This window comes from Methylobacterium sp., assembly GCF_019745455.1.
GTDB lineage: Bacteria > Pseudomonadota > Alphaproteobacteria > Rhizobiales > Beijerinckiaceae > Methylobacterium.
Genome location: NZ_JAIETD010000121.1, coordinates 1 through 57,671, shown reverse-complemented (window position 1 = coordinate 57,671; position 57,671 = coordinate 1). Strand labels below are relative to the sequence as shown.

At 65.3% G+C, this 57,671-nt stretch carries 49 protein-coding genes and 3 tRNA genes (1 of these 52 running past the window's edge); 34 read left to right on the top strand and 18 right to left on the bottom strand.

Features of this window, described 5'->3' with window-relative positions; all coding sequences use genetic code 11:
* The 8 genes from K2Y56_RS21570 to K2Y56_RS21535 form a co-directional block, all read left to right on the top strand.
* Positions 1-8,835 carry the 3' portion of a peroxidase family protein gene (locus tag K2Y56_RS21570; protein ID WP_292512565.1) on the top strand. It extends 57 nt beyond the left edge of the window, so only the last 8,835 of its 8,892 coding nucleotides appear in the window; the start codon falls outside the window, past its left edge; the stop codon is at positions 8,833-8,835.
* A gap of 59 nt (positions 8,836-8,894) precedes the next feature.
* Positions 8,895-10,661: a type I secretion system permease/ATPase gene (locus tag K2Y56_RS21565; protein WP_292512562.1), complete on the top strand. Its 1,767-nt coding sequence runs from the start codon at positions 8,895-8,897 to the stop codon at positions 10,659-10,661.
* Positions 10,658-13,564: a cadherin-like domain-containing protein gene (locus K2Y56_RS21560; RefSeq protein WP_292512558.1), complete on the top strand. Its 2,907-nt coding sequence runs from the start codon at positions 10,658-10,660 to the stop codon at positions 13,562-13,564. Before K2Y56_RS21565 ends, K2Y56_RS21560 begins: the two co-directional genes overlap by 4 nt.
* A 23-nt stretch (positions 13,565-13,587) precedes the next feature.
* Positions 13,588-14,934 (top strand): HlyD family type I secretion periplasmic adaptor subunit, encoded by a 1,347-nt coding sequence (locus K2Y56_RS21555; protein ID WP_292512556.1) that lies wholly within the window; start codon positions 13,588-13,590, stop codon positions 14,932-14,934.
* Positions 14,935-15,101: 167 nt separating this feature from the next.
* The gene (locus K2Y56_RS21550; RefSeq protein ID WP_292512553.1) at positions 15,102-15,641 is read left to right on the top strand and encodes a methanogen output domain 1-containing protein; all 540 of its coding nucleotides are present in this window, start codon (positions 15,102-15,104) and stop codon (positions 15,639-15,641) included.
* Positions 15,631-16,812 (top strand): sensor histidine kinase, encoded by a 1,182-nt coding sequence (locus K2Y56_RS21545; RefSeq protein ID WP_292512549.1) that lies wholly within the window; start codon positions 15,631-15,633, stop codon positions 16,810-16,812. The genes K2Y56_RS21550 and K2Y56_RS21545 overlap by 11 nt, the downstream gene beginning before the upstream one ends.
* On the top strand, positions 16,793-17,479 hold the full coding sequence (locus K2Y56_RS21540; RefSeq protein ID WP_292512546.1) for a response regulator transcription factor: 687 nt from the start codon (positions 16,793-16,795) through the stop codon (positions 17,477-17,479). Before K2Y56_RS21545 ends, K2Y56_RS21540 begins: the two co-directional genes overlap by 20 nt.
* A 353-nt stretch (positions 17,480-17,832) precedes the next feature.
* Positions 17,833-18,135, top strand: coding sequence for a hypothetical protein (locus K2Y56_RS21535; RefSeq protein ID WP_292512542.1), 303 nt, complete (start codon positions 17,833-17,835; stop codon positions 18,133-18,135).
* A 321-nt stretch (positions 18,136-18,456) separates the two neighbouring features.
* On the opposite strand, the gene K2Y56_RS21530 is transcribed toward K2Y56_RS21535, so the two are convergent.
* The 4 genes from K2Y56_RS21530 to K2Y56_RS21515 form a co-directional block, all read right to left on the bottom strand.
* Positions 18,457-18,753 carry a hypothetical protein gene (locus K2Y56_RS21530; RefSeq protein ID WP_292512538.1) on the bottom strand — a complete coding sequence of 99 codons (297 nt, stop codon included), beginning with the start codon at positions 18,751-18,753 and terminating at the stop codon, positions 18,457-18,459.
* 734 nt (positions 18,754-19,487) lie between these two features.
* Entirely contained in the window at positions 19,488-19,841 is a 354-nt protein-coding gene (locus K2Y56_RS21525) for an IS630 transposase-related protein (RefSeq protein ID WP_292512535.1), read from the bottom strand.
* Between the two features lie 275 nt (positions 19,842-20,116).
* The gene (locus K2Y56_RS21520) at positions 20,117-21,142 is read right to left on the bottom strand and encodes an adenylate/guanylate cyclase domain-containing protein (protein ID WP_292512532.1); all 1,026 of its coding nucleotides are present in this window, start codon (positions 21,140-21,142) and stop codon (positions 20,117-20,119) included.
* Between the two features lie 338 nt (positions 21,143-21,480).
* Positions 21,481-22,254 carry an SDR family oxidoreductase gene (locus K2Y56_RS21515; protein WP_292512530.1) on the bottom strand — a complete coding sequence of 258 codons (774 nt, stop codon included), beginning with the start codon at positions 22,252-22,254 and terminating at the stop codon, positions 21,481-21,483.
* Between the two features lie 108 nt (positions 22,255-22,362).
* Between K2Y56_RS21515 and K2Y56_RS21510 the strand changes: the two genes are divergently transcribed.
* The 3 genes from K2Y56_RS21510 to K2Y56_RS21500 all read left to right on the top strand — a co-directional run bounded on the left by K2Y56_RS21510 (position 22,363) and on the right by K2Y56_RS21500 (position 25,396).
* Positions 22,363-23,280: an AraC family transcriptional regulator gene (locus K2Y56_RS21510; RefSeq protein ID WP_292512527.1), complete on the top strand. Its 918-nt coding sequence runs from the start codon at positions 22,363-22,365 to the stop codon at positions 23,278-23,280.
* 401 nt (positions 23,281-23,681) lie between these two features.
* Entirely contained in the window at positions 23,682-24,731 is a 1,050-nt protein-coding gene (locus tag K2Y56_RS21505) for a DUF262 domain-containing protein (protein WP_292512521.1), read from the top strand.
* Positions 24,728-25,396, top strand: a complete 669-nt coding sequence (locus K2Y56_RS21500) for a HEPN domain-containing protein (protein WP_292512517.1) — start codon at positions 24,728-24,730, stop codon at positions 25,394-25,396. The genes K2Y56_RS21505 and K2Y56_RS21500 overlap by 4 nt, the downstream gene beginning before the upstream one ends.
* 42 nt (positions 25,397-25,438) lie before the next feature.
* Here the strand turns inward: K2Y56_RS21500 and K2Y56_RS21495 are convergent, their stop codons facing one another.
* Positions 25,439-25,723, bottom strand: coding sequence for a hypothetical protein (locus K2Y56_RS21495; protein WP_292512514.1), 285 nt, complete (start codon positions 25,721-25,723; stop codon positions 25,439-25,441).
* 1,397 nt (positions 25,724-27,120) lie between these two features.
* On the opposite strand from K2Y56_RS21495, the gene K2Y56_RS21490 reads away from it, so the two are divergent.
* The 3 genes from K2Y56_RS21490 (at position 27,121) to K2Y56_RS21480 (ending at position 28,915) form a co-directional block, all read left to right on the top strand.
* On the top strand, positions 27,121-27,588 hold the full coding sequence (locus K2Y56_RS21490; RefSeq protein WP_292512511.1) for an HNH endonuclease: 468 nt from the start codon (positions 27,121-27,123) through the stop codon (positions 27,586-27,588).
* A 171-nt stretch (positions 27,589-27,759) separates the two neighbouring features.
* Positions 27,760-28,203, top strand: a complete 444-nt coding sequence (locus K2Y56_RS21485; protein WP_292512508.1) for a hypothetical protein — start codon at positions 27,760-27,762, stop codon at positions 28,201-28,203.
* A gap of 145 nt (positions 28,204-28,348) precedes the next feature.
* A complete protein-coding gene (locus K2Y56_RS21480; protein WP_292512504.1) occupies positions 28,349-28,915 on the top strand; it encodes a hypothetical protein in 567 nt (188 codons plus the stop codon).
* 2 nt (positions 28,916-28,917) lie between these two features.
* Here K2Y56_RS21480 and K2Y56_RS21475 read toward each other — a convergent pair whose 3' ends face one another.
* Positions 28,918-31,374 carry a preprotein translocase subunit SecA gene (locus K2Y56_RS21475; RefSeq protein WP_292512501.1) on the bottom strand — a complete coding sequence of 819 codons (2,457 nt, stop codon included), beginning with the start codon at positions 31,372-31,374 and terminating at the stop codon, positions 28,918-28,920.
* Positions 31,375-31,523: 149 nt separating this feature from the next.
* Here K2Y56_RS21475 and K2Y56_RS21470 point away from each other — a divergent pair, with 149 nt between their 5' ends.
* From K2Y56_RS21470 to K2Y56_RS21460, 3 genes are all read left to right on the top strand, one after another.
* Positions 31,524-31,967 carry a hypothetical protein gene (locus K2Y56_RS21470; RefSeq protein WP_292512498.1) on the top strand — a complete coding sequence of 148 codons (444 nt, stop codon included), beginning with the start codon at positions 31,524-31,526 and terminating at the stop codon, positions 31,965-31,967.
* 291 nt (positions 31,968-32,258) lie between these two features.
* A tRNA-Ser gene (locus K2Y56_RS21465) sits at positions 32,259-32,351 on the top strand.
* Between the two features lie 23 nt (positions 32,352-32,374).
* Positions 32,375-32,448, top strand: a tRNA-Gln gene (locus K2Y56_RS21460).
* A 136-nt stretch (positions 32,449-32,584) separates the two neighbouring features.
* Here K2Y56_RS21460 and K2Y56_RS21455 read toward each other — a convergent pair.
* On the bottom strand, positions 32,585-33,316 hold the full coding sequence (locus K2Y56_RS21455) for a hypothetical protein (protein ID WP_292512496.1): 732 nt from the start codon (positions 33,314-33,316) through the stop codon (positions 32,585-32,587).
* Between the two features lie 215 nt (positions 33,317-33,531).
* On the opposite strand from K2Y56_RS21455, the gene K2Y56_RS21450 reads away from it, so the two are divergent.
* The 4 genes from K2Y56_RS21450 to K2Y56_RS21435 all read left to right on the top strand — a co-directional run bounded on the left by K2Y56_RS21450 (position 33,532) and on the right by K2Y56_RS21435 (position 35,678).
* Positions 33,532-33,621, top strand: a tRNA-Ser gene (locus K2Y56_RS21450).
* Positions 33,622-33,728: 107 nt separating this feature from the next.
* Positions 33,729-34,760, top strand: coding sequence for a hypothetical protein (locus tag K2Y56_RS21445; RefSeq protein WP_292512494.1), 1,032 nt, complete (start codon positions 33,729-33,731; stop codon positions 34,758-34,760).
* 13 nt (positions 34,761-34,773) lie between these two features.
* Positions 34,774-35,064 carry a hypothetical protein gene (locus tag K2Y56_RS21440; protein WP_292512491.1) on the top strand — a complete coding sequence of 97 codons (291 nt, stop codon included), beginning with the start codon at positions 34,774-34,776 and terminating at the stop codon, positions 35,062-35,064.
* Entirely contained in the window at positions 35,064-35,678 is a 615-nt protein-coding gene (locus tag K2Y56_RS21435) for a DUF488 family protein (RefSeq protein WP_292512488.1), read from the top strand. The genes K2Y56_RS21440 and K2Y56_RS21435 overlap by 1 nt, the downstream gene beginning before the upstream one ends.
* A gap of 10 nt (positions 35,679-35,688) precedes the next feature.
* Here K2Y56_RS21435 and K2Y56_RS21430 read toward each other — a convergent pair whose 3' ends face one another.
* Positions 35,689-36,165 (bottom strand): hypothetical protein, encoded by a 477-nt coding sequence (locus tag K2Y56_RS21430; protein WP_292512486.1) that lies wholly within the window; start codon positions 36,163-36,165, stop codon positions 35,689-35,691.
* A 159-nt stretch (positions 36,166-36,324) separates the two neighbouring features.
* On the opposite strand from K2Y56_RS21430, the gene K2Y56_RS21425 reads away from it, so the two are divergent.
* From K2Y56_RS21425 to K2Y56_RS21415, 3 genes are all read left to right on the top strand, one after another.
* Positions 36,325-36,636, top strand: a complete 312-nt coding sequence (locus tag K2Y56_RS21425; protein ID WP_292512484.1) for a DUF6634 family protein — start codon at positions 36,325-36,327, stop codon at positions 36,634-36,636.
* Positions 36,637-36,825: 189 nt separating this feature from the next.
* Positions 36,826-37,302, top strand: a complete 477-nt coding sequence (locus tag K2Y56_RS21420; RefSeq protein ID WP_292512481.1) for a hypothetical protein — start codon at positions 36,826-36,828, stop codon at positions 37,300-37,302.
* Positions 37,303-37,349: 47 nt separating this feature from the next.
* Positions 37,350-37,850, top strand: coding sequence for a DUF6600 domain-containing protein (locus tag K2Y56_RS21415; RefSeq protein WP_292512478.1), 501 nt, complete (start codon positions 37,350-37,352; stop codon positions 37,848-37,850).
* A gap of 10 nt (positions 37,851-37,860) precedes the next feature.
* Here K2Y56_RS21415 and K2Y56_RS21410 read toward each other — a convergent pair whose 3' ends face one another.
* On the bottom strand, positions 37,861-38,142 hold the full coding sequence (locus tag K2Y56_RS21410; RefSeq protein ID WP_292512476.1) for a hypothetical protein: 282 nt from the start codon (positions 38,140-38,142) through the stop codon (positions 37,861-37,863).
* 137 nt (positions 38,143-38,279) lie between these two features.
* Between K2Y56_RS21410 and K2Y56_RS21405 the strand changes: the two genes are divergently transcribed.
* On the top strand, positions 38,280-39,584 hold the full coding sequence (locus K2Y56_RS21405) for an extracellular solute-binding protein (RefSeq protein WP_292512473.1): 1,305 nt from the start codon (positions 38,280-38,282) through the stop codon (positions 39,582-39,584).
* A gap of 7 nt (positions 39,585-39,591) precedes the next feature.
* On the opposite strand, the gene K2Y56_RS21400 is transcribed toward K2Y56_RS21405, so the two are convergent.
* On the bottom strand, positions 39,592-40,044 hold the full coding sequence (locus K2Y56_RS21400; protein WP_292512470.1) for a DUF4262 domain-containing protein: 453 nt from the start codon (positions 40,042-40,044) through the stop codon (positions 39,592-39,594).
* Positions 40,045-40,126: 82 nt separating this feature from the next.
* Here K2Y56_RS21400 and K2Y56_RS21395 point away from each other — a divergent pair, with 82 nt between their 5' ends.
* The 9 genes from K2Y56_RS21395 (at position 40,127) to K2Y56_RS21355 (ending at position 48,716) form a co-directional block, all read left to right on the top strand.
* Positions 40,127-40,726: a hypothetical protein gene (locus K2Y56_RS21395; protein WP_292512467.1), complete on the top strand. Its 600-nt coding sequence runs from the start codon at positions 40,127-40,129 to the stop codon at positions 40,724-40,726.
* 76 nt (positions 40,727-40,802) lie between these two features.
* Entirely contained in the window at positions 40,803-42,131 is a 1,329-nt protein-coding gene (locus K2Y56_RS21390; RefSeq protein WP_292512464.1) for a hypothetical protein, read from the top strand.
* Positions 42,128-42,676 (top strand): hypothetical protein, encoded by a 549-nt coding sequence (locus K2Y56_RS21385; protein ID WP_292512461.1) that lies wholly within the window; start codon positions 42,128-42,130, stop codon positions 42,674-42,676. The genes K2Y56_RS21390 and K2Y56_RS21385 overlap by 4 nt, the downstream gene beginning before the upstream one ends.
* A gap of 46 nt (positions 42,677-42,722) precedes the next feature.
* A complete protein-coding gene (locus tag K2Y56_RS21380; protein WP_292512457.1) occupies positions 42,723-43,388 on the top strand; it encodes a hypothetical protein in 666 nt (221 codons plus the stop codon).
* Between the two features lie 62 nt (positions 43,389-43,450).
* Positions 43,451-44,482, top strand: coding sequence for a hypothetical protein (locus tag K2Y56_RS21375; protein WP_292512454.1), 1,032 nt, complete (start codon positions 43,451-43,453; stop codon positions 44,480-44,482).
* A 78-nt stretch (positions 44,483-44,560) separates the two neighbouring features.
* Positions 44,561-46,318 carry a PAS domain-containing protein gene (locus K2Y56_RS21370; RefSeq protein ID WP_292512451.1) on the top strand — a complete coding sequence of 586 codons (1,758 nt, stop codon included), beginning with the start codon at positions 44,561-44,563 and terminating at the stop codon, positions 46,316-46,318.
* 130 nt (positions 46,319-46,448) lie between these two features.
* Positions 46,449-47,768, top strand: coding sequence for a hypothetical protein (locus K2Y56_RS21365; RefSeq protein WP_292512448.1), 1,320 nt, complete (start codon positions 46,449-46,451; stop codon positions 47,766-47,768).
* A 7-nt stretch (positions 47,769-47,775) separates the two neighbouring features.
* Positions 47,776-48,222, top strand: a complete 447-nt coding sequence (locus tag K2Y56_RS21360) for a hypothetical protein (RefSeq protein ID WP_292512444.1) — start codon at positions 47,776-47,778, stop codon at positions 48,220-48,222.
* 191 nt (positions 48,223-48,413) lie between these two features.
* Positions 48,414-48,716: a hypothetical protein gene (locus K2Y56_RS21355; protein WP_292512441.1), complete on the top strand. Its 303-nt coding sequence runs from the start codon at positions 48,414-48,416 to the stop codon at positions 48,714-48,716.
* Between the two features lie 7 nt (positions 48,717-48,723).
* Here K2Y56_RS21355 and K2Y56_RS21350 read toward each other — a convergent pair whose 3' ends face one another.
* From K2Y56_RS21350 to K2Y56_RS21315, 8 genes are all read right to left on the bottom strand, one after another.
* Positions 48,724-49,182, bottom strand: a complete 459-nt coding sequence (locus K2Y56_RS21350) for a hypothetical protein (protein ID WP_292512439.1) — start codon at positions 49,180-49,182, stop codon at positions 48,724-48,726.
* Between the two features lie 10 nt (positions 49,183-49,192).
* Complete coding sequence (locus tag K2Y56_RS21345) at positions 49,193-49,468, bottom strand: hypothetical protein (RefSeq protein WP_292512437.1); 276 nt, start codon at positions 49,466-49,468, stop codon at positions 49,193-49,195.
* A gap of 172 nt (positions 49,469-49,640) precedes the next feature.
* On the bottom strand, positions 49,641-50,582 hold the full coding sequence (locus K2Y56_RS21340) for a nucleotidyl transferase AbiEii/AbiGii toxin family protein (RefSeq protein ID WP_292512435.1): 942 nt from the start codon (positions 50,580-50,582) through the stop codon (positions 49,641-49,643).
* 3 nt (positions 50,583-50,585) lie between these two features.
* Positions 50,586-51,236 (bottom strand): hypothetical protein, encoded by a 651-nt coding sequence (locus K2Y56_RS21335; protein WP_292512432.1) that lies wholly within the window; start codon positions 51,234-51,236, stop codon positions 50,586-50,588.
* Between the two features lie 280 nt (positions 51,237-51,516).
* Positions 51,517-52,116, bottom strand: a complete 600-nt coding sequence (locus K2Y56_RS21330; RefSeq protein WP_292512429.1) for a hypothetical protein — start codon at positions 52,114-52,116, stop codon at positions 51,517-51,519.
* 1,273 nt (positions 52,117-53,389) lie between these two features.
* The gene (locus K2Y56_RS21325) at positions 53,390-55,735 is read right to left on the bottom strand and encodes a DEAD/DEAH box helicase (protein ID WP_292512426.1); all 2,346 of its coding nucleotides are present in this window, start codon (positions 55,733-55,735) and stop codon (positions 53,390-53,392) included.
* Positions 55,732-57,084 carry an ATP-binding protein gene (locus tag K2Y56_RS21320; protein WP_292512423.1) on the bottom strand — a complete coding sequence of 451 codons (1,353 nt, stop codon included), beginning with the start codon at positions 57,082-57,084 and terminating at the stop codon, positions 55,732-55,734. Before K2Y56_RS21320 ends, K2Y56_RS21325 begins: the two co-directional genes overlap by 4 nt.
* Positions 57,081-57,671, bottom strand: a 591-nt coding sequence (locus K2Y56_RS21315) for a tellurite resistance TerB C-terminal domain-containing protein (protein WP_292512420.1), incomplete at its 5' end; no start/stop codon positions are given. The genes K2Y56_RS21320 and K2Y56_RS21315, both read right to left, overlap by 4 nt.

The following is a 57,671-nucleotide window of genomic DNA, read 5'->3' as shown; positions in this document are numbered from 1 at the left end:
CGCATCGCAGAAGAGTTTGCAGCACCCGGCAATACGAGGACCCTCCAGGAAATTATCGGACCGGACGCGGCGCTGCTTCCCAATGGCCTACGGGCCGTCGACGGGAGCAACAATCACCTCCTGCCTGGCCAAACCCTGGTCGGGGCGGCCGACCAGCCGTTCCCGCGCCTTCTCCCAGCGCAATACACGACTGGGACGGGCCAGTTCGACGTCAACGGGCCGGCCCCCGACGGCCTTGTCACCAACAACGACTACAGCGTCGGTGGGACGGTCATCGACACCAGCATCCGGACGGCCAGCAACCTCATCGTCGACATGAGCCCGCACAATCCGGCGGCCATCGCGGCTTGGTTCGCCAATCCCATCGCCCAGGCCGCCTATGCGGCGGCTCACAATGGCGAGGCGCCCCCCGCGGACTACGTCCCGACCGCGACCGAGATCGCCTTCATCCCGAACCAATCGCCCGACATCGGCCTGTCACCGCCCTTCAACGGCTGGATGACCCTGTTCGGACAGTTCTTCGATCATGGGCTCGACCTCGTGACCAAGGGGGGCAACGGCTCGGTCATCGTCCCCCTGATGCCCGACGATCCGCTGATCGCCGGGGGCGACGGGATCCTGGGGAACGCCGATGACCTGCCGGAGGCTCAGCGCTTCATGGTCCTGACCCGCGCCACGCCCGTCACGGGACCGGGCGCCGATGGCGTCCTCGGCACGGCGGACGATATCCGCACCGCGGTTAACACCACAACGCCGTGGATCGATCAGAACCAGACCTACACCTCCCATCCCTCACACCAGGTCTTCCTTCGCGAGTACGTCCGGGTCGACGTGACCCCGACCGACGGCGTCCCCAATCCCGTCACCCTCGCGACCGGAAACCTCCTCAACGGCGGCGCCGACGGCAAGGCCATCGCCAACTGGGCCGAGGTCAAGGCCCAGGCCAAGGCGATGCTGGGCATCGAGCTGGTGGACACGGACATCCACAACGTGCCCGTCCTGATGACCGACCCGTATGGCAAGTTCATCCCGGGACCGAACGGCTACGCACAGATGCTGATGCAGCCCGACGGCACTCATGGCGCCACATGGTTCAAGGAAGGAACGGCCGAGGGCATCCGCACGGTCGGCGCCGTGATGACCGGTCACGCCTTTCTCGACGACATCGCCCACACGGCCGATCCCGGCGTGCAGGGGCGGGCCGTGGCGGCGGACACGGATACGCTCACGGGCAACGCGGTCGCCGTCAATCCGCTGACCGGCGCGAACCTCGCCTACGACAACGAACTCTTGGACCGGCACTTCATCACCGGCGACGGTCGCGGCAACGAGAACATCGGCCTCACCGCCGTCCACACCATCTTCCACTCGGAGCACAACCGTCTCGTCGAGGCCAACAAGGCGACCATCTTGGCCTCGGGCGACCTCGCCTTCATCAACGAATGGCTGCGGGTCGACCTGACGGCCCTGCCGAGCACCCCGGCCCAGGTCGCCGCGTTGCAATGGGACGGCGAGCGCCTGTTCCAGGCCGCCAAGTTCGTCACCGAGATGCAGTACCAACACCTCGTGTTCGAGGAGTTCGCGCGAACGGTCCAGCCGAACGTCGACCCATTCGTGTTCACGAACAGCGCCGACCTCAATCCGGCCATCACAGCCGAGTTCGCGCACGTCGTCTATCGGTTCGGGCACTCGATGCTGGCGGACACCATCGACCGTCTTGGCTTCGACATGAAACCCGTCGGCGACGCGGATCCCCTGCGCCCCGGAGACCAGGAACTCGGCCTCATCGAGGCGTTCCTTAACCCGTTGGCCTTCACCGCAAGCGGCGTCGACACGGAAGCGGCGGCCGGTGCCATCATTCGTGGCATGACGCGGCAGATCGGCAACGAGATCGACGAGTTCGTGGTCGATGCCCTGCGCAACAACCTCCTTGGGCTGCCGCTCGACCTCGCGACGCTCAACATCGCGCGGTCGCGCGAGCAAGGCGTGCCGACCCTGAACGAGGCCCGCGCTGAATTCTACGCGATGACCTCCGACGCCAAGCTCAAGCCTTACACGAGCTGGGTCGACTTCGCTCAGAACATCAAGAACCCGGCCTCGGTGATCAACTTCATCGCGGCCTACGGCGACCACGACCTCATTGCGCAGGAGAGCACCCTCGTCGGCAAACGCGCCGCGGCGACCGCCCTAGTCTTCAATATCTCCGTCGACGTGCCGGACGATCCGTCGACCCCAGTGGACGACGCGCACACCATCGCGCCGCCCGCGGATCGGCTCGACTTCCTCACCGGGACGGGCGCCTGGAACGCGGCCAATTCCGGCTTGAACGACGTCGATTTCTGGATCGGCGGCTTGGCCGAGGAGAAGATGGAGTTCGGCGGGATGCTGGGCAACACCTTCAACTTCGTCTTCGAGACGCAGATGGAGAACCTGCAGAACGGCGACCGCTTCTACTATCTCAGCCGCACGCAGGGCATGAACCTGCTCAACGAGCTGGAAGCCAACACGTTCTCGGCCCTGGTCCAGCGCAACACCGACCTCGGCGACGAGGGCTCCTCGCACCTCAACGGATCGCTGTTCGGGCGTGCCGACCACATCCTCGAACTCAACCAGGGTAAGCAGGTCGGGGACGATCCGGTGCAGGACGACCTGCTCCTGCAGATCCTGGACCCGAAGGTGGTTCGCGTCGCACCGGGCGCCGATGTCGACGGCGACGGTCGCGCCGACGGCGGCATGCTGAAGTTCAGCGGCGGCGAGCACGTCGTCCTCGGCGGAACCGAGGGCAACGACCGTCTGATCGGCGACAAGGGCATCGACACCCTCTGGGGCGACGGCGGCGACGACTACCTGAACGGCGGGATGGAATCCGACCAGATCTTCGGCGGCGACGGCGACGACGTCATCGAGGACCCCTTCGGCGACGAGTTTATCCGGGGCGGCGAGGGCAACGACGCCATCTCGGGCGGACCCGGCCTCGACATCCTGTTCGGCGGAGGGGGCAAGGACTTCATCACGCACTCGACCGATCCGGTCGAGGTCTTCGCCGGTCGCGGCGATGACTTCGTCCTGGGCGGCAGCGCCGGCGACGGGCTGATGGGCAACGAGGGCAACGATTGGATCGAGGGTGGTGAGGGCTTCGACAGCCTCTCGGGCGAGAACTCGCAACTGTTTTTTAACAGCATCATCATCGGCCATGACGTCCTCAACGGACAGGGCAACGACACCGACTACGACGGCGAGTCCGGCGACGACATCATGGTCCAGGGCCCCGGCATCCAGCGCAACAATGGCATGCTGGGGTTCGACTGGTCGATCCAGAAGGGGGACCCCAACGACGGCGTCATCGACCTCGGCATTTCCCGCTTCGTCAACCAGCAGGCCCTGACCCTTCGCGACCGAAACGACTCGGTCGAGGCGGCCTCTGGCTGGAAGCATGACGACACGCTGATCGGGACCGACCGGCCGACCGGTGCGGTCGGTGATCCCGCCGGTGGCATCGTCGGGGGGCCTGCGACGGACAGCATGCTGCTGTCCCAGAACGTCGCCCTGATCAACGGCCTAGAGGCCTTGCTCAAGCTGACCCCGGGAGCGATCCGCGGTCAGACGGTGGGAGGTGATGCCACGCCCTTCGCGGACCTCGCACCCGACACCACGGTGTTCGATCCCCAGAACGGGGGCGACATCCTGCTCGGGGGTGCCGGCAGCGACACCATCACTGGCAAAGCCGGCAACGATATCATCGACGGCGACCGCTGGCTCAACGTCAGGATCAGCATCCGCGACGCCGGCGGCAACGAGGTGGCGACCGCCGACAGCCTCGCGGGCCAGATGTTCACGACGCCGGCCGGGCTCGCGAGCGGCAGCGGTCCGCTCTACCTCGGCGGGATGACACTGCAGACAGCCTTGATGTCGCGGGCCGTCAATCCAGGCCAACTCAACATCGTCCGCGAGATCGTCGATGCCGGGGCCGGATCCGACGTCGATACGGCGGTCTTCTCGGACGTACGGGCCAACTACACCGTCACCAATCTCGGTGACGGCAGCTTCCGGGTCGATCACACCGGTTTCGCCGTCAGCCCGACCCTGAGGTTCTCGGACGGCATCGACACCCTGCATAACATCGAGCGTGCCCAGTTCACGGACGGGGCCATCTTCCTCACCAACGTGCCGGCGACCGGCGCGCCGACCATCGACGACATCACGCCGACCGAACTAGCGGCGATCCGAGCCAACGTGGCTGGCATCGCCGACCTGAACGGCCTGCCGACGACCTTCGCCTTCCAATGGCAAGCCCTGTCAGCCACCGGAACCTGGGCCGACATCGCCGGGGCGACCGGCCAGAGCTTCACGCCGCAGCAGGCTCAGGTCGGGCTCCAGGTCCGCGTCGCGGTGAGCTTCACCGACCAGGGGGGCTATGCCGAACGCGTCGTCTCGGCGCCGACCGAGGTGGTCGGTGACAACATCGTCGACAACGGCGTGGGCAACATCATCAACGGCACGGCAGGCGCCGACCGGATCCTCGCCAACGGCGGCAACGACACAGTGAACGCCGGGGCCGGTGACGACATTGTCGATGGTGGGGCCGGCAACGACATCATCAACGGCGCGGCCGGCAACGACACCATCCAGGGCGGGACCGGCAGCGACACCATCGATGCCGGAGCCGGCGATGACGTGGTGACCTGGAACGGTGGCGCCGCACTTGGGCCGATCACCCTTGTTCCCACCGATGGACGCGACGTGGTGAGGGGCGGTATCGAGGGGCCCGTGGGAGACACCCTCGTGGTCAACGGGACCCTCGGTCTCGCCGAGACCTTCCGGGTCTACACGGTCGCGGCCTGGGGACAGGTCGCCGGAAACAACGTCGCCACGCTGAGCCCCGGCACCGAGATCGTCATCACCCGTACTACGGGGACCGGCATCGGCGCCGTCACTACCGTCGTCGCCGAGTTGCAGGAGATCGAGGAGATCCGGATCGGGACCGCCGCGGTCTCGGTGCCGAACCCGCCGACCAACGTGGGGGCAGGCGACAGCGTCTTCCTGATCGGCAACTTCACGACGACGAGCCTGAACCTCAACACCGTCACCATCGACGGCACCGAGGGCAACGACACCGTCGACATCTCGGGCCTGACCTCAGCCCACCGGATCGTCTTCCGGTCGAGCGGCGGGACCGACACCATTGTCGGAACGCTGCGGCCTCAGGACGTCATCGAGTTGGCGCCGGGCACGACTCGGGCGGATTACACCGAGACGCAGGCGAACGGGGTCACCACCCTGACGAACGGCGCGCACAGCATCACCTTCGCGAGCTCGGGCACTCCAACTTTCGGGACCGTCCCCGCCACAGGCGGGAATCCGATGGACGGAGGCGTCGGGAACGGTGGGGGTGTCGGCGCGGGCGGCGGCTTCGCGCTCACCACGGCGGACCTTGCAGGGATCAAGGCGCTCGTCACCGGGCAGCCCGTCGCCGGAGGCGACGATGACGCGAACGGGGCCGCAGGCGTGCGCCATCTCTCGGGTGCCGGCAACAACTTGACCCACCCTGAGTTCGGATCGGCCGACCAGCCCTTCATTCGACTCACCGACGCTCATTACGGCGCCTTCGACCCGGCCACGGGCAACAACGCCGTCAACCCGCTCTTCGCCGGCCTCGATCCGCGTACCATCAGCAACGTGCTGGGCACTCAGGAGGCCGACTTGCCGCATCAGGCCAACGGCGCCAACATCTTCTTCATGGCGTTCGGCCAGTATTTCGACCACGGCCTCGACTTCCTGCCGAAGAGCTCGACCAACGGCGTCGTCGAGATCGGCGGCCCCGGCGCCGTCCGCAGTCCGACGAGCGACAACCCGACCGACCTTACGCGCGGCGAGGTGTCGGGCATTGGGCCGGACGGCGTCCCGCAGCATCTTAACAAGACCTCGCCCTTCGTCGACCAGAACCAAGCGTACGGCTCGCACGAGCTCGTCGGTCAGTTCCTGCGGGAGAGCGACGGCCACCGGGGCGTCGGGGCGCACCTGCTGGCCGGGCTGCCGGACCCGTCCAATCCCGCCTTCAACCTACTGCCGACCCTGCGTGCCTTGATCCAGCACCACTGGGAGGCCGACACGATCTTCCATGATCCGTCCCTGCCGGGCAGCTCCATCAGCTTCCGCGACTACTATTCGAACTTCGCCACGCCCGGCCATGCCCCGGGAACCCTCGTTGACCCAGCGACAGGCGCCTTCGATCCCGGCATCGTCAGCGCCATGGCGGCGAACTTCATGGGAAGCGGGAACGCCCTGCTCCTCGATGCGAACCCCTTCGTGAACCTGCTCGATCATTTCGTGGCCGGCGACGGTCGGGCGAACGAGAACGTCTCCCTGACGGCGATGCATACGATCTGGGCGCGCAACCATAACTTTCACGTCGACAATCTCGTCGAGTCCGGCTTCCAGGGCACACCGGAAGAGGTGTTCCAGGCGGCCAAGATGATCAACGAGGCCGAGTACCAGCGCGTCATCTTCACCGAATTCGCCGACCACCTCATCGGCGGCATGAAGGGCAGCGGATCGCATGGCTTCGGCGGCTACGATGCGAGCGTGGATGCGCGCATCTCCGAGGAGTTCGCTTCCGCCGTCTATCGCGTCGGGCATTCGCTGATCGGCGAGACCCTGACGGTCCTCGGACCGGATGGCCAGCCCCGACAAGTGCAACTCGTCGATGCCTTCCTGAACCCGACGAACGACGCGGGCGCATTCACGGCTCCCCTGCCTCCCGGCTACGTGCCTCAGCCCGGCTACGCCCAACTCGGGGCGAACGCCATCCTTGCGGGGGTCGCCACGCAACCGGCCGAGGAGGTCGACTTCAACATCGTCGATGCGGTCCGCAACGACCTCGTACGGATCAACGCGGACCTCTTCGCCTTCAACGTGGCCCGTGGCCGCGATGTCGGGCTCGGTACGCTCAACCAGGTTCGCGCCGACCTGCAGGCGTCGTCCGATCCCTACGTCCACGAGGCGGTCGGCTTCGCCGGCGACCTCAGCCCCTACACGTCCTGGACGGACTTCCAGGCTCGGAACGGGCTGAGCGACGCCGTCATCGCGCAGTTCAAGGCGGCCTATCCTGACTTGGTCTTGACGACGGCCGAGGAGCGCGCGGCCTTCGTGGCTGCCAATCCGGACATCGTGCTGCATGACGGAGCCAACGGCGCCAAGGTCGTATCCGGCATCGACCGCGTCGACCTCTGGGTGGGCGGGCTGGCGGAAAAGCACATTAACGACGGCGTCGTCGGGCAGACCTTCTGGGTCGTCCTCCACGAGCAGCTCGACCGCCTTCAGGAGGGTGACCGGTTCTACTACCTCGACCGGTTCGACAACTTCGACTTTTACCAGAACCAGGTCGACAGCCAGAGCTTCGCCGACATCGTCGCCCGCAACACCGGCTTGACCGGACTGCAGGAGGACATCTTCACGGTCAGCAACGAGGATACGCAGCCCGGCGGCGGAACCGGTGTGGGCACTGGAATCGGCGGGGGGACCGGAACAGGCACCGGCACCGACGATGGCACCGGAGCCGGCGGGGGCGGCACGGGAACCGGCACCGGCGATGACGTCGGAACGGGTGGTACGACCGGCGGGGGCACAGGTGCGGGTGACGGAACCGGCACGCAAGGCGACTCCGGATCGGGGTCCGGTGGAACGACCGGAAGCGGCGCGGGATCCGAAACGGGTGCCGGTGGCACGACCGGAGGCGGTTCAGGAAACGGCTCCGGAAGCGGTCATGGGGCCGGGGACCATTCGTCCGACGACGACGACACCGACGTGGCCGAGAACGGGGACGACGATCACCAGAACGGCACCGGCACGCCCGGATCCGGTGGCCATGCGGGCGGCACCACGGGAGGGGAAACCACCGGCGGCGGAACGACCACGCCACCGACCGAGCTTCCGGCAAGCCTGGTGGCGGGGACCACCGGCGATGACGTCCTGTCCGGGACGCCCGGCGCCGACACGATCCTCGGCCTGTCCGGCGACGACAACATCCTCGCCGGCGACGGGGCCGACGTGGTCCGCGGCGGTGATGGGAACGACTTCGTCGATGCCGGCGGCGGCCGCGACGTGGTCTTCGGCGGGGCCGGCGACGACGACATCCTCGCCGGCGGCGGCGACGACATGGTGTACGGCGACGCTGGCGGGGACCGAATCCTCGCAGGGGCCGGCAACGACCTCGTCACGGCCGGGGCCGGCAACGACGCGGTGATCGGCGGCGATGGCAACGACCTGTTCGTGACCGAGGTCGGGGATGGCAGCGACAGCTACTGGGGCGACGAGGTTGGGGGTGGGACCGGTATCGACACGCTGGACATGTCGGCCATCACCGCCGGCATCACGGCTGACCTCGGCACCGGGCTCGCCGGACGAGGCAGCGTCAGCAGCAGCCAATCCGGGGCTGATACTCTCTGGAGCGTCGAGAACATCGTGACCGGTTCGGGTGACGATACCATCACGGCCAGCGATGCCGTGAACGTGATGGATGGCGGGCTCGGTGCCGACGTCTACCGCTTCCTCTCGGCGGCGGCGGCGAACGGCGACACCATCGCGAGCTTCCAGCCCGGCGACAAGGTCGACCTCAGCGGCATCGATGCGAACCAGGGCGTGGCGGGGAACCAGGCGTTCACGCTCGCGACCGGGGCGGCCTTCACCGGCGTCGGAGAGTTGCTGGTCACCCAGGAGCACCGGGCGGACGGGGACTACACCGTCGTGGAGGGCAACACCGGCGGCGACGCGGCCCCCGAGTTCAAGTTCAGCATCAAGGGAGCCCCGGCCGCGACGGCCGCGGACTTCGCCCTCTGACGCCGAAGGGGGGCGTTTAGCCCCCCTTCGGTTCCGCCGCGCTCAAGGGGGATCGAGACATGCGCTCCAGGGATCAAAAGCAGCTCGCCAAGAAGAGAAGCACCGAGGCGCTGACCCGGCATTTCGGGATGCCGTTCGTGTTCCTCGTCGCCATGTCGGGCATCATCAACATCCTCGCCCTGACCGGATCGTTCTACATGCTCCAGGTCTACGACCGGGCGCTGCCAAGCGGCAGCCTGCCGACCCTCGTCGGCCTCTCGACGCTCGCCATCGGCCTCTATGTCTTCCAGGGCATGTTCGACGTGCTGCGCCAGCAGATCCTCGTTCGGATCGGGGCGCAGCTCGACCGCCGGATCGCTCCCCTGGCGCAGCGCGTGTCCATCGACATGCCGCGTTTCGGCTTCTCCACCGCGGAAGCCATGGAACGAAGCCGCGACGTCGACACGGTCCGCGGCTTCCTGGGGAGCCCGGGGCTCGTGGCACTCTTCGACCTGCCTTGGACGCCGGTCTTCCTCGTCTTCGTCTACATGCTCCATCCCTACCTGGGGGGCCTGACCATCGCGGGCGCCGTCCTCCTAACCCTCATCACCATCCTCACTGAACTGCTGACCCGGCGCTGGACCGGGGCGACCCAGCAGGCGGTGGTGGCCCGCAACGCCATCGCCGACTCGAATGCCCGCAACGCCGATGTCCTGAAGGCGATGGGGTTCGCGGCGCGGGCCGTAGACCGCTACCGCCTCGCCAACAACGAGCACCTGGAACTCCAGACCCGGACGACGGACATAACCGGTACCTTCGCGGCCATCTCCCGCGTCCTGCGCATGATCCTGCAATCGGCGGTGCTGGGTCTCGGGGCCTACCTCGTCATCGGCGGCGAACTCTCGGCGGGCTCCATCATCGCGGCCTCCATCACCTCGGCCCGTGCTCTGGCCCCCATCGACCAGACCGTGGGCAACTGGAAAGGCATCGCCGTGGCCCGAAAGGCCTTCGCGCGACTGGCTGAGACCCTCGTCGCCCTCTCGGGCGTCGACCGGCCGATGCCGCTGCCGATGCCGGAGTCGTCCCTTCGGATCGGGTCGATCACGGTGGCGGCGCCCGGTTCGGGCCGGGTGCTGCTGTCGGATGTCAATTTCGAGCTTGAGGCGGGCCAGGCGCTGGGCGTCATCGGCCCCAGCGGCGGAGGCAAGACGACCTTGAGCCGCGCGCTGACGGGCATCTGGCCCATCCTGCGCGGCGGCATCCGCCTCGACGGGGCCGACCTATCGCAATGGGACGAGGACAGCCTCGGCCGCATCATCGGGTACCTGCCTCAGGAGGTCTGCCTGATGGATGCTACGGTCGAGGAGAACATCTCCCGCCTAGCGCAGAACGCGGATCCGGCCCTGGTGGTCGCTGCCGCCCGCGCCGCCGGCGTCCACGAGATGATCCTACGGCTGCCCGACGGCTACCGCACCGAGCTCGGCCCGTTCGGGACTGCCCTGTCCGGCGGCCAGCGCCAGCGCATCGCGCTCGCACGGGCACTGTACGGCAATCCGTTCCTGCTGGTGCTCGACGAGCCGAACTCCAACCTCGATGGCGAGGGCGAAGCGGCACTGGCTACCGCCATCCAGGGCGTACGCGCCCGTGGAGGTATCGCGGTGGTTATCGCGCACCGGCCAAGCGTCCTGGCGGCCGTCGATACGATTGCGGTCGTCCAAGACGGCAAGTTGACCGCTTTCGGGCCCAAGGAGGCCATCCTCGGCAAAGCCGTGCGCGATGCATCGGCCGCAGCCGATTCAGCCAAGATCGCAAGGGAGCGCTCCTCCGGGGAGCGGGTGCCGGCATGATCATTGAGACGAAGGGAACCAAGACCGGCGACGCCTCCCAGACCGGAGCGCAGAAGTACGCGCTGAAAGAAGCAGCCAAGTCTTCGACCGCGCCCTACTACTTGGCCTTGGCCGTCGCAGCCGTGGCCGGCTACCTGAGGTCGCTCTTTCATAACCCGGTGCATGCCGAGCCCGAGCCCAGCGCCGCCGGCCACGAGACGAAGGTTGCGCCCAAGCTCATCGTCATAGCCTCGTCGGACGTGGATCCGGGTGAGACCCCCGACGAGCATCGCCTGCTGGGGTCTTCAGGGGTTGTGCCCCAAACGGAGATGCCCTCCCCGGAATACGATGCTTCCCACCTCCAAGCGCATACGCTCCACTTCGCCAAGCACGATCCTCAGCCGAACCTCAACGACTTCAAGGCCTCGCCCGTCGTTCCCCGACCGATCAACGACAACGGTGAAAGGCCCGCGGGGGCCCGGGGCGGTGGCGGGGGCGGTGGCAGGGATAAGCACAAAGGAGACGATGGAACGGAATCCGAAGACGTCGGGGATCACGCAACCCGGCCGCCCGGCGGGCTGACCGGCAGCGATGATCCTCTCGGAGGCGGCAAGGTGAGGCCGTCGGATACGGACCGTCCCTCGGGACAGGATACCGCTGGCCCCGGCAAGCAGACCGGAGCCGACGGAGATCGGGGAGACGGTGCCGGTGATTCTTCCGGGGCGGGCAATGATGCGGGAAACGGTCCCGGCGCCGTTACGCCCCGTCCGGCCTCGAACGATGACGGGGACGGCGCCGCAGGCCGTCGCAACCGCGCACCGACCACCAGCGGCACGGTCCACCTCGCCGACGTGGCCGCCTGTGCGCTGCTGCCCATCGCGCTGGCGGACCTTCTCAGGAACGTCGAGGACCCGGACGGCGACAGCCTCTCGGTGCGCAATGTCACGGTCTCCTCCGGCGCGCTGGCCCGAGACGGCGACGGCTGGGTGTTCGATGCCGATGCGCTTGGTCCGGTCACCATCACGTACGAGGTCACGGACGGCGAGCTATCCGTCATCCAGACGGCGGTATTCAACGTCGTCGAGCACGAGCCGATGATCGGCACGGACGGCGACGATCTCCTGCTCGGAACGCTCTGCGCGGACGAGATCGATGGCAGGGGGGGCAACGACAACATCGATGCCCGTGCCTCGGCCGACATCATCGATGGCGGAGCCGGCGACGACCACATCGTCGGCGGTGCCGGGGACGACGTGATCCTGGGCGGCGACGGGAACGACGTGGTGTTTGCGGGGACGGGCGCGGATCGGGTCTCGGGCGGAAACGGCAACGACCGCATCTTCGGCGAGGAGGGCGACGACATCCTGTTCGGCGACGCCGGCGACGACCTGCTCGACGGCGGGGACGGCAGCGATATCCTCGCCGGAGGTACGGGAAACGACATGCTCTTCGGGGATATGGGCGATGATCGCCTCGACGGGTCGGAAGGTGCCGACCTCGCGTTCGGCGGCGCCGGGCGCGACGTGATCGTGGGCGGACTCGGGGACGACAGTCTGGAAGGCGGCGACGGCGATGACGTCCTCTCGGACGGGCAGGGTCGGGACGTGGTCCTGGGGCAGGACGGGGCCGACGTCATCACGGCCGCCTTGGACGGAGAGGCCGACCTGTTCGATGGGGGCGCCGAGACGGATACGCTCGACTTGTCCGGAGCTGCCAGCGATGTCGCGGTCGACCTGGTCGTCGGGACGGCCGTCGGCCAGGAGATCGGGCGCGACACGGTCACGTCCATCGAGGGGGTCCGGGCAGGATCGGGTGACGACGTCCTGACCGGAAGTTCGGTGGGCGAGACGCTCGCCGGTGGCGCCGGACGGGACACGGTGTCGGGCGGTGCCGGCGACGACCACGTTGACGGCGAAGCGGGCAGCGACATCCTTGCGGATGGGAGCGGATCGGACACCGTCTTCGGAGGCTCCGGCGACGACCTCGTCACGGTCGCCCTCGACAGCGAGGCCGACATCTTCGACGGCGGCACCGGTCAGGATACGCTCGACCTGTCCGGGACGCGGGCGGGCATCTCCGCCGATCTGCTCGCCGGCATCGCCACGGGGGCCGAGACCGGACGGGACCTCCTCGACGGTTTCGAGGCGCTGATCGGTGGATCGGGCGACGATACCTTATCCGGCAGCGCCGGGAGCGACAGCCTAACCGGTGGGGATGGTGCAGACCTCATCGCCGGTCGAGGGGGAGACGATGCCCTCGATGGAGGTTCAGGGCACGATACGCTCCTCGACGGAGCCGGGTGCGATCTCCTGTGCGCAGGGGCCGGCGACGACCGTATCATCCTTGCGATGGATGGCGACGACGATCTCGTGGACGGCGGCGAGGGCTCGGATACGCTCGACCTGAGCAGTGCGACCGGAGACCTGCTCGTCGACCTCGTCAACCATGTCGTGTCGGGCATCGAGCTCGGGCACGACAAGGTGAAATCTGTCGAGCGGATCGTTTCAGGCGCCGGTGACGACCGCTTCGTCGTCGGGGACCACGACGTCGTGCTCACGGGCGGGGGCGGGAACGACGGCTACGTGTTGCTCCCACGCAGCGGACCACAGGAGCCGACCCGCTCCGTGCAGATCACCGACTTCTCGGTCGGGGATTACGTCGACCTGTTGAAATGGTCCCTCTTCGAGGACGGGGCGGGTGCCGCCGGCACGTCGCTGTCGGAGGCGATGGACCGCGACGATGGCACCGTCTCGGGCATCCGCTACCGGGCCGCGCACTTCGACGATGGCGACGTGACCGTCATCTCAGCCGACCTCGACGGCAACGACGCCTTCGAGACAACCCTTGTTCTCGACGGGCACCATACCCTGCTCTTCGTCGAGAAGACGGCCGCGGCGACCCAGCCCAGCACGCCGATTCACTGATCCAGCCTTCGAAGGAGCGGACCATGAGTACGCGAACCATCGGTGTCCATCGTCCCAAGCCCCTGGACGCCATCGACCTCGGGACGGAGCCTTCGTTCTCCGTCATCCCACGCATCGCCCTCGGCTTCGCGCTGGGTGTGAGCCTTCTGGTCGGAGTGGGCGGATGGGCGGCGACGACCGATCTCAACGGCGCCATCATGGCATCGGGCTCGGTCACCGTCGATCAGAACGCCAAGGCGGTCCAGCACCGGGACGGGGGCATCGTCGGCGCCATTCTCGTGCGGGATGGGCAGGCCGTGACGGCCGGCCAAGTCCTCATCCGCATCGACGATGCCCAGACCCGCGCCGAACTGGCGATCGTCAAAGGCCAACTCGTGGAGCTGTCGGCTAAGAAAGCCCGCCTGTTGGCAGAGCGCGACGGGCTTCGCGACATCGTCTTCCCAGCCATTCTGTCGGGCGGCGATGGAGAGATGCTCGCCATCCTCGATGGCGAGAGCCGCCTCTTCCGCGGCAACCTCGCCAGCCGCGATAGCCAACGCCAGCAGCTTGAACTGCAGATCGGTCAGGTGGCGGAGGAGATCGCCGGCTTGCTCAAACAGAAGGACGCCAAGCAGGACGAGCTCGCGATCCTTACGAGCGAGCACGGCAAGCTGCAGGGCCTCGTCGACAAACACCTCTTCGAAAGTTCGAAATTCCTGCCCATCAGCCGCGACCGGCATCGCCTGACCGGCGAGCAGGGTTCGCTGGAAGCGTCCATCGCCAGGGCCAAGGTGCGCACGAGCGAAATCCGGGTCCAGCTTCTTGCCATCACGGACACCGCGCGCACCGAGGCCCAGAAGGAACTCAGCGTCGTCGACGCCAAGCTCGCCGAGCTGGGCAACCGACGCATAGCCCTGGAGGATCGGCTGACGCGGACCGAGATCCGCTCGCCCGCCACGGGCGTCCTGCACGAGCTGAAGGCCTTCACCGTCGGCGGTGTCGTCACGCCGGCCGACGTGCTCGCGACCGTCGTGCCCGCGGACGCCATGCGCCGGATCGAGGTTCGCATCTCTCCCCAGAGCATCGACCAGATCGGCGTCGGGCGACCCGCCAAGCTGCGGTTCACCGCCTTTAACCAAAGGACGACACCGGAACTGAAGGGGAAGCTAACCTACGTCTCGCCGTCGACGACGAAGGGAGGCAAAGACGAGGCGTTCTACGTCGGGTACGTCGAGCTCAACGAAGGAGAGCTCAGCCGTCTCGGGGAAAGCGCGCACTTGGTACCCGGCATGCCGGTGGAAGTGCATGTCGCGACCGAGGAACGCACGGCCCTTTCATATCTCATGAAGCCGATCCAGGATCAATTCAAGCGCAGCTTTCGGGAGCGATGACTGTCAAATGGCGCAAAATATTCCATTCTGTCATTTGATATGAAGTCTATAATCGTCGTGGAAGAAATTATATCAAAAATCGGTATTTCTACTCATTCCGGATTAGTGATTTCGCTTCATCGTTGTGCTACTCTCATGACAAGAAGTTATAAAGGGGAGCGCGGTAAATGTGTCCGGAAGCCGTTGGCGTTGCGGACGTCTCGCCCGCATCGATAGGTATCGACCGGGAGGATTTTCTCGGGATGGTCTTCGGCGCCTTCACGGACGCCTTGGAGGATGCCGTCGGACGGGCGGAGGCGAGTGGCTTCATCGCCCTAGTCGGCATGGCCGTCTCGGAAGAGATCAAGACCCGATATCTCCGTGTGTCCGGAACGCCCCGGTTGGACCTCGCCGCCACCGTTGATGCCATGATCGATCTCAAGCGGCGCTTGGGGGGGGACTTCTACGTCATTGAGGCGACGTCCCGGCGCATCGTGCTCGGCAACCGACGCTGCCCGTTCGGCGAGTTGGTGAAGAAGTCTCCCTCGATGTGCATGGTGACCTCGAACGTCTTCGGTCACATGGTTGCGGAGAGCCAAGGCTATGGTCGAATTACGCTCGGTGACACCATCGCCCGCGGCGGCCTCGGCTGCCGGATCGTCATCGACCTCGACCCCGATGCCCCCGACGAGGGCGGACAGGACTACTTCGGAAAGGATGTCGCCTAGGTCGGATTTCGAAGCCCTGTTCGAGTTCGTCCCCGCTCCCATGCTCATCGTGCGGCCGAGCGGGGAACTCGAAGGCGCCAACGCCTCGGCGCGTGAAGTGTTGGACGGCCTACGGATCGGTGACGTCCTACCGGTCCAGAAAGCTGCCGAGCCGGATTTGCGCCGCTACCTCACTCGCTGCGCCTCCTGCGCTGCTTCGTTGCCGGGCACCCTGTTCCTCCAGGACGACGAGGGAAACCTCGAGCGGCATGCCTGCCACGGGACGCGTGCTCGGCTAGGCGGCTTCGCCGGTCGTCCGCTCGTTATCCTTCACCTCGACGGGCTGGGATTGGGCCGTCGGTTCGGGATCCTCACATCGAAGCTTCACGACGCCCGCCGTGTCATGCTTGAGCGCCGGCGGCGCGCGCGCGAGATGCAGACGCTCCTTCGGGAACGCGAAGATCTGCTTGTCCGCCTGGAGGCCGATGCCGCCGCTCGCCTGGCAGCCGAACGGGAACGCGACGATGTGCTGACCCGGCTGTACCGCGCCGGACAGGACGAACGGCGCCGGCTCGCCCGCGACCTCCATGACCATGCCGGCCAGCATCTGGTCGCCCTGAATTTCGGGCTGCGACGCCTCCTTCCCTACCTCTCGGGTGAGGATGGACGCGCCGAGCTCGACCGCCTCCTCGATCAGGCGCAGGAAGTGGGTCAGGCGCTGCGCCGCGTCACCCTCGAACTGCGTCCTGCGGCCCTCGACGAGTTCGGTTTCGTCACGGCCCTGCGATACCTCGTCGAGGAGTGGAGCCGCACCACGTCGATCCCGACGGAGGTGCAGGTCAGCGGCGTGGAATTCCACCTGCCTGCCGAGCACGCCATCACGCTGTATCGCATCACGCAGGAGGCGCTGACCAACGTAGCCAAGCACGCCGGCCTGCCGAGCTACGTCTCCGTCGTCCTCCTGTTCAGTCCAGGACGTCTGACCCTAACGGTCGACGACGACGGCGTAGGCTTCGAGGCCGACGCCGCCTCGGTCAATTTCCTGGTGTCCCAGGGCAAGCTCGGATTGATCGGGATGCGCGAACGCATGGCCCTCATCGGGGGCGGCCTGGAGATCGAGTCCTCCCCGGGACAGGGGGCGTCGGTCGTCGCGCGGGTACGTCTCGGAAAGGATGCTTCGGACGATGAATGACCAACGCCCCATCCGAATCGCGCTCGCGGACGACCATCCCGTGTTCCGGCACGGAGTCGCCGACCTTCTGGCGAACACCGGCGGGATCGAGATCGTCGCTTCCGTGGATACCGGACTCGACGCTGTGCAGGCGATATCGAGCCTGACGCCGGACATCGCTATCTTGGACTTTGCGATGCCGGACATGAACGGGGTCGCAGTGATCCGTAAGCTCGCCGAACGGCAATGCCCGACCCGGTCGATCATCCTCAGCGCCTACGAGAGCCGGGTTTATGTCGACCAAGCGTTCGAGGCCGGCGCAGGAGGCTACGTCCTGAAGCGCTCGGCCTTCCTTAATATTGTCCAGGCCGCACGAGCGGTGGTTGCAGGCGGCATCTACATAGATTCTGCACTGCCGGCGCGCACTGCCGGCCAAAAGGCGCCGATGGCCTGTCAGAGCCACGATGACATGCAGTCCCAGCTCGCTGACCGCGAGAGGGAAATTCTCCGCTTCGTGGCATTCGGCTTTACCAGCAAGGAGATCGCCAGCCATCTTGGTTCAACGCCAAAGACCGTCGAAACCCAGAAGTCCCGGGCATGCGGCCGGCTGGGCATCAACAGCCGCGCACAAATCGTCCAGTTCGCGATCATGCAGGGATGGCTCCAGGGCTCAATCCCCATTCGCTGAGGATCGTCGATGAACCGCTGCGGCTCCATTGGGATAGGAGGTCCGCGCAGTGCGTGACGCCAAGTCTTGGACGACGGTAATCGGGGTGCTGGAACAGCATCCGCGTATCGACTGCGATCCGTAACCTCAACCCTGCATTCGCCCGGCGACACGCAATCTTCGGAAAATTTAATAATTCGCCTCGTGTCTAATTAGTATGTAATACCGAAACACAGCGATTTATCTGGATTTCAGCACGAGCGAGCTTGTATCCGCGTCAGATTCCCTACACTAGTACCTCTCGTGCCACTCGGATGCTGGCCATTGGTTCACAGGGGGCAGAAGGCTCCCTCCGACGACGTGCGGAGGGCAATGTGCCTCACTATGACTTCGACATTCAGGACTCCGCGCTCACGCCCGATGAAGAAGGCATGGAGTTCGCCGACGTCCGGGACGCGGCCATGCACGCCATTGAGGCTCTACCGGCAATCGTGGCCCACGAGACCGAGAACGACCTCTGCATTCGCGATACTCTCGTTGTCTTGGTACGAAATGACAATGGCTTAACGATCTATTTGGCCAAATTGACCTTGGTCGGCACTTGGATGGCCAGGCGCGCAATGCCGACCGCGCCGCCCGAATGGGTGGAACGGCTCGAGGGCTCGAAAAGTCATTGACCCGCGAATCATAATTGGATCACCAACTTCACTGACATTGACCCGTTTTGGGCTGGGTAGCCAGGACGGCGAAGTAGATCATGTTGAATTGCGATATTACTGACAGTATAGTGGGTCGCTTAGTGCCTTTCCAGGCCTCGGGTGTTGCGCTGCTACTTACCTCACAGATCGCTAAGGACTACTCTCAGCGGAAGCTGGGAGTCCTCCGCACGGCACGGTTGCGTCGTTTTCGGAAGAACTATGAACCACGCGCCGATAGTGGCTGACTATCTTGTCGAAGTTTCGACGCCTTATGCATGGTTAGATAGGAACTGGACCATTCTAGTTCCGCGTATCGCTCGAAGGTGAAGCCGCGCGGAGCCTACACAAATGCCATGTAACGCCTTCGATCACAGCTTCTACATATTCCGCTATCATTTTTTCACACCCACCGTTTTCCCGCAGGCGCTGAGTTTCCAGCTGGAGGCTTGCATGAATGTTGTTGAGGTGCCTTTGAATTTCGGCCTCGCCCACATCTCGCCCCTGTAGAGAGACCGCAGCGCGATTGCCGTAAAGCTCAGCGGAACGAAACCCCGCCGCGCGAGCCTCGTCTCGCTCTTCATCGGTCAGATTGCTCAACTCCGACTCCGGGGCAAAACCACCTTGCAGATTTAATCTATTCTAAAAAACGAATCTCGTTTTAAGCAGAAGGGATTTCCCGGTTCACGATTGTGTGAACACAAATACGCTGTGTCAGAACGCAAAGCGTGTGGGAGTCGGTCCCGCTAGGGGAGCGGTCGACGGCGCCGCAGGCGGTACGGAAGCCTCCGAGTTTCTACCCCGCCGATCCGGCGACGATAACGGTACCTGCGTAGCCGTCGCAGAGCTTCCGGAGGCGTTTACCGAAGCTCACCGATACCGCCGGAAATACGGATGCCCAACGCTCCTCCGCCCCGTCGCGCGACACCGAGAACAGGCGCTTCGGCCTGCCATCCGCGTCGTGGATGGGAGCGACAGAAACGTCCCAGAGCTTCGTCACGCTGCGTAGGGTACTGGCCCAGCCCTTAAAGTTTCCGGCGCGCCCGTGCCTCACCGCCGCCCCGGCGGCGCGCGCCCCGGCCTCGGCGGGCCCCGACCAAAGCCCGGGCCGCGGGGATGTTGGCGACCTTCGAGAAATCGTCGTCCATGGTGTGTAGGCCGGGTCACTCCGTGAAGTCGCGGCGCCCCTCCGGCACGCGGTGGAAACGGTATGCGCGCCTGTTCAGACCGTGACTGCGGCCGCCGAAGAGATCCTCAATGCTGAACACACCTCACGGGATGCGGCCACGTCGGGGCGATCCTGCTCGGTTGCGTGCGCTGACTTTTTTTCCACGTCACAGCGCGGCAGGCGAAGAAACGCCACAGCGTGCCCAATCCGACCGAGACGCTGCGCTCGGTACGCAGGAGTTCCTGCATCTCGGCAAGCGTGATGTCGCTGCGCGGTCCTTCGGTTCGTCCTTCTCTTCGGTGAGGGCGAGCAGAAAGGCTTCATGCACGTCGAGCTTGGAGCCGGGTGGACGGCCCTGACGCTCAGCCCGCGTCTCTCCTGTCATCGTCGCATGCGCGGCCCAGCGGATCACCGTAGCGACGCCGACCCGATAGCGCAGGGCCGCGGCCCGGCGGGACAGACCTGCTTCCACCGCGTCCAAGACGCGAACACGCAGATCGTGACTGTAGGCACGGGCCATGGCGATCTCCCTGACGAACCTTCAGGGATCAACGCTCACCTGGCCGCAACGACTCAGGGATCGTGGAAAATGCTCTAGTACCCCTGCAACCCTCCCGTCGAACGTCCGCTTCTGAGAACTGGCCAGAGATCTTCGAACGGCGAGGTCGGGTCGGCTGCAGAATGGCCGTTTGGGGTGGTAAGCGGTCGGTCTGCTTTTGTGCGCGAAGAACCAGAATCCGGACACGGATGGATGCGTCGTATTAGCGGCGAGCCATCCAAAGAGATCAGAGATCGTCACCCTACTTGAAGCTGATCGACGACTAGCTCTGCATCTCTCGGAATTGCGAACAGTCGTAGGGCATCCGAATGTCCCCGGATCGTGTGAAACCCTCGGTCCGTGAACCTTTTTACCGTTCCCTCGCTTCCCTCGCTTTGCATGCGCTTGACGACAGCGTCCGTGATCAGGATCGAGGCCCTAGCCTCACGGCAGTGATGCTCGACGCGGCTCGCAACGTTCACTGTATCGCCCAGGACCGTCAATTCCAGCCGGCTCTCGCATCCGACATCGCCGAGCACGACATCGCCGTAATGGATCCCGATGGCAACGGCGACCGCTTCCAGTCCCGACGCCGCACGTTCATCGTTCCATACCTGGAGCCTCGCCTGCATGGTCAGCGCACACCGTACGGCGTTCGTGGCACTCAGGTCGTTCGAGACGGGCAGGCCGAATACAGCGATCAAACCGTCGCCCGTGAACTTGTCGACGGTACCGTGGTGCTCGAACACACTGGAACTCAGGGTGCACAGCAATTCCCGAAGCATGGCGATCACATCCTGCGGCTGCAGAGCGCTGCAGAACTTCGTGAATCCAATCATATCGACGAACAGGACCGCAGCAGGCTCATATCTGGTCGTCGATAGCGCGATGTCGTTCGTCGCGATTTGTTCGACGATAGCCTGCGGGAAAAAGCGGGCCAGATTGTCCTTTTCCTTACCAATCGCAATCAGCCGTTCACGAGTTGCGATGTTGAACAAAGCGAGCTTCGTGGTGATCGTGATTGCGGCGAGGCTGATTAATGTGCGGGCTGCAGCGCCGCTGTCCGGATCCGAGCCATGGGTTATAATGAAGCTCAAGCATGTCAGCGCCGCGCAGAGCGCCGCGGTCCTAAGGATGCCAACGTGTTTGAACCATAGGGCCGCAAGGACAATGACGACGATGTAGAGGACCGCAACGGCGAAATGCAGCGGACTCCACGTATCCAACAAGAAGATTGATGTCGCCGAAAGTGCCACGTAGCCCAAAGGCTTTCGGTTTTGCAAGAGGCTTGCAATCCTTACCTGGATTTCAACGAATGCTATGGGCGACGACGTTAGACCACACCTCACCGCGAGCCACCCCGTCTCAAATCCAATTGTAAGTGAAGTAGGCGGATCCGATTATTTTTGCCAATCCCCCGAAGCCATCTGCGCCCTCTTCGCGAGATTCGGCCTCTGCCTCAGTTTGCCAGACCTGCGCACTATCGGCCTCTTTTGATTTGGAAACCAGTCTTGCCCGCAAGGCACGAAGCTGTGGGTGTCGCTCCCGTTCAAGGGGGCGACACCTACGCGTCATTAATACCCCGCAGGTTTGAAGACCGACGCCCCATGGCGTCCGCGTCCTAACGCGCGATGAAACCGCCGTTGACGAACAGGGTCTGCGCCGTCACCCAACCGCTGCCTGGCCCTGCCAGGAATTCGATGATCGGCGTGATCTCGTCGATTTCGCCAAGGCGGTTCTGTACGCTCATACCCTTCAGGAACGCCGTGGAATGCTCCGTCTCTGCCGGGTAGAAGAACGACGTATTCAAGGGTCCCGGTGCGACGGTGTTCACTGTGACACCCCGACCACCGATCTCCTTCGCTAGCGCCCGGGTGAAATGTTCGAGGGGCGCCTTCGAGCCTGCGTAGACCGCGTACATTCCGGTCGTCGCGGCCTGCAGCGTCGTACCAATGGAGATGATCCGGCCATTATCGGAGATTCGCTTTGCGGCTTCCTGCATACAGAAGAAGGCGGCCTTCGTGTTGACCATGAAACTCTGGTCGAAATCGTCCTCTGTGATCTCGACAAAAGGCTTTTTCACCACTTTGCCGACGGTGTTCACGACGATGTCCAGTTGGCCGAACCGACTGTCGACGGCATCGAACAGCTTGGTGACATCGCTCACACGCGCGAGGTCAGCGCTAACGAGGAGAGCGTCACCACCGAGGCGCCGGATCTCGGCAGCGGTCTCCTCGGCCTCGCTGTGCGAATGCTCGCCGTGATGATGGATCGCTACGCCACGGCAGCCGTTTCGTGCCAGCATTACAGCATAGGCTCGCCCTTGGTTGCGCGTAGCGCCTGTCACCAATGCTACTTTTCCTTCGAGATCTTTACGGATATCAGTCGCCGGCATAGTTTTCTCTCCCCTGATAGGAGAAAAACTAGCCTACGTGTCCGAGCTTGGCTTTCAGGAAATCCGCGTTCGTAGTAGAAGCCGCGCAATCCGAACGGAAAGTGATACATGGCTCGATCCGACCATCCCGGCTTTCCCGATGTCGCCACCGCCGATGAGCCCGTTCCCAACTGGGGCCGCCTAGTCCGGACGGATGTCGGAACGGCGGCATGGAACAAGCGGGAGGCTGGGGAGATCAGCCAGACCATTCCCCATCACCTGGTGTTGCTCTCGTTCCTGCCATTCATGAACCGCGAGACTAGACTGGGTGGAGCGCGGATACGTACTGCAAACGCCACCAGCGGCATGTGCGAGATCGTGCCCGCTGGGGCAGATTACTGGGCACGCTGGCATGAACCCAAGGAGGTCGCCGCTTTCGCCCTATCCGCAAGCTGGCTTGATACGGTTGCGCGAGACAACTTTGATTTGCCTGCCGCCACGGTCATGGCGGATGCGTTGCCGATGTTGGATCGCCGTGTGGCGGTTTTGGGCAGCATGCTCCGTGACGAGCTTCAAAGCGACGACAACGCGGCAATGCCCGACTTGCAGCTAAATTCGTTGTTGAACCTTCTGGGTTTCCACCTGCTGAAGCAGTACGGCGTCGGAAAGCTCAAGCATGAGCTTGGTACTCTCTCCGACAGGCAGTTCAATCGATTGCGGGATTACATGGCGGCGCATCTTGCCGATACGGTTAGGCTCGATGACATCGCGATTGTGGTCGGACTCTCCTCAAGCCAATTGCTCCGCACCTTCCGGCGACGTACTGGCACGAGTCCGCACCGGTATCTTACCCGCATGCGTTTGGACCATGCTCGCACGCTCATCGTTGATGGTATCATGCCCCTGTCTGAGATCGCATTGACATGTGGGTTTTCTAGTCAAAGCCATCTGACGTCGGTGATGCGTCGTGAGGACGGGCTGACACCGGGGACCGTGCGAGTTTCGAGCGGGCAGCGAAAGCCTGTCGGGCGCTTGTCAAGTTCTTAGTTCGTTCGTCGAACGCCATTATATATTATATATTTGCATAGTCCTTACGAACCCTGCACCGCAATAGCCGGGCGGCCAACGAATGGCAGCTTTCGAGGACAGCTGTTAATTACTTGTATGACCGGCTTGGGTCGAAAGCGGAAGGCGCTAAATGTCAGGAATACGATCGGATTTCTGACGCAATAAGGGAAAGGTTTTTATTCCAATTATTATACGAGTAATCTGGTCGCAGAAAACAAACCTTTTCCAAAAATCTTAAGTCTGTAAAATATAAAGTGCTTTTAATACTAAAACGAGAAATCGTGACTGCAAAATCCATTCCATAGAGTAACTAAAAGAAGACCTTGATTTGTCATCATTAGTAAATATGATGCACAAAATTCGTTATGAGATGAAGCCCTATGAATCCCGCCAAGGCCGCCGCAGAAATCCGTGAGGAACGCCGAAGTGTCGGCTTCGACAGCTATGATATCACAGCCAAGCATTTGATTGACATGGTGGGCGAAAATCAAATCCTAATCGCTCCAGAATATCAGCGTCGGTTTATCTGGGACGACGTTCGGCAATCGCAACTCATAGAGTCCTTACTTCTAGGAATCCCGATCCCAAGTCTTTTTCTTGCAACGAATGAAGACTCGACATGGGAGGTCATAGATGGCCTGCAGCGGCTCACGTCTCTACTAAATTTCATCAATCCAACTTTACGGCCTAAGACTTCAAACGAGCAAGTGTTTGAACCTCTGGTTTTGAGTGGACTTGACAAAGTGCGTTCGTTGAATGGTGCGTTATTCTCAGACTTCCCATCAAGTATGAAGCTGAGTCTTTTGACAAGACCTATACGGATTACCGTACTGAACGATCGTAGTGATCATCAAGTACGATTTGATTTGTTTGAACGATTGAATACAGGCGGGATCACCTTACATGAACAAGAAATCAGAAACTGTGTCTATAGAGGACCATTTAATGATTTTATAAAGTCTTGCTCTGACGATGCTAGGCTTGAGCAAATTATAAAGCGTACTGATCGGCATGCTCGCGGAAATATTGAAGAACTCATCCTCAAATTTTTTGCATACTACGAAGACAGAGATAAGTTTCAGCATTCCGTCAAAGATTTCCTAAATGACTACATGGCCCGCAAAACTGAATTATTCAACAATAGGCGCCACTTGAGAGATCTATTTAATGATACTCTCCAAATCTTATCCGCCAATTTGCCGGATGGGATTGTCCGCGCTAATCGACCAAATTCGACTCCTCTAATTCTTTTTGAAGCAGTAGCGGTCGGAGTCGCAGACATATTGTCTGTAGGTGAATCGGTCGATCCTGATAAGCTTGTGGACATATTGGATGATCAAGAACTAAAGCGATTGACGACAGGCGCAACCAACAGCTTGCCTAAGCTCAGAGGCCGAATTCAATACGTCGCAGAGCACGTTCTCGCATGAGCTTAGAAGCAGCCGCTGATGAGGTTAGAGAACGATTTTCGGAAGCTTCGATGGTGATAAATCACCTCCGAGCGATCGCTCCCGGTGATCTCCAACCAATAGACGATCTCCAAAGGACTCTCCGCGGGTTGTGTTTGGTGTCTATCTATGCTGCCTTTGAACGATCTGCAAACGCAATAGTTGAGTCTGCGTTGATAGAGCTAACAAGTCACGAAACACCTGCAACATCTTACATTACTTCACTTCACAGCATCATACATTATGCAAAAGTAAAATCTCTTCGCTCCTGTGGTTTTGACCACATTATTGATAGATCGACGGCTTTATTTGACGCTGCATTTGAAAATAGCTCTGCAGCGTTCTTGGAAAATCCTCTTGCTGAAAAAATGCAAAATGTAGACGGCGGTACGCTTGAGTGGCTGGCATCATTATTTGGAGTGTCAGATCATGCCTGCACGCCCGCAAATAGGGGCCGCCTTGGGAACTTACGCGAAAGACGCAATGCGGTAGCGCATGGGCGGGAAGCAGCAAGTGTTGTCGGTGGACGATTCTCAATAAATGAATTAGGCAATATATATGATGCGGCTGATATGGAAATCACACGATTTCTCATAACGATCAGAGATCAATGCGATGGACGACTCTACATACGGCAAGCCGCTTGAGTCTAAGTCTGTAAGGAAACGACGGTTATTCTTCTGGCTCGTCTAGGTTGCCGCCCGATCCCTGGCGGCTTGTCGGCGCCGTGTTCGCTTGTTGCCGGTTGCACGGAAACTGCTCGCCGGCGCTGCCGACACACGTCCGGCCGGGCCGGGGTGGAATTGCAGCTTCTCGCCGGCAAACAGGCGAGCGATCCGGCCGGGGCTCTCTATGCCGTCGAGCCGGAATTGCAGTCTCGGCCCCAGCCATAAGTCGAGGTCGGGCCAGCCGATCGACACGTCGCGCGCCGCAATCTCAACGTCGTCAATGTGAACCGTCGCCGCCTCAAGCACATATAGGGGCATAACTTCGGCTCTCTGTGCTTTGTCTGGAAAGTGGTTCCGGCGTCGATCAAACGACCAATTTCGCGGCCTACTAGATGTAGTTTTGAGGCAGCTCTAGGACTGGCGCTCTCAAGCCCCTTTGGCGCATCGCCAGTTAGCTCCTCCCGAAGTACACCTTCTATTTGACAGCAAGGGCGACATCTTAAAAGCTTGCATCAAAGTGGAAGGGATCGCCGTGAACGTGCACGAAACGCAGGATAATTTTTGGCGGGAAGCGCTTGACCATGATCCTAAAGACAGCAAAGGCATTGAGCGTAAGTACACTGAGTTTATGGAAAAGGTACAAACGCAGATTGGGCACCTTACGCAGACTGAGCAAGATAGCATTCTGACTGGTCTTATAAAACGAAATTCCGATTATATGGAAATCGCGAAGAAAGATAGGAACTCTCTACGACTAAAACTTGGGATGCCCGCACAAAGCTCTTCTAATGACCGACTGGTTCAAGTAGCTACTGAGACTGCTGTACGTGCAACAGTTTGGCATAGCATAGCAGCCATATTTCGGCTTATCAGATAGAAATATTATTTGGCGATCATAGCCCGACCACTCTTTTTTTAGGCAAGAAACAATCGTCCGTAGGGGCATGCCCTCGCGGACACGACATTGTGCCTAACACTGCATCGGAGAACGATCGGACGGTTTCCGCTATCGACCCTTCGCAGACCTTCTGAATGTCTGCCTCCTGGCAACTCAGCTGACTGTGGCCCGCGACTGAGTTGGGTGGTATGTCGCCGGTCCGCTTCTTGTAATGCCGCTTCATGAAGCAGACCATCAAGGAACTGCAGAGTCCACGCTGTCGGAGCCAGGCGACTTCCTTCGAATTTCGTCCGGCTAGCCAGAGGCCTCATCACCACCGGTATCGCACTCAAGGCCGCCGCGGGTGTTGTTGGGCAGGGCGAAGGCTCGGACGTAGACCACCACGTTCTCGTTCCTATGCGACTCATGATCGTAGGCGCGGTCGGCGATGAAGGTGGAGGCGTAGTCGCACTCCCATCCAAAGATCTTTATGGGTGGAATTGATGAAGCTCCGACACATTTATGGGTGCAACATTCGTCCTGGCGAAGACCATTTGGGTTCACCAGGAGCAATTATGGCTAAAAGCAGAGCTCTCCCAGCTATCAGGCGCGAGCCATGAGGCTGCGAGAGACATCCTTCTAAGTTAACCGGGACAAACTACCCGACTGCAGGGGTAATTTATTTTGAGAAATCACAAAAAGGTGCGTTTAGAAATTTATCATGAACTCCTAGACCTTTCTCAGTATCTCATGGAATGTCCAGCTCAACGCCGACTTCCGGCCTCTGAGCTCGCATCCGCTGTCGACCTGGGGATGGAAGGACGCGATGACCGCGGTCTTCTTCGACCGCGTGACGGTGCTGGCTTCGTACGACCGATCGGCGCGGACCGCCGGCGGGCGCGCGATCCCTCTGCCGTCGGTCGTCCTGCTGAGAAGGTACATCTCTCCGGTGCGTCGGGTCGCCGTCACCCGCTACGGGATCTTTACGCGCGACGGGAACCGGTGCTCCTACTGCCTGGAGACCAAGTCGACGTCCGAGCTGACCTTCGACCACGTCGTTCCGCGATCGCGCGGCGGCGCCAGCACCTGGGACAATCTCGCCTCCGCCTGCATGCCCTGCAACTTCCGGAAGGCCAACCGGACGCCGCAGGAGGCCAAGATGCCTTTGCTGCAGCCGGCGTACGAGCCGACCCAGGCGGGACTCTACGCCAGGGGCATGGAGATCGGTCTTCGCGACGACATTCCGACTTCGTGGCTCGACTATATCTACTGGAAATCGCCTCTCCAGGCATAGGTGCCGGCCCGTCTCGCGACGGGCCGGCCTCGAAAGGGCGGTGCCTGACCCGGCGAACGTTGCCGGTGCATATCTCCGCATCCCCAGTCGACCATTCCAGGTCCCGGTTGACGCGGCGGAAGACATCGACAGAACTCGTCCCTCGGAATGAACGAAGGGTCGCGTTGCAGTATGAAACGTCTGCTCGGATTCTCGGCGGTCACGCTGGCGCTGGTCCAACCCATAGCTTCGACGGCGGTCGCGGAACCTTCGACCGCCAGGCTGTCCGGCAAGCTGGTCTATCCGTCGGACGCCCTCCCGCCGTCGCTCACGGTCTGCGCCCAGGTGGTCGGCGATCGGCGGACCTTCTGCACGACGAAGCATCTCAAGGCGGGAAGGGGCTGGCGCTACGCGCTCGCCCTGCCGGCCGGCACGTACCACGTCTACGCCGTGGATCCGGAATGCGCGGGATGGCGTGCCTACTTCACCGAAGCCGTCACCTGCGGCCTCACGGTCCGGTGCACCTCCCATGCCCGCATACCCGTGGTCCTGCGAGGCGGTGCGAACCGCAACGACGTCGACCCCGCAGATTGGGACGACGTCCCCGCTGCGAAGAAGAACGCGTGCGACCCTTGAGGATCGACGGAGAAGGAGGATTCGAGTGGGTCAGGCCAGGATCAGGAAGCTTCTCGATGAGGCGTCCCCGACCGTCTACCATCACACGTCCACGCTCCGGACGAACCAGCTTTGGATGAGCGGCTCCATTCTCCCGGAAGGGACCATGCCCCCGGTATTCCATCCGCAGCTCGGCCGCATCCACACGGATGCGAGCATCCGGCGCCCGATGAAGGATTTCCCGGCACTCGCATGGTTCACCCGCAGGATTGAGGTTCCCCGCTGCCTGCAGGCGACCCAGATCCGGTTTGGGATGCCGGACGGATCGTTGCATGCGATGGATTCGGATCTCGATCTGTCGAACGCGTTTGCCTTGAACCGGTTCGCGATCGGCTTCCGCCTGGCCGACCTCGACTTGGCCAGATGGTGCGACCATCCCGGCTACCTCACCGGCGAAGGCAGCGAACTGAACGAGACCGCACGGGAGGCTGGAGACGATCCGAGGGACTGGTACGTCTCCGAGCAGCCTGTCGACCTGATGCTGAGCTCGGAGGTTTGGTTCTCAAGGAGCATCGCCCACCCGAAGTTGACCCGGGAGGACTGGTATCTCGCCGACATGAAGCGGATGGTCTCGCAGTGCCGGTCGACGCCGGGAATCTACATCCCGCCGTCGTGGGTCACGGACAAGCAGGCCCGCGCCCTGGCGGCGAAGCTTGGCTTGCGGGTGGTTTGAGGTCAGGCGGCCTCGGCCCGGGGCTTGATCGACGTGTAGGCGAGACCCGTCGCGATCGAGAAGGCGGCGGCTTCGAGCAGCGCCTCGTACATGTCCACGGCTTCGGCCCGGAACTCGACCAACGGATCGCGGCCGCCGTAGGCCCGTAGGGACACCACGCTGCGCAGGTGGTCGAGGGCGGCCACGTGGTTGCGCCATGCCAGGTCGAGGGAGCTGACCACGACGTAGCGCTCCGCCTCCGCATAGGCGTCCTCGCCGGCGCGCGCGATCTTGTCGGCCCGCTTCGACGCGATGGCGGCCACGATGGCGTCGCCGACCAGCTCCGGCGTCTCGCGCAGGATCGAAGCGTCGAGCGCCACGCCCAGGCGCTGGCGCAGATCGCCCGACATCGCGGCGACGTCGCGATCGTCCGGCAGCACGTCGGACGGGGCGTGGCGGGCCACGACCGCGTCGACGGCCATGTCGACCATGTCCCGAGCGATCGCTCCGGCCTCGCCGTCGATGGCACGCATCCGCATGGCGTAGAAGACCGCGCGCTGGCTGTTCAGCACGTCGTCGTACTTCTTCACCTCGCGGCGCTGCTCGCCGTTTCGGGAATCCACCTTGAGCTGCGCCTTCGCGATCATGGTCGCGACGAAGCGGTGGGAGATTGCGTCCTCCTCGGAGATGCCGGCACGGGCAAGAAAGCGGTCGAGCTTCTTCGAGCCGAACTGGCGGAGGAGATCGTCCTCGAGCGAGAGCATGAACCGGCTCATGCCGGGATTGCCCTGCCGGCCGGCGCGGCCGCGGAGCTGGTCGTCCACCCGTCGGGATTCGTGCCGTTCCGTCCCGAGCACGTAGAGACCGCCCGCCTCTGCCGCCGCGGCGGCCCGGGTCGGGTTCTCGTCCGATCCACCCAGACGGATGTCGACGCCTCGGCCGGCCATGTTGGTCGCGATCGTGACGGCCCCGGGCAGGCCGGCGTCGGCGAGGATGCGCGCCTCGTGCTCGTGATGCCGCGCGTTCAGGACCGCGACGAGCCGCGCGTCGGGATCCGCCCGCAGGGGTTCGAAGGCCTCCGGATCGGCGAGATCGATCTGGACGAAGCCGCTCTCGGTCAGCAGCGCGGCGAGCTCCTCGGACTTGGCGATGCTCGTGGTGCCGACGAGGATGGGCTGCCGACGCTCCTTGGCGGACAGGATCTCGGCGATCACCGCCGACAGCTTCGCCTTGCGGCGACGGTAGACCTCGTCGGGCTCGTCGATGCGGATGCAGGGGCGGTTCGGCGGAACAACCGCCACCGGCATGCCGTAGGTCCGGCCGAACTCGCCGGCCTCGGCCGACGCGGTTCCGGTCATGCCGGCGCGCGCGCGGTAGAGGAGGACGAGGTTCTGGAAGCTGATCCCGGCGTAGCTCTGGCTTTCGGGCCGGATCCGGACGCGCTCCTTGGCCTCGACCGCCTGATGCAGGCCGTCGGACCAGCGCCGGCCGGTGACGAAGCGGCCGGTGGTCTCGTCGACGACGACGATGTCCTCCCCCGAGACGACGTAGTCCCGGTCGGCCTGGAGCAGCCGGTGCGCCTTGAGCGACATCAGGGCGTGGTGGACGACGCGGACGTTGGCGGCGTCGTAGAGACCCTCGCCCTGCAGCAGCCCCTGCGCGCGCAGGATCTCCTCCAGGCGGTCGTCGCCCACGTCCGTCAGGACGGCCGTGCGCGTCAGGTGGTCGACGGTCACGTCCTCGTCCCCGAGCTCCGCGACGGCCGCGTCGACCTTGGCGTAGAGGTCGAGCGGCACCTCGGACGGACCCGACAGGACGAGCGGAACGCGTGCGTCGTCGACCAGGATCGAGTCCGCCTCGTCGATGAGCGCGAAGCCGAAGCCCCGAAGCACCTGGTCCTCGCGGCGAAGTCGCATGTTGTCGCGCAGGTAGTCGAAGCCGACCGAGGGGACGGTCGTGTAGCAGACCTCGCGGGCATACATCTCCCGCCGCAGGACGTCCTCGTCGGCGCCGAGCCCGGCCGAGCAGCCGACCGTGACGCCCAGCAGTTCGAAGACCGGCTCCATCCACTCGCAGTCGCGGCGGGCGAGATAGTCGTTCGCCGTGAGGACGTGCACCGGCATCCCGTCCAGGGAGGCCAGCACCGCCGCGAAGCAGGCCGAGAGCGTCTTGCCTTCGCCGGTCGCCATCTCGACGACGTTGCCGTGCGCCAGGGCGAAGGCGGCGGCGATCTGGACGTCGTGCGCGCGAAGGCCGATGGCGATCCGAGCCGCCTCGCGGCAGGCGGCGAGCACGATGTCGGCCTCGTCCGCGGCCTTCGAGCCGGCGGCGATGCGGGCGCGGACGGCAGCCATCGCCGTGGCGACGGCGTTCGCGCCGACGAGATCGGCCTCGTACTTCGCGACGTCGGCGATGCGGTCGGCGAAGGGCAGCTTGGTACCGGATCCGAACCGGAATAGGCCGGCGAGGCGGCGCAGCATGCGGTGACTCCAGAGAGACGTGCGTCGGTTCGAAGGAACCAGATGTGGCGAGTAAGGAACGAAAAGCCCGCCGGATCAAGCGCGGGATCGTCGTTGAACCTTTCGGCCGCCGGAGCGATCATCCGTGGCAACGGAAGGAAACGTCGCTCATGGACGATCAAGAATCGGGAAGACAGAACGCGGTGCTGGTCGCCGGACTGCTGGTCCTGCCCAAGCAGCAGCGGTTTCAGGAGCTCGCGAAGGCGTTCGCGTCGGCGCATGGTCACATCCCGACTGAGACCGGGCGCATCGTGGCCGAAGGACGGGTCGTCGCGCACGGATGGAGCGGCTACGCGCGTCGGTACCGCCCCGAGATCCTCGACTGGATCGTCGCCGAGGTGTCGCCCTATGCGGGCTTCGACGCGCTTCTCGGCGCGGAGGGCGGCTACTATCCGACGATGCGCATCGACGTCGACTGGCGCATGCTTCCCCTGGCCGATGCCTACGACGCCGGGCAGGAGGATAGAGCCGACAGGCGTCGCGCCTTCCGCACCATGCCCGGTCAGGACGCGGTCGCGGAGCCCGAGGAGGTCCTTCCGGCCCCGCGCGTCTGACGACGCGGTCGCGGTTCGAACCCCGTCGCGGACCGACGAAGGGGCGGGGTTGACGCCCATTCCTTCGCGGGTTAGCTCGGACTGGTCGAAGGCACGACGCCTTCGTCGAGGCAGCCATGATCGCCATCCGCTCACGATCGCAACGTCAATCGTCGGGATCCTCGATCCCAGGCGGGAGTGCGCGCGCGGTCTGACGGTAGTCGTCGGTCAAGCAAGGCGAGCCCCGCAGGAGAGATCCAGGCGGGGTTTTTCTTTGGTCGAAGGAGGCGAGTGGTCGTCGAATACAGGTTCGGAGAGGTGGCAGAGTTGGTCGATCGCGTTGCACTCGAAATGCAAAGTGCCTCTTAAAGGGCACCGTGGGTTCGAATCCCACCCTCTCCGCCAGTATTCGACATGCCTTTAGTAGTTGGGGGATAGTTTAACGGTAGAACGGTGGACTCTGACTCCTCTGGTTCAGGTTCGAATCCTGGTCCCCCAGCCAACTAAAATCGAGAATGAATCACTTTTAGCTGTGAAACAAACTCGATGAACTTACGGTCGCTCCGTAAACTCGATGCGACCGCATTGCTCTACTTGATCGCGTCCGCGGTGTCGATGGCGACGGCCCCGATGGCCGGCTACGAGCCGAACAGGATCTTCATCGACGTGGGGGAGACCGTCTCCAAATCGACGGCGTCGGCCGAGAAGTTCGAGCCGCCGTTGATCTTGGCTCCGTACGCGGTGCACATCATCGGCTTCTCGCCGTTCTTGACCTGATTCACGTAGGCGGTGTTGTCGCCGTAGCAGATCGCGAACGCGATGCTCCTGGCCTGATCGGCGGGAATCCAATCCCTCAGCGAGTTGATCAGTTTCGCATCGGGGTTCGAGATCCTCACCCAGACCTCGTTGAGGTATTGGTTCCGACGGGTCGGGACCGGATCGTTCGCCCGCTTCTCAAGCAAGGCGTCGACCCCGCACTTCCAGAACTCGAAGAACCGGATGGCCCTGCCGGACACGAAGTGCTTTGAGCCGTCGGGGAGTTCGACCTCGGCTACGCCCGGGCCCTGCTGCTCGGGCTTGTAGAAGACGATCTTCACGGGCTGGCCGTAATCCAGCCGCTTTGGCACGATCGTGTACTTGGCGGGTCCGGTCTGTTCGAAGGTGTCGATCGTGGACCACTGCCGTGGGTCGCTCTCGAACGCTCTGTGGCGCGGCTCGTACAGCCATGCCTGTCTTCCCACCCATTCGGCGGACGGCACCAGGGACGAATCCACGCCCTTGCATTCGCCGGCGGCTGCCGACGCACCGGTCGAGCCGGCGACCATGACGAAACCTACGACCACCGCCGCCTTCACGACCTTGCCGAACATGGAAATCCCTCTGCGCCACGGCGCCAATGGAGGCATCCTAGGACGACGTAGGTCGCATCCACCTTTCCGGAATTCCTACAATCCGAGCGATTCATGCCGCGACGTCCGCCATCGCCCCGAAAGGCGAACGAACCGTTGCCGAACCGATCGTTCACCATGCAGGGGGCGTGCGGTTGACGACGGCACCGGGGGCGTCCATTCCTTCGTCCGCGTCCGGACAGGTGGCCGAGTGGCTGAAGGCGCACGCTTGGAAAGCGTGTGGACCGGAAACGGTCTCCAGAGTTCGAAGCTCTGTCTGTCCGCCACGACGCTTCATCCGACGATGGCAGGGTCCGTGATCAGGCACTTTGTTTCGGCAGGTCTTCTCGCACTCTCCGTCCAGAGCGCCTCGGCGTACGGACCTTCCACCCGCATGGAGCGCGACGGGTTCGCGATCGACGTCGCCTCGAACGGGGGCAACTGCACCGGCTGCGAATGGCTCGTGGTCGACGGCAAGATCCCCCTGGACGCGGACAAGCTGCTCGAAGCCTGGATCAAGAAGAACGACTACGGCGGCATCGCCCTGACCGTCGTCATGAACTCGGGCGGAGGCAACCTCCTCGGTGGGATCAGGCTTGGCCAGGCCATCCGGCGCCTGGGCCTCAAGACGGAGATCGGCAGGACCTCCCCGGATGCCGACGTACCCACGAACCAGACCCAGGGCCCCGGCGGGTGCTACTCGGCCTGCGCATACGCCTTTCTGGGCGGGGTGCAGCGGACGGCGACGACCGGGACGTACGGCGTCCACCAGTTCTATTCCGACGCCTACTTCGACGCTCCGGCGCAGAAGGCGTTCACGGCCAACGATCTCTCCGCGCAGCAGGCTCTCACCGGCGTGATCCTCGCCTACGTCGTCGAGATGGGTGCCGATCCGCAGGTCGTCGTGGCGGCCAACCGCATGCGGCCGGACGAGATCTACAAGCCCTCCGACGCGCAGCTGCGGGACTGGAAGGTGGCCTACGACCCGGACGTCTACGGCAAGTGGCAGGTCGAACCCTTCAAGGACGGGGTCGTGATCTTCAGCCGGACGCAGAACGGACGCAGCCAGCTGAGCCTGACCTGCGGACGCTCGGGTGCGGAACTGCTGCTGACCCGTAAGGGCCTCGCCGCCAAGTACGTCGACGACGTGGCCCGATCCTACGCCACGATGGAGAGCTTCTCGCTGTTCGACCGCGTCGTGCCCCGGGCGGCCACGAAGTTCACGAAGACGGCGGACGGGCTCGCCCTGCGCATCCCCCTCTCGAAGGCCGATCTCGACACGATGCAGGCCTACCGGATGAAGACCGGCGGGTTGTCGGCGGGCCCCAACGAGCCGCATTCCAACATGGACATCTTCAACGACGACCTCCCCGTCGAGGGTCTCGAGCGGCATGTGCGGCTCCTGCGTCGGAACTGCGCCTCGTGACGCGGAGCGGGCGATGACGACCGGATCCACGGCGGAACGGATCAGGACGCTGCGCGACCTCACCGGCTTCGGCATCATGGACTGCAAGCACGCCTTCGAGAGGGCGGAGGCCTTCGGCGGCGACGTCGTGGCCGCCCTTGCGGCCATCCACCGGAACGGCATCGCCGTCGCCGTGAAGGGCGACCGCGCGGCCTGGGCCGTGGCCGGCGCCGGCGAACAGGCGGCCCGCTGGCGGGAGACGGTCGCGGGGCTCGCCGAAGCCTTTCCGCCGCCGACGGACGCTCCGCCCGCGCCGCGACCTTGATGATGTCGGACGCACCGGCAGCGCCCGAAGTTCTGACCGTCGGGCACTCCAACCACCCGATCGATCGGTTCTTCGATCTCGTCGCAGGCCACGGCGTGAACGCGCTCGTCGACGTGCGGACGTCGCCGTTCTCCCGGTTCGCTCCCCAGTTCAACAGGGAGGCCCTCGCCGCATCGGCCAGGGAGCGCGGGCTGGCCTACGTCTTCCTGGGACGCGAGCTCGGCGGCCGCCCCTCCGATCCCAGGCTCGTGGATGCGAACGGCGTCGCGGACTACGTCGGCATGGCGCGGACGGCGGAGTTCGCCGACGGCATCGCCCGCGTCATGCAGGGCCTGGGGAAGGGCTACCGGATCGCGCTCACCTGCTCGGAGCGCTGCCCCACCGAATGCCACCGCTGCCTGCTGGTGGCGCGGCAGATCGGGGCCGAGGGTGTGCGGACCGCGCACATCCTCTTCGACGGCCGGCGCGAGGAGCAGGTCGAGACCGAAGCCAGGATCCTGACGCTGGCCGGCAAGTCCGCGAGCCTCTTCGAGGATGCCGGATCCGTGCTGGACGAGGCCTACGCGAAACGCGCCAGGATGGTCGCCTGGCGGAGACCGCCGCCGCAGTCCTAGCCCGCCCCTCTCAACCCCGCGGGGCGCCCGCGACCTCCGCGGGAGCCTCGACGCGGAAGCGCTTCACCACCTCGTCCGCCTTGTCCCGGGGCATGCCGGCCGCCTCCAGCGTCGCGACGTCGAGCTGCGGCTCGCCGTGCTCCCACGGCACCTTCATCTCCTTACGCCCGGGGCCGCCGTCGAGGTTGAGCAGGACGCGCCCGATGCTGCGCACGCCGCGGCTGCGCTCCACGAAGGCGTCGGCCACGGCCCAGTAGGCGCATCCCGTTCCGTCCAGGGCGCCGGCGACGTCCCATACGGGCGTCAGAGGATCGTCGTCGTCGACGAGGGCCTCGACGATCCGGCCTGCGGACGACGCGAGGTGCGCGACGATGTCCTCGAACTCGAGCCCTTCGCGCCCGTCGATCTCGCTGGCGCCGTCGGCGAGGATCTCGGCGATCCGAGACGCGTCGTCGGGAACGGTGAACAGGATGCTGGCGCGCGGCATGGTCGGATTCCGTGGTCTGGGTCCGCCCAGCAGACCGCGGCAATCCGCAAATTGCAACGGAGGCGCGGTCGCCGTCGGGCGTGGGGGGGATGCACAGGGCGGTCTCGGAGCCTAGATTGTGTCCACAACAGCGGGAGGCCGATCCTGAAACACGTCGAGATGCCAGTCAGGACACCCTCCGAGGCCGCGATCGAAGCCGCACGGCTCGAGATCGCCGAGGAGTGCGCCTCGGGGCCGACCGCGGGCGAGCTCGCCGAGGCTCCGCTGCTTCAGGACTGGTCCATCCGCCCGCACCCCCAGGTCGGCGGGCCCGTGATGTCGGGGTGCGTCTACGGGCATCCCTCCATCGCCGACGGCACCCGGATCACGACCACCCACGTCGCGCTCCTGGACGAGGGCGGCGGCACGTGGGGGCGGACCCTGTCGAGATACTACCTTCTCGGAAGACCTGAGGACGTTCCTTTGCACTGATCGGCGTCCGACGCCTCGGACGCCTAGGCGCGACGCCGTCCGGTATCCATCCCCAGCCTTGATTGCTTCCCGGAGGTCCGCGGCGGCATCGGATCTCCTTCCGCGTTGCGGGCGGGAGGCAAATCTGCGATGGGCCGTTCCAGTGAAGGGGTGACCGGTCGCGATGCGCGGCGGCGCCCGGAGACCCCAATGGCGCAAGACGGATCCTTCGCGACGATCGTGATCGAGGGCCGAGCGGCCCGCGACCTCGACTATCTGGCGTCGTTCGACGGGATCTACGCCCTCGTCGAGACCCTGAGGGCCCTGTTCCGCCAGGCCGACGTGGACCGGACCGGTCTCGCCGACGGTGTGAGGATCCGATCCCTGGTGCTGATGCCGGAGACGAAGGTCATCCTCCAGGTGCCGGCGGCCGCGGAGGCCGTTCGGCGGATGCTGTCCTCCGTGTCCCTCTGCATGGAGGCGGCTGCCGAGGAGGGAGGCGTGAAGCTGCGCCCTCACGAGAAGGAGATGGCCGGCACGCTGGCCGCGCTTCTCGGCGGAGGCGGATGGTCCTCGGTGAAGATCGCCCTGGTGGAGGACGATTGGGAATCCCTGGTCCTGGTGGTTCCGTCGGAGCTGCGCACGCCTCTGGCGCGGCTGATGCCGCGCCCCGTCCTGGCGGGTTGAACGGCCACGCTCGCCGAGCGTTGTTCCGGAAATCCGGAGGCTCTGCGATGCGGTTAAAGGCGGTCATGGTCGTTGCGTCCCTTCTCGCCGCGTTCGCGCCGGCGACCGCGCGCGAGGTCGGAGGTCCGGGCGGCGATCTGGAGAAGTTCGGCCGCTGGGTCGACTCGAAGCGCTACGGCGAGGTCTGGGTCCCGAAGGTCGGCATCGGCTGGTCGCCGACCAGCAACGGGACCTACCGTCAGGCGGATTCGGGCGAGTGGTTCTGGGTCTCGAAGGATCCGTTCTGGAGCGAGACGTCCAGGGGCGGCCGCTGGCTGAAGGATCGCGGCGACAAGTGGGTCTGGAAGCCGGGCCTCCCGCCGGAGCCGGCCGGAGAAGGACTGGGCGGCGGCATCGTCGCGATCGGCGGCTTCCCGGGTCCCGCCCTGCCTCCCGGCGTGGCGAGGGCGCGCGAGGCGCACTACGAAAGGACCGTGCGGAATCTTCCGCCCGTCTCGGCGCCTCTGCCGCTTCCGCCCCTCCCGCCGCGCGGCCGGGGCGGGTACTGACGGCCGTCGATCAGCGGTAGGACGGGCCCGACCAGGTCGACTGGGTGCCGTAGGCCTGGATGCGCATCACGTCGAGCGCCTGATCGTGGTCGATGTGGGCGACCCCCGAGCGTCCGAACGCGGAGGCGACGTCCGGGCCTTGGCCGGAGACCAAAGTCACGCCGATGCCCGTCGCGATCGCCAGCGCCGCGGCGACGCGAAGGATCTTGGAGGTTTCCGGGGCGGTGCTCGAGGGCATGTACGTCGTGATCGGGGTGCGTGCATAGCGCGCGGCGAAGACGGAATCTTTCACGGGAGCCTCCTGCGTACCTTCGAAGGCTCGTACCGGGCGACGAAAATCGCAATGGGCCGGAGGCGCAGGTGCCGGACTGCGCCTCGACAGCTTTCATTCCTTCGGCTACCTCCGGTAGGCACCCGGGGAATTCAGCTTTGCGTCTTCTATTCCTTCTGGCAGCTCTCGTCGCCGCCGCCCCCGCCTCGGCGCAGACGCCGGTGCGCGTCTGGCACGTGCTCTCGGGTCCGTCCCGAACCGCGCTGGAGACGATGGCGACGGCATTCAACACCGCGAATCCAGACTACGCGATCAAGCCGGTGGCGATGACGCAGTCCTCGACGGTGATGTCGCGTATCGACGAGGAGACGAGGCGCGCCAAGCCCGAGTACCCACCTCTGGTCATCGTCTCGGAGTCCGCCTCCGGCGACATCGGCGCCCCGGGTGGCCTCGCCTATCCGGTGTCGAGCCTGCTGACTGACATGGCCGAGCCCTACGATCCCGACGCCTTCATGCCGGCCGTGCGGGCGAGCTACTCCGATCGGAACGGCGCGCTCCTGGCGATCCCGTTCCTCCTGACGACGCCGGTGCTGTACGTCGACGCCAAATCCGTCCAGGCGGCCGGGTTCGATCCCGTGAAGGACCTGAAGACCTGGAGCGGCTTCGAGGCCGTGGCGGCGAAGCTGTCGGCCGCCGGCGGCGGCTCGTGCGCGGCGGCGATGCAGGCTCCCTCGTGGATCGCCGTTGAGAACCTGCTGGCGATGCACGACCGCCCGTTCGCCTCGTTCGACAACGGCCGTGGCGGCGATGCCCGCATCGCGGCCGACGTGGACTTCCTGTCCCGCCATCTCACGCGTCTGGTCGACATGGCGCGCGGAGGCGCCCTGAGACCCCGCACCGCCGGCGTCGAGCCCGTCGCCGCCTTCATCGGGCGAGCCTGTCCCATGCTGCTCGGCACGTCGGGCCTTCTGGCGCACGTCAGGGCGCGGGCGCCGTTCGAGGTCGCCGTCCTGCCCCTGCCCTTCCTGGACGACGTGACGAACCCGCCGAAGCCCTCGTTGCCCGGTGGGTTCGCGGTATGGGCGCTGCGCGGCCGCCCGCCGGCGGAGATCAAGGGTGCCGCCAAATTCGCGGCCTTCCTCGCCACGCCGGAGGCGCAGGCATGGCTCGCCCGGGAGATCCGGTCGATCCCGTCCACCTTCGAGGGCTGGAAGCGCACCCAGGCGGACGGGATCGTCAACGCCGAACCGGGGCTCGCCGTCGCGGCCTCGGAACTCGCGGGCCAATTGCCGACCGCGGCGTCGAAGAGCCCCCGCCTGCAGGGCAAGGCCGAGATCGACGGCTTCTTCGACGCCGCCTTCGACTTCGCCTTCCAGGGGCTGAAGCAGCCCCGCCCGGCCCTGGTGGACGCGGTGCAGCGCTCGGACATGCTTCTGCGCCAGAGGCGCGAGGGCGACCGCTAGGCGGGTCTCAGGACATGCGGGGCGAGTACGCCTCGGACGGAGGCTCGAGGTCGACAAAGAGCGACTGGGACCGGACCACCTCTGGATCGCAGCCGGACGACCACGGGAACAGCCCCTCCTCGTCCGGCCAGACGACCTGGAGCGCGTGGAACTGTTGCGGATCGCGGTTGGCCGCCTCGAGGGCGTAGAGGCCGGCCCGCTCGACCGGCAGCGAGCGGAACATGACGTTCCGGTCCGCGATCCGGGTGGAGAGATCTCCGTCGACGACGCCGGCCCTGTCGAGAACGTCGTGCGCGGCGTTCATCAGGATGGCGCGCCCACGGGCTTGATCGAGACCGGAGACGAGCAGTTCGGGCAGACCCCGGTCGATCATGCCGACGGTGTGGGACCAAAGCTCGTCGCGGTTCTGGAAGGACCGGACGACCACGGGGCTGTGCTTTTCGGGGCTTCGATCTGTCATGGCGCCCTCCTGGTATGGCGGCTTGCGTCGCGTCGGGACATGATGTCCAGTTCGGCGAGCCGTTCCTTCGGATATGTAGCAGATGACGTTGGATTTTTCGAGGCTCCTGCCACCCGAGGTCGCCGCGAGGCTCGAACGCTCGAAGGTGCGGGTCGACCGCCTCTACGGCCTCCCCGACCGCTGGCTCGGCCGCGAGCTCGCGGGCATCGCCCGACGGATCCGGGCTTCGGTGCCCGAGTTCGCCTCGCCGGCGTCCGAAGGCGACGGCTATTCGAAGCACGTGCTCTGGGACGTGGTCCCCGAGATCGCCCGACGCCTCGGGGAGCCGCTGCTGCCGAACGAGTCCTCCGACGCCGGTCTGCGCAGGGCCGGCGAAGCCGAGCTGCGCCGGGACGTCTCCAACTGCATGTACAATCTCTCGTCGATCCGTCTAATGCAGGTCGTGCCGGAGGAACTGCAGGACGATCTCCACATGCTCCTGCTCGACGCCGCGAACGGGAATCCCGTCGTCGTCGCCCTGGACCGGATCGCGCCGCCCGGGCCGGACGCGGACGATCGGCTCGCACGACACCTCCGGGAGGTCTCCCGGGCTCGGGGGCACGTTCCCACCTCCTCGTGGAACCCGGACCTCCAGCACCCGCCCGAACCGGACCCGTCGACTGCTCCTTCCCCGAGGTTCTGAACGTCGATCCGCTCCTTCCTAGCGGTCCGAATGCGGTCTATGTCCGAAGGAGCGGTGCGTTCCGCCGGAGTAGCCGATGCATTACCTCGCCGCCTTGCTCCTCGCGATGGTCCCCCTCCCCGCCATGGCCGCCGCCAGCGCGGGCGAGAGCGCGGCGATCATCCTCCGGACCGTCGGCGCGGCGGTCCAGCTCGTGGGCTTCCTGACCGTCGCGACGGCGCTCTGGCGCATCGCCCTGCCCTCCGCCGAGACCGAGCGGCGCGTGTCGAAGATGATCGCGCTGCTGCTCATCGGCGTGGTGATGGTAGGCGGCCCGGAATCCGCCGGCATGGGCATGTTCAGCCGTACGACCGCGGACGTTCCGGACACCGCGCGGCCGGCGGAGGCGACGGCGAGTTCTCCGATCGGGACGTCGGTCGATCCGACCGCACCGACCATCCTGGACGACGTGGGCTTTTGGGGATCGCTCAACAAGCCCGTCGGCGGCGTCGCGGCCGAAGGCATCGCGCGGATCTCTCTCCTCCAGATCATCCTCACCCTTCTCACGATCCTCGCGGTCGTGATCCTCGCGGCGGCGTTGCGGGCGCGCGAGGACGAGAACGAGACCTCCGGTCCCGCGGCCGGGCGGCGTGCCGGTACGGCCCGCGCCAGGACACCGGGCGGAGGCGGGCTGCACTCCGGCATGGGACAGGGCGACGCCTCGCTGATCGCCCTGATCCTGAAGCTGCGGGACTGGCTCGTCCACTGGTACGGGCTCGCCAGGGACGCGGCAGTCGAGGCCAAGCGCCGGATCGAGATTTTCGCCCGCCGGTTCGGCATCGTCACGAGGACCGAGGGCGGAACGGCCGCGGTCTCGATGGTCGTGTCCGAGGTCCGTGCCGGCGGCGGCGACGTGCTGGCGCGCCTTGAAGGCTTCTTCGAGAAGGCCTCGGAGAAGAGGCTGTCGAGCGGCGGTGCCTCGGCCAAGGCCGTGGTCAACGCCAGCTGGATCCTCCGAAGCCAGGGCCTGCCGGCCGGACGGACGGCGGTGGTCGATCTCGCAGGACGCATCGGCGCCATCCTCGGCGAGAAGGCCGACCCCGAGCAGGTCGCGGCGCGTCTGGCGGCGGTCCTCGACGTCGAGGAGCTCGGAGCCCCGGAGATCTGGGTCGAGCGCGTCGGCGACCGCTACTACGTCGCCGCCCCGGAGGACGTCGCCGCGGGGATCGCCAACCTCAGGCGCGTCGACGCTTCCAAGGTCGATTGGATCGAGAGCGCCACGTCCTGGTGCCTGAGACCCTCCGGGCGTCGCGAGATCCGTCCGCTGACCGCACGGCCCGCTCCCCAGCACGAAGGAACGACGCCCTCGACAACCCTCCGGATCCGATCAATGGTTCGTGATCTCAAAGGAAAGATCGCACAGTGACGCAACGGGTGTTCGACCGCGCTTCGAGAGTGCTCCTCAGCGAAGGAGACGCGGGAACGGCGCAGACCGTATTCCAGGTCCGCAGCTTCGCCATCCGGTTCCTCGTCATCTTCTGCCTCACGAGTTTCACCTGCGGTTTCGCGGCGTTCCTTCTGCTTCAGGCCTTCTCGGCGTCCGGCTCCCTTCAGACCGCCAACATCCTCCTGCTGGTGGTCTCGTCCGTCTCGACAGGCGTCGTTCTGGGAATCCTGCTCTGCTTCCTCTTCATGGCCTGCTGGCTCGCCGGCCACGCCGACGAGGTGAAGTCGAACGGAAAAGTGGCAGCCGAGCTCTCCTACTGGATCCCGATGATCCTCGCGGCGGCGGCCGCCTTCCCCTCGTCGGCCCTCGGCTTCTGCTACGGCGTCGGTCTCAATCTGCTCTACTCGGTCTACCACGGCGCCGAGTGGCCCACCTTCGCCGAGGCCGGGCCTCCCGTAATCCTCAACGTCATCCTGTCCCTGGTGCTCTACAAGCTGTGGTCCTCGTTCCGCGACCGCGTCTGAGCTCCCTCCCCGCCTCCTCGTCGTGCCCGCCCAGCAGATCAGGCCGATGGCCGGCGCCGAACGCCGGCTGATCCTCAAGGGGCTCCGCCGCTGCCGCTGGCAGCGCTTCGCGGCCTTGCGGGACCTCGCCGCGGTGGCGGCCGTCGCCGCCGCCTGCACGTACGTGCTCGCCCCCTCCGCCGTCGCGGTGGTCCAGGCAGCAGACGACGGAAACGCGGCGGGCGCGGACGTCTTCAAGATCGTCCTCAGCTGCGCGGTCCTGATCGCGCTTTGGGGAACGTCGTGCCGGCTGAGGACGCGCATGACGGTGCTGGGCCGGGAGGCGCGCACGTTCCGGCACGACCTTCGGGCGGGGCTGGTCGAGGAGACGGACCACCGTACGACGCGGGCGCTGCTGATCGGATCGGAGGCCGACGGGTGGCTCGCCGCGTTCCTGGAGGACGACGACCGCAACACGCTGTTCGTCGAAGCCGTGCCGCCGGGTCATTCCGGCTCCGCCCTCCTCGAACGGTTTCCGCCGGCGGCGGTCAGGTTCGAGACCGGTCTCCACTCCGGCTTCGCACTGATGGAGACCAGGGAGGGCCCCTTCGAAGGTCCCATGGAGGCCGTGACGTTGACCGGACGGCCGCGCGACCTTCCCCGGCATGGGACGGTGATCGGGGAACCCTTGGACAAGGTGGGTCTCCGCATCCTCCGCGGGGCCGGTCTCTGAGGTCGGCTTGCTCCTTTCGCCGCCGGGCGCGACAGTGAGCGCGATCCTCCCGGGTGAAGAGAATGACGCCGACCGACCTCCTCCACCGCTGCGGCTTCCTCCGCGCCGAGAACCACGGCCTCTCGACCGCCGGATCGAAGTCGATCGACCCGGTGGAGATCATGACGTTCCGCCCGTCCTGGGGACACGAGACCGCGACGGTCGAACTCGCGATCGCCCCCCGTCTCGGAAGAGCCTTCTACGAGGCGACGATCGACGGCGTGGACGGAGGCCCCTTCGTTCTGGGAACCGAGGATCCGCGGGACCTTGCCGTGCTCGCGCTGGCCCTGCGGGATTCCGGCGGTCCGGACATGCCTTCCGACCCCGCGCTACGCATGGTCGGGCCGACGGGCCCGGTCGCCAACCCGTTCGCGTTCGAGGACGGTTCCTGGAGCTTCGCGACACGCGCCGACGGGCGTCGTCATCTCGACGATCCGGCCTCGCGCTGGGGCGATGCGTACACGGACCACAAGAGGACGGTCGCAGCGCGCTTCGAAGACCGTCCGCTCGAGGCGGCGCCCGCCGAATACCTCGCCGCCGCCGGCTTCTCGGAATCGGGAGGTGCGCTCCGTCTCGTGCTCCACCCGATGGCGGAGTTCGAGGCCGAGACCGAGGAGACGCGGCGCACGCCCCTCTCGATCACCGTCGTCGACGGCGACCGCGGCGGCGTTCCCGACCAGACCACGTCGAGCTTCGAAGTGCGCGCCACGGATTCCGACGGGGACATCCTGGACGTCGTCTACAGGGCGGGGGACGTGCGCGACGTGCTCGCCTTCGTCGACGCAGCCGGCAACGCGGTCGTCACCGGACACGGCTATTTCGCGCCCGAGGGCCGCACGTTCGGCCACGTCTGGTCGGGCATGGCCATCCACAATCCCTTCGCCGAGGGCAGCTACGGCGACTGGAACGTCGTCGAGAAGACGGCGGGACAGATCGTCGTCGCCGATCCGTGGACGGTCTGGGGCCACGAGTACTTCGCTTGGCGTGACGAGCGGTCGGCCGCCGTCCTCTCGAGGGCCTCGCCCGGCGCGCCCGGCCCGGGTGCTCGCGCCTAGCGACCTCCGGCCGCGGTTTTCCACCGCTATCCGGATGGCGAACGGCGAACCGGCCCGAGGGGCCAGGCGTTGAAGCGCATGGCCCAGAACGATGTAGACATCCGCTCGCCGGAGCATGCCGGCAGCGAGGACGCGAGTTCAGGCGTGCCCTCCGAGGGCGCGATGGATCAGGGCGCATTGGAGCCGCTGGGCACGCCAGGGCTTCGGCATTGGCGCCGCAGCACCATCACGGACCCGGACCTCGACGACCGGGGCGGCGTCTTCTTCGCCGCCGTCGAGATGACGCGCATGCCGATGATCCTGGCCGATCCTCGGCAGCACGACGTGCCGATCGTCTTCGCGAACAACGCCTTCCTGGACCTCACCGGCTACGAGGAGGAGGAGGTGCTCGGCCGCAACTGCCGGTTCCTTCAGGGATCAGGCACCGACCCCGAGACGGTGGCCCAGCTTAGGGGCGCCCTCGACAGGCGGGAGGCGATCGCGGTCGAGATCCTGAACTACCGTCGCAACGGAGCGCCGTTCTGGAACGCGGTGTTCATGGGCCCGGTGTTCGATACGGAAGGGACGCTGCTCTACTACTTCGCGAGCCAGCTCGACGTCAGCCAGCGTCGCGAGAGCGAGCAGCAGTTCCGCCAGGCCCAGAAGATGGAGGCCATCGGGCAGCTCACGGCCGGCATGGCCCACGACTTCAACAACCTGCTCCACGTGATCAACGGCAGTCTGGAACGGATCGCTGCGAAACGGCACGACGACCGCACCTTCGAACGGTACATGACCGCCGCCACCAAGGCCGCCGATCGCGGGGCGAAGCTGACGCAGCAGCTGCTGGCGTTCGCCCGACGCGGTCGTCTCGAGCCCAAGGGCACGGATCTCAGCGAGCTCGTGTACTCCGTCGCGGAGCTGCTCGAGACGTCGGTCGGCACCAAGGCGACGCTTCATCTCAACCTGCAGCGGCGCCTGTCCCGGGTAAAGGTCGACCCGACCCATCTTGAGATGGCGCTCCTCAACATCGTGGTGAACGCCCGGGACGCGTCGCCGAACGGCGGTTCGATCACGGTTGCCACCAAGGAGATCCATCTCAACGGCGACGCCGCGGCGCGTCACCTCGAACCCGGCGACTACGTCGTGCTGTGCATCACCGACGCGGGCATGGGCATGCCGGCACACGTCGCGGCCCGCGCGACCGAGCCGTTCTTCACCACCAAGCCCAGGGGCGAAGGAACGGGGCTCGGCCTCGCCATGGCGCACGGGTTCGTTCAGCAGTCCGGCGGACGGCTCGAGATCGACACCGCGCCCGGCAGGGGGACCACGATCCGCATGCTGTTTCCGTGCATGCAGGAGGAAGCGGGGGACGCTTCCGGCCGGGAGACCGGCTACCAGGCGCGCCCCATCGAGGATTCGACGGCGCCGCCGATGATCCTGGTGGTGGACGATCTGGAAGTGGCCGCGGCGATCGCGGCCGACGCCCTGAAGGACGTCGGCTACCGGGTGGTGGTCGCCAACAGCGCGGAGGAGGCGCTCCAGCGCTTCGAAGAAGCGGCCCGGACCGAGGATCCGTTCAAGCTCGTCTTCTCGGACGTGCTTATGCCCGGCGGCGCGAACGGCCTCGTCCTCGCGGAGTGGATCCGCGAACGCGATGCCGAAGTGCCGATCCTGCTCACGACGGGCTACAACGACGAAATGTCCATCAAGGGTCCGCAGAAGGATGGCATGGACGTGCTCGGCAAGCCCTACAGGCGGAGCGAGCTCATCGACCGGATCCAGTCGGCGTTGCGTCGCGGCGCCAGGACCGGCCCCGGCCGCATGACCTCCGAGTTCGGGCACGCCCGGGCCTGACCGGCGGGCGGGCGCCGCGTCCGGCGGTCCGCCTGCACGGCGCACGAAGCGCGAGTCGACCCGATCTCGACGGCGCTTTGCGATTTTCGTGCTCCTCCGACAGCCTTCGGGTAGTCCGAGGGCCACGCCGATGACGCCGAACGAAATCCTCCATCTCTGCGGTTTCCGGCGGACCGGGCGCCGCGACCGCGACACGGTCCAGTACGTCTACAAGCCCCCGGGCATGTCCCCGGAGGTGCGTCGCACCGATCTCCGCGTCGACGTCGTAGGCTCGGCCGGCGGCGGGACCGCCTACCGGGCGACCGTGTCGACGAAGACCCGCAATTTGATCTTCGACACCGTCGACATCCGCGACGTCGCCGCGCTAGGGGTGGCCTACCGCAATTGGCTCGAGGCACCCCACGTCGTGGCGCGCGATCCCGCACGTTCGATGCCGATACCGGGCGGTCTCGTGTCGATGCCGTTCCATTCCGGGGACGGCTCCTGGGTGGCGAGCGTCGGCGCCGACGGCTTCGAGCGGATCCGGAACCCGGCGGCCCGCTGGGGCGCGCACTACGAAGCCCATCGGGAGGCGTGGTACCGGGCCTGCGTCGGCACCCCGCTCCAGGCCTCGCCGGAAGCCTATCTCAGGGCCGCCGGCTTCGTCCGGGAGGACGACGGCTTCCGTCTGACGAGCTATCCCGCCCAGGACCGGCCCGGTGCCACGGAAGCCGCACGGCTGCGCCCCCTCGTCTTCGATCTCGCCACCGTCGAGAACGCGGACGGCGCCCCCTTCTACCTCGTGGAGTCGTCCGACACCCTCGGCGCCGGCGGCAGGCTGCGTCTCGGGTGCTCCGACGTCCGCGACGTGCTGGCCTTCGTCGTGGCCGCGGAGAACTGGATATTCGACGAGACCGGACCGCAGGCCCTCGCCTGCGAACGGGCGTTGGACCTGCCCGGCAACGCGCTCGACGTGCGCAATCCCTTCGGCCACCCCGGGGACGACAGGACTTGGCGCGGTTGGTTCGACGCGGTGACGCTGCAGCTCGCCCATCCTTCGGAGACCCTGGGGCATTCCTACGTTCTCTGGCGCGACCGGTGGGCCGCCGACGTCCTGGCGCATGGAGCGCCCGTGCCGTGCTCCCGCTCGTCGGACAACCTCAACACCGACGTTCCCGCCATGGCGGCTGATCGGGTTCGGCTCGCGGGTACGACGAGCGGCGTCTGCACCTTCGAGGGCGGCGACGAGCAGATCGTGGCCGTGTTCGAGACCGAGGACCCGGATTCGCCCATCCTGATGGGACGCGGGATCCTGCGGACGCGGATCGATGCCCTCACCGCCGTCGAGCAGGCGCTGGCTGCCGCGGAGATGCCTCTTCCCAAGACGCCCGCCGCCGGTTGGGAGCTCGAGGCGATGGAGGCCATCGCGGATCACGATCTCCGTCTCGCGCCCATGCCTGCCTTCCGGTGATCGATCCGTGAGCGGGGACTTCTTCGAGGACGACGACTACGACGGCGCGAGGGACCGCTATCTGGGCGGCGGGTGCCACGCCCTGGCGCTCGCCGTCCACGAGCGGACGGGGTGGGATCTCGCCGTCGTGTGGGTTGCCCGGGGACGTCGGACCGAGCTCGCCCACGCCCTCGCGATCGCCCCCGGAGAGGACGAGCTCTACCTGGACGTCGGCGGCGTAAGGGGGCTGCCGGAGATCCTCGACGACCTCGGGATCGACCCGGAGGACGAGGAGGCGACCGTCGAGGAGCCCGTCGACGCCTCGCGGATCCTGGCGCTCACCCGCGGAAGCCATGCCCATCGCCGTTTCGCTCCGATCGGTCCGGACCTCGAGGCGGATGCGGCTTCGATCGCGGAGCGGCTGCTGACGGCCCTCCAGATCGAATGCCGCGCCTTGGAAGGACCGCGCCCCTGAAGGCTCGATCGGTGTCGGGCGGCGATGCAGGGTTCGTTCACCATCGCGCAAGCAACACCGGTCCGTTCCTTCAAATCCGATCCCGGGCATGGCAACGTCGGCATGACGACGCCGGCTCGATGCTCATCGCCCGCTACGGCCGAACCTGCGGTCCCGACCGTCGATCCGCGAAACCGAACCTGGAGAGGTGCATGAAGCTCTATCGCGTCGCTGTCATTCTGACGCCGGCCGGCGGAAGCCGGTGGCATACCGGCGAATCCTATCTCGCCGTCGGCGAGACGCCGGCCGAAGCAGGGCGCCGCGCCATGGAGACCTACGCGGCGGGCAATCCCCATGGTCTGGCTCCCGTCGGTGCGGCGGCCGAGGAGATCGAAGGGATGGCGCACGCCCTGGCGATGGACGTCCAGGCGATCCAGCTGCCCGAACTGAGGAAGCTCGCGAAGAATCCCGGTTGGGTCGCCTACGATGCGCCTTCGTCGGCGCCTCGCCCGTAGGCGTCGATCAGCCGGGACAGCGTGTGAAGGTTCGGCCGTAGAGGTGCCGCAGCGGCGAACGGGACCGCCCCTGGTAGGTGCCCGGCGCGCCGTTGGTCAGGGTCACGATCCCGGGGCGCCCGTCGGCGTTGATGTTGAGCGCCGTCTCGTCGAACGGATCGGAGACCTTGCCGCGATCCTCGGGCCGCCGGACGAGCGAGGCGGAGAACTCGGTCCTGGGATCGGTCGGCGGCGCGATCGCGCAGTCCACGGCGCAGAAACTCTCGATGAAGAGGACGCGTCGGCCCGCCCCCTGGAGGATCTCGACGCGATCACCGGAGAGGACGATCCTGACGGCATCGGGTGCCGTGCACCGGCCGCCGGCGGCGTAGGTGCCGCCTTGGTCCGCCCGGAGCACGTGAGGCGCCGCCGATGCCGGGCCCGGGGTCGCGGCCAGGGCGGCGAGGAGAACGAGTGGGATGCGCACGCTGCCGCCCTCAGTATGGTTTCAGGGTGCAGCCGGGCTTGAGCTTGATGTCCTTCGCCGGATAGGCGCCCATTTTGTAGACGACGTAGCCCCGAACGCCCTCGTCTACCTCCCAGCCAGTGAAGTCCTCGACGTCGCCCTTCTCGCGCGGGTAGGCGCACATGCCTTCGGCTGCTCCCATCTTGCACGAGCGGCGGATGAAGGTGCCCGTGCAGTCCCGGGCCGAGGCCGCGACGGTCGTGAGGACGAGGACGACGGCGAAGGCTGCGGAAAGTCTCGTGTTCATGGCTATGCGGGCCTCATCCGGCTCGGAACGATCGCAACACGCTCGGCTCGAACTGGTCAACGATCGGTGCACGTCGACGGCGTGAAAGCTTCGAGCGGAGCCGAACCGACCTTCGAGGTTAACGAAGCCGCTCCGCGGGCGCGTGCCGCTCCTTTCCGACCGACACCGCGGATCAGGGGCGCGGCGCCGGCGCGTGCGCGGCGACGTCCTGGGGCGACGACCACCCCTGCCCCGGCGTCCACCGACGCTCCGGAGCGTCTGCGCGCGCCATGGCGGCGATCTCCATGACGAAGGGTCGGATCTCGTCGATCACCTCGCCGAAGGTCGCCGGGTCCTTGATCTGCTGCTTGCGAAGGAACGACGTCCACCCCCTCTGGCCGTCTGTCACGGCGAAGGCGGGGTCGAACGCCGCCGGCTCGCCGGTGGGGATCGCGGTGCCGCGGTTGCCGAACGTGTTGCGGAACGCCGCCGCGGCCACGCCGCCGTCGAACTCGAGCTTTCTGGCGAGCTGCCGGACGTCGAAGAAGTCCTTGAACCGGGAGATGTGCGTGCCGAGCGACACGATGGCCTCGAACTTCTCCGCCAGCATCGTCTCCTTGCTGTAGACGAGGATCTTGGGGGAGGTCATGCCGCCGAGGACCGTCGGGTAGTCCATCAGGACGGCGCCGGGGGTCATCGCCTGCCCGTGGCTGATCTCGATCTTGAGGGGGATGCGCGCGTTGCCGATGCGTGCTTCGCCCAGGATGCGCGTCCCAGGCTCGTCGGAAGCCTCGTTGATCACCGAAGCCTGGAAGCTCGAAGGAACGAACTCGACGGCGTCGTCCTGCTCCGGCTTCATGGAAGCGACGTGACGGATCAGGGACAGCGCCTCCTCCATGGACAGCGGCTTGATGCCGAGCATGTCCATGTCCTTCGTCGGCCGGTTAAACGTGTCGGTCACGGCGATCAGGGCCATCGCTCCCTTCAGGACGAGATCGTCCCGATGGCCTGAACTTGCGAGCCGGTCGAGGAAACGCTCGAACACGTAGCGACGCATGACGAGCTCGTTCGAGATGCCGAGCTTGTTGGCCTGGTTCTGGAGGAGGGACCGGCGGCTCGCGGACAGGTTCGACATGGGTCAGGCTCCGGGTGACGGGCTGGGGGGAATGGCCTCGAGGACCTCTTCGGCGAACCTGAGGAACGGCTCCACCGAACGCCTGCAGCCCAGCTCGTCGGCGACGTCCCAGAGCTGGTTGACCGGACCGTGGCGGTCCCGCAGGTAGTCGGTCAGCGCCTTCGTGCCCGGCTCGTCGCCGAGCTTGCCCCGATAGCGCAGCAGGTCGACCACCGTCCGGGCCGGCCCCGTGATCCGGATGTCGACGCCCATCACGCTGCGGACCTCGACGCCGGGCGACAGGAGGTCCGCCGGCCAGAAGACCGTGGTCACGGGAACGGACGGTCCGACCTTGAGCTGGCGTTTGACCCTGTTCCGATCCACGGCGTACCAGACGGCGGACGGATCCTCGTTGGAGAGGTTGTGCACCTGTGCGGCGCTGCCCAGGCAGACGACGCCGCCTGGATGGGCCATCGACACCGCCGCCAGGCCGACGTGCTCGACCGCGTCGTCCCAGCTCCGGAAGTAGATGCCGTGGCCGTACTGCACCAGCGTTTCGGCGGCGACCGCCCTCGTCAGGTAGACGGGGGCGACACCGGCCTCCACGAACTCCGAGGCGTGGTGCAGGTTTCCGTCCCGGACGATGTCGGCGATCCGCTCGGCGGGCTTGGTCATGACGGCATCCATTGTTCGCGGATGCGGGCAGATTCAGCAGATTGCCCGCATCCGCGAACATATCGCCGTTGGTCAGATGTTCGCAATTGCGGGCAGATCGAGACATTTGCCATCATTGTAGGGAGTGGGAAATAACTGTTCCAACAGCCTGGTTGCGTACCCCAAAATCCGAAAAAGAATACCCCAGGGTCTGCGAACTCCTCCGCCACGGAACCTTGCCAGCATATTTGATCCAAATAATCCGTTCCGAGCTGCACGAAAAGACTGCCCCGGCGCACGTCTAAAGCTCGTTGGAAATATCCTCGATCGAGGCCTCACCTCGCGTGTCGCGAACCGACAGGGCGAGTCTTTCAACCGCCCTTTCGTCGAACAGGAAGCTGGTTGGACCCGTCCCCCTAGTTAAATTGGCGCAAGGTCTGAGGCGGTTACTCAGGATGCTCATGACGACCGCGGCTCGATCCCCGCGGCCTGAACCGGATCGTAGCAGAATTGCGACTTCATCGAACCTGACATGGCCCTCGGTAACGAATTTCACCTCAGGGACGTCGAAACGCAGGTTCGATACAAGGCGCTCCAGTTCGATCCGGTCGTACCTTACGCCAAGCGGATCACCGACGGTCCAAGCGACGGCTTGAAGTACGCCCCGATGTTCCAATGCCCTGATCGTCGTTGTATCGAGACCGAACATTCGCACCGTCTTGGCCAAGGGGACGGTTGATGCAACTAGGGCCTTCAAAGTGGCGACTTCGGTCGGGCCATGCCCGCCTCCGGCGATGCCAGCGTGCCGCAAAAGCCTATCTAGAATCGTGAGATTGAGCCCAAGACATCGGCCTAGTTCAATCCTTTCATCAGGTGACGCAGACGAGACGATGTCGTCCAATATTTTCGTGTCAGGAGGGACGATCCAGGAGGAGCGCACGTGGGACTTGATTGCTTCGCCAATCGGCCTCGTGGCATCGGTCCCGTGCGTCTCCAACCATTCTAGAAGGGGATTCAGCAACCGACGCAGCCCGGCCATGTTGAGGTACGGCGACTGCGGTTCTATTCGTCCCAGCGCGGAGCGTAACGCCGCCCCGCCTCCCTGGAGAAGCTCAAATCCTACCTCAGCGTATGTGTGAGCGGATCGGAGACGGCGAAGCTCACGTGGACCGGGCGCGAGAGTCTCACCGATAGCCAGCACACACGAAACCGCGTCGGTGACCGACAACGCATCCAGAACGATCGACGACGATCTGTTTCCGAAGCCGATTCTGCCGACTAGATACGCTTCCCAAGCCGCATCTGCCCTCGTGTCGCTTGCAGCCCTCAGGTGATCGCGGCCGCACCCCGCACAAAACCTCGGCGACCGATCCCGCCATGCGATCTGCACTGCGCATTCTGGACAGTGGTCTACCAGTGCACACCGGTGACGCTCGCAGTTTCCCACCGCACGTAAATCCCACCACGTTCGACGGTACTTCCAGAGCGCCGGGTCATCGGCCTGGCATTCGGCATCTTCTTCAAGGCATCCTATGCAGATACGCTTGGAGGGAGCCCATCCGGTGTGAGGCACCACTAGGTTACCCAAGCGCATGCCGCGCACGTCGCGTACGAAGCTCGACAGTTGCAGGATCTCCGCGTGAATACCCAATATCTGGGCGAGCTTGCCCAATCCCTCCCCGCGTCTCAACGTGGATCGACGGATACCTAGCGACAGTGCCAAAGGATCGCCGTCCTTTTCGCCTAGGCGAAGAGCCAGCCGTTCGAGGGTCTCGTATCCCGGCTCTCCCGGTCGATGCGGGACTCGGATCGGTAATGTCATGGCAAAACAGGTATCACCGACGGCTATCCCGTCAGCCCTGAGAGTTCTTGATTAATAGCTGCATGGACGTCAATCTCGGTGTCAGTGTTTCGGTCGAACCCGGCATGGTCTTAGGACATTGGGTCTCGCAGTAAGCGATCGCTTCGACGTCGCCTCGCCCTGAGCCGAGTTCGTCGCCGGTGATAAAAGCTGTGGCTCAGCACAGGCGAGCGGATGCTCGCCCGCCCAAGGCCGAGCTCGTTCCCACCCCACCAAGCTGAGGATTGCCCGCCGGCGGGAAATCTTGCCGCTACCAGTTGCTGGAGCCTGCCTCCGAGGTGAGATCATCCAGCGGGCGCACGCCTCACGTCCTTCAGGCCGAGGGTTCGAGGATCGATCGCGCGATGGCCGGAATTGCAAGCGGCTCCAGGCGCTCGACGGCCACGACCTTCGCGAGCAGCGTTTCGGTCAGGTAGGGGTCGTACTTCTCACGCACCTGCTTCGCCGCGAGGTGCGCAAGTGCCTCGCCGTCGGGAGGCGGCGAACTCGCCATCTCGGTCAGAACCGCCACTAGGTTCTCAGCGGAACAATCCCGTACCTCGATCGCGTGCCCGTCCGGCGACGCCTGAAAGTGCCGCATCAGGAGCGCGAGCGCGAGCGTCTCAAGCTTGGGACCGCCGACCCAGGGCAAAATCACGCAATTGCGACCGACCGAGACGATGGAGGATCCGTCGAGCTCATACGCACGGAATGCCGCCCTTGCCTGGTCGAGGAGCGCACGCGCCCCGGTATCGAGAAAGGTCGGGACGTCCATGCCGGAAAGACATGAGCGCATCGCCGCCGCTACCTTATCGTGCACGCCGGCCCATCCGCCACCGAACCGGGGAGGCAGCGCTGCGGCGGTCGGGTTCACCACCAGAACCTTGGCGCGTGTATCGATGGTCTCGACCCGCCACCGTCGACCGTTGAAGATGATGGTCTGGCCCGGGGCGAGCGTCGCATCAAGCGGAACCGTGCCGAGGGTCCTGCCACCCGTGGTCACGACCCGGAACTCTTCGCTGGTCTGGAATACGGCGTAGAAGTCGTATCCGGCGACGAGGCGCTCGCCGATCCGGCACAGCATCAGCAGGCCATCCGGCGACATCTCGATCAATGCCGCCTCCGGCCGAGCGATCGAACGGAGCACCTCGACGAACAGGTCGCGGCCGACATTCCTGAAGGGACCGCGTTGGCATAGCACCTGCCAGGCCGTGTCCGGGCGAAGGCCGCCGGTCTGGGCGATCAGCGCGAGCACCTGATGAATCAGGGTCGAAAGATGGAGACCCTGCACCCGCGGTGGCTCGCACCACCGCCGGAGGAGCAACTCGACCATCGCCACGGCCTGCACGAGATCCAGCCTGAGGCGATCGGCCGGGTGAAGCGTCGGGCCAATCGCCTTCTCCACGACGTAGACGCGCAGGATCGAGGGTTTTCCCCGCCGCCGGCCGGATCGGCCCAAGCGCTGGCGAAGCGACGAGACCGACCAGCCGGGTCCGATTTGCGCGACGCTCTCGACGTCGCCGATGTCGATGCCGAGTTCGAGCGTGGTTGTCGCCACCGCGGTCGTCGGACGTCCGTCCTCGCGCAGTCGCGTCTCGACGGCCTCCCGCTCGGACCTCGCCAGGTTGCCGTGATGGGCAAAGAACTCGTTAGGCAGCCGGGCCGCCTCGGAGAGCGAGCGCAGCCGGTCGGTGTAGATCTCGACGTTCTGCCGTGAACCGCCGAACAGTAGGTTCCTTCGACCACGCAGCACCTCGAAGAGATGGAGCGCGATCGGCTCGACGGCGGTTGAAGTTCCCGGGTCGCCGACCTCCGGTTCGGGTTCGCCGGGGATGGTGACGATACCCGTCGCATCCGATCCGGTGTCGATGGGGCTTTCAGGAGACGGAAGAGGGAGGGCATGCAACGGCTCCGGTCGCAAGGGCCATTCATACCCCCGGATCTGCAACAGCAGGTCGGCGCCGCCCTCGGTGCTCTCCACGAGATCGACAGAGGCGGCATCACCGGGGCGCAACGCCTCGCGGGCCAGATACATGTCGCCGAGCGTGGCGGAAAGCCCGATCCGGTCGATGCGAGCCCGTCCCGTTCCCGCCTCGATGCGTGAAAGGACGGATTGGAGCTGGCGTCCCCGCTCCATCCCGATGAAGGCATGGAGTTCGTCGATGACGATGGCGTCGAGAGCCCCGAACAGGCGCCCCGCCTCGGATCCGCGGCGGACGAGCGTCGCCTCCAACGATTCGGGTGTGATGAGCACCACGCCCTGCGGCCGATCCCGGGCCTTGCGCTTCGCGTCCGCCGAGACGTCGCCATGCCAGCGGTGGAGGGGCAGGTCGCAGATTTCAAGAAGGCTTTCCAGGCGCCGGAACTGGTCGTTGATAAGGGCCTTGAGCGGGCTGACGTAGAGGACCGAAAAACCTGGGCGCCCACCGTCGAGCTTCGGTAGAATCCGCGACAGGAGCGGCAGGAACGCTGCCTCAGTCTTGCCCGCGGCCGTGCGGGCGGCGAGGATCACGTCGCCCCCGGCGAGGATGGCGGGAATGGCCCGCTCCTGCACGTCCCGTAATTCCGACCAGCCCTGCTGCCAGATCCAGCGGCGAACCGGTTCGGCGAGCAGTTCGAAAGCGCGCGAGGCGCCGTCGTCGGATGGCGGTGCAGGCGGGACCAGGCCCGATCCGCTCATAGTCGAAGCTGGGTGAGTTCGTCGTCGGCGTTCCCGGTGCCCCCGCCGGCATCACTGCCAGCGAGAACCGCCATCTCGTCGACGGCACCGCGATCCTCGGCCACGGCCACGACGCCCAGACGCTCGCGCCAATCCGTTCCGGGGTTCTGCTCCAGGACGGCGAGGAGATCGACGAAGGCCTTCACCGTGTTGCGGGGCGTCCGGAAGTACGCATCGCCCACGCGGGCCCGGCAATGATCCAGGAAGGCGTGCAGCGCCTCGTCCGGCACGAGATGCCGTTCCGGGTTCCCACCCGCGAACACGGTCCTCAGGCGCTCCAGCAGAACGAGCATCTCCTCGGGGGTCAGGTTCTGGAGCCGCACCACGGGACCGGAGAGATCGACGAGCCCGTCGGTGGCGAAGCTGTTGCCAGCGAGACGGGATTGGAGCGCCTCGTAGGAGTAGAGCCCGCGTCGGGTATCGAGCATGAACTCGGGCGTGCCGCCGAGAACGAGCCCCAGCCCCTCGACCGTGCCCTGCAGGACGTCGTTGAGGATGCGCAGGATCTGCTCGTAGTTCTGGTTGCGGGCCTGCGCGCTCTGAAGCTTGTAGAGGTTCACCAGCTCGTCCAGGCAGACGAGCAGCCCCCCGTAGCCCGCGAGGCGCACGAACCGCGCGAGCAGCTTGAGGCAGTCGTAGACGTTGGCGTCGTCGATGATGCTGCGCACCCCGAGGTCCTGCCGCGCCTCCGTCTTCGTGGTGTACTCGGCGCGTAGCCAGCGCAAGGCGTTCGCCTGCCTGGTCTCGTTGCCATCCTCGTGCGCGGTGGCGTAGGCCGCCACCACGGTGGCAAAGTCGTAGCCTCCCACCTGCTCCTGCAGGTCGACGAGCCGAGTCCGGATTTGGGCCTCGGTTCCTCGTCCCTCCCGTTTCCCGTCCTCGATGGCCTGGGCGACGAAGCGTTCCAGGACGTTGCGGAGCGCGCCGCCGTCCGGCGCGGTGCGGGTTGCAAGGTTCCTCGCCAGCTCCGCGTAGAGGAGGCGTGCCTGTCCTCCCGTGGCGTGGATACGTCGGTCCGGCGCGAGGTCGGCCTGGAGGACGACGAGGTTTTTCGCGAGGGCGAGCTGCCGTACCAGGAACAGGAAAAAAGTCTTGCCCGCCCCGTACTCCCCGACGACGAAACGCATCGCGGCGCCGCCGTCCGCGACGCGGGCGACATCGGCGATGAGGGCCTCGATCTCGCGACGCCGGCCGACCTGGATGTGCTGGAGACCGAGGCGCGGTACGACGCCGGCCCGCAGTGCGTTGATGACGGTATCGCGGTCGCGGGGCTTGATGGGAGGCGGGGACTTGGTTCCAGGGTTGGTCATGCGGCTTCCGACAGCGGGTCCGGGATCAGATGCAGGTTGACGTGGACGGGATCGCCTTCCTCGACAAGGAGGTCGTCGAAACGGTCGAACGCCCAAGCGTTCAGGTTCTCCATGGCAGCGCCGGGCATGAGGCCGAACTCGCGCGCCAAGCGGTCGAACTCGGTCCGTGGCCAGTCCGGGCGTTCGACGAGTTCGCGGAGAAGCCGGGCGTGGCGGGGATCCAGGCCGGAGAACGTCCCTTCCGTCTCCTCCGGATCCGTGACGGCTTCGGTCGTCCCGCCGTCGGATGGAGGTCCGTCTGCATCGAGATCGAACACATCGGAGAGAACGGAACTGACCGCAATGGTCTCCGCCCTGATGGCCGCCAGACGTTCGGCATCGACCCGTCCCGCGGATAGAGGCGTCGTCCGGCCCGGGTCGGGTGCACTCGATGCGACTGGTCCGGGTTTCGCGGATGGCTGAGCCAGCGATGGTCGTCCAGGCAAAACCGGAGCCCCGGGGATCGCGTAAGTTCTCTCGTGTTCTGTCCCAAGCGCCACACGAACCGGATCATCTGCGCCGGTCGGCGTCTTCCCCGATGTCCCCGG

Bases quoted from the DNA above. Each gene is read 5' to 3' on its own strand.
- K2Y56_RS21565 (WP_292512562.1), top strand. From the start codon at position 8,895: ATGCGCTCCAGGGATCAAAAGCAGCTCGCCAAGAAGAGAAGCACCGAG.
- K2Y56_RS21560 (WP_292512558.1), top strand. From the start codon at position 10,658: ATGATCATTGAGACGAAGGGAACCAAGACCGGCGACGCCTCCCAGACC.
- K2Y56_RS21555 (WP_292512556.1), top strand. From the start codon at position 13,588: ATGAGTACGCGAACCATCGGTGTCCATCGTCCCAAGCCCCTGGACGCC.
- K2Y56_RS21550 (WP_292512553.1), top strand. From the start codon at position 15,102: ATGTGTCCGGAAGCCGTTGGCGTTGCGGACGTCTCGCCCGCATCGATA.
- K2Y56_RS21545 (WP_292512549.1), top strand. From the start codon at position 15,631: ATGTCGCCTAGGTCGGATTTCGAAGCCCTGTTCGAGTTCGTCCCCGCT.
- K2Y56_RS21540 (WP_292512546.1), top strand. From the start codon at position 16,793: ATGCTTCGGACGATGAATGACCAACGCCCCATCCGAATCGCGCTCGCG.
- K2Y56_RS21525 (WP_292512535.1), bottom strand. From the start codon at position 19,841: ATGGCCCGTGCCTACAGTCACGATCTGCGTGTTCGCGTCTTGGACGCG.
- K2Y56_RS21515 (WP_292512530.1), bottom strand. From the start codon at position 22,254: ATGCCGGCGACTGATATCCGTAAAGATCTCGAAGGAAAAGTAGCATTG.
- K2Y56_RS21510 (WP_292512527.1), top strand. From the start codon at position 22,363: ATGGCTCGATCCGACCATCCCGGCTTTCCCGATGTCGCCACCGCCGAT.
- K2Y56_RS21505 (WP_292512521.1), top strand. From the start codon at position 23,682: ATGAATCCCGCCAAGGCCGCCGCAGAAATCCGTGAGGAACGCCGAAGT.
- K2Y56_RS21500 (WP_292512517.1), top strand. From the start codon at position 24,728: ATGAGCTTAGAAGCAGCCGCTGATGAGGTTAGAGAACGATTTTCGGAA.
- K2Y56_RS21490 (WP_292512511.1), top strand. From the start codon at position 27,121: ATGACCGCGGTCTTCTTCGACCGCGTGACGGTGCTGGCTTCGTACGAC.
- K2Y56_RS21485 (WP_292512508.1), top strand. From the start codon at position 27,760: ATGAAACGTCTGCTCGGATTCTCGGCGGTCACGCTGGCGCTGGTCCAA.
- K2Y56_RS21480 (WP_292512504.1), top strand. From the start codon at position 28,349: ATGCCCCCGGTATTCCATCCGCAGCTCGGCCGCATCCACACGGATGCG.
- K2Y56_RS21475 (WP_292512501.1), bottom strand. From the start codon at position 31,374: ATGCTGCGCCGCCTCGCCGGCCTATTCCGGTTCGGATCCGGTACCAAG.
- K2Y56_RS21470 (WP_292512498.1), top strand. From the start codon at position 31,524: ATGGACGATCAAGAATCGGGAAGACAGAACGCGGTGCTGGTCGCCGGA.
- K2Y56_RS21455 (WP_292512496.1), bottom strand. From the start codon at position 33,316: ATGTTCGGCAAGGTCGTGAAGGCGGCGGTGGTCGTAGGTTTCGTCATG.
- K2Y56_RS21445 (WP_292512494.1), top strand. From the start codon at position 33,729: ATGGAGCGCGACGGGTTCGCGATCGACGTCGCCTCGAACGGGGGCAAC.
- K2Y56_RS21440 (WP_292512491.1), top strand. From the start codon at position 34,774: ATGACGACCGGATCCACGGCGGAACGGATCAGGACGCTGCGCGACCTC.
- K2Y56_RS21435 (WP_292512488.1), top strand. From the start codon at position 35,064: ATGATGTCGGACGCACCGGCAGCGCCCGAAGTTCTGACCGTCGGGCAC.
- K2Y56_RS21430 (WP_292512486.1), bottom strand. From the start codon at position 36,165: ATGCCGCGCGCCAGCATCCTGTTCACCGTTCCCGACGACGCGTCTCGG.
- K2Y56_RS21425 (WP_292512484.1), top strand. From the start codon at position 36,325: ATGCCAGTCAGGACACCCTCCGAGGCCGCGATCGAAGCCGCACGGCTC.
- K2Y56_RS21420 (WP_292512481.1), top strand. From the start codon at position 36,826: ATGGCGCAAGACGGATCCTTCGCGACGATCGTGATCGAGGGCCGAGCG.
- K2Y56_RS21415 (WP_292512478.1), top strand. From the start codon at position 37,350: ATGCGGTTAAAGGCGGTCATGGTCGTTGCGTCCCTTCTCGCCGCGTTC.
- K2Y56_RS21400 (WP_292512470.1), bottom strand. From the start codon at position 40,044: ATGACAGATCGAAGCCCCGAAAAGCACAGCCCCGTGGTCGTCCGGTCC.
- K2Y56_RS21395 (WP_292512467.1), top strand. From the start codon at position 40,127: ATGACGTTGGATTTTTCGAGGCTCCTGCCACCCGAGGTCGCCGCGAGG.
- K2Y56_RS21390 (WP_292512464.1), top strand. From the start codon at position 40,803: ATGCATTACCTCGCCGCCTTGCTCCTCGCGATGGTCCCCCTCCCCGCC.
- K2Y56_RS21380 (WP_292512457.1), top strand. From the start codon at position 42,723: ATGGCCGGCGCCGAACGCCGGCTGATCCTCAAGGGGCTCCGCCGCTGC.
- K2Y56_RS21375 (WP_292512454.1), top strand. From the start codon at position 43,451: ATGACGCCGACCGACCTCCTCCACCGCTGCGGCTTCCTCCGCGCCGAG.
- K2Y56_RS21370 (WP_292512451.1), top strand. From the start codon at position 44,561: ATGGCCCAGAACGATGTAGACATCCGCTCGCCGGAGCATGCCGGCAGC.
- K2Y56_RS21365 (WP_292512448.1), top strand. From the start codon at position 46,449: ATGACGCCGAACGAAATCCTCCATCTCTGCGGTTTCCGGCGGACCGGG.
- K2Y56_RS21355 (WP_292512441.1), top strand. From the start codon at position 48,414: ATGAAGCTCTATCGCGTCGCTGTCATTCTGACGCCGGCCGGCGGAAGC.
- K2Y56_RS21345 (WP_292512437.1), bottom strand. From the start codon at position 49,468: ATGAACACGAGACTTTCCGCAGCCTTCGCCGTCGTCCTCGTCCTCACG.
- K2Y56_RS21340 (WP_292512435.1), bottom strand. From the start codon at position 50,582: ATGTCGAACCTGTCCGCGAGCCGCCGGTCCCTCCTCCAGAACCAGGCC.
- K2Y56_RS21335 (WP_292512432.1), bottom strand. From the start codon at position 51,236: ATGACCAAGCCCGCCGAGCGGATCGCCGACATCGTCCGGGACGGAAAC.
- K2Y56_RS21325 (WP_292512426.1), bottom strand. From the start codon at position 55,735: ATGAGCGGATCGGGCCTGGTCCCGCCTGCACCGCCATCCGACGACGGC.
- K2Y56_RS21320 (WP_292512423.1), bottom strand. From the start codon at position 57,084: ATGACCAACCCTGGAACCAAGTCCCCGCCTCCCATCAAGCCCCGCGAC.